Here is a 57,671-nt window from a genome sequence, read left to right as displayed (position 1 = left end):
CCTCAGCCGCGATGCCCGGGCGTTGTACATCCGGGAACTGCAGGTAGATAAAGCGTTTCGTGGGCAGGGCGCCGGTACTTGGGCGATCGGACAGGTTTGGGACCTGGTGGGCCTGGAGCGTCGGCCGGCGCTGCGCCTGACGGTGTTCAAGGATAATCCGGCCAGGGCGTTGTACGAACGCATGGGCCTGCGCGTCGTGGGCGAGGATGAGTGTTTCCTGAGGATGCAGCGAGACGCCGGTGCTTGAAGCCTCGGACGTTATGCCAATAAAGATGCGTTGTAACTTTTATCTGTCCCTTTGCGCTAGGTCTGCCGGACGCTTTTTGCTAAGGTGTTGTGCAACCCAAATAAGACCAAATCGTGAGGTGTCTGCTTGATTAGGGTGTTAGTGGTCGATGACCATGATCTCGTCCGTACGGGCATTACACGAATGCTGGCTGACATCGACGGCCTGCAGGTAGTTGGCCAGGCTGAATCAGGGGAAGAATCCCTGATCAAGGCGCGCGAATTGAAGCCCGACGTGGTGTTGATGGACGTCAAGATGCCTGGCATCGGCGGCCTTGAGGCCACGCGCAAACTGCTGCGCAGTCACCCGGACATCAAGGTGGTCGCGGTGACCGTGTGTGAAGAGGATCCGTTTCCCACCCGGCTGTTGCAGGCGGGCGCGGCGGGTTACCTCACCAAGGGTGCTGGGTTGAACGAGATGGTCCAGGCCATTCGTCTGGTTTTTGCCGGGCAACGCTACATCAGCCCGCAAATCGCCCAGCAATTGGCGATCAAGTCGTTCCAGCCAACCAACGATTCTCCCTTCGATGCGCTGTCGGAGCGGGAAATCCAGATTGCGCTGATGATTGTCGGTTGCCAGAAGGTGCAGATCATCTCCGACAAGCTGTGTCTGTCGCCAAAGACCGTCAACACCTACCGCTACCGTATCTTCGAGAAGCTTTCGATCAGCAGTGACGTCGAATTGACACTGTTGGCGGTGCGCCACGGCATGGTCGATGCCAGCGCCTGAAAATGACTGAATTGTTTGATCCAAGTGCGTTCCTCTCCACTTGCAGCGGCCGCCCCGGCGTGTACCGCATGTTCGACGGCGACGCACGCCTGCTTTATGTCGGCAAGGCCAAGAACCTCAAGAAACGCCTGGCCAGTTACTTTCGCAAGACCGGCCTCGCCCCGAAGACTGCCGCCCTGGTGGGGCGCATCGCGCAAATCGAAACGACGATCACCGCCAATGAAACCGAGGCGCTGCTGCTCGAGCAGACGCTGATCAAGGAATGGCGCCCGCCGTACAACATCCTGCTGCGCGACGACAAATCCTACCCCTACGTGTTTCTGTCCGACGGGGCCTTTCCGCGCCTGAGCATTCATCGGGGCGCCAAAAAGGCCAAGGGTCGGTATTTCGGTCCTTACCCCAGCGCCGGGGCGATTCGTGAAAGCCTCAGCCTGCTGCAGAAGACCTTTTTCGTTCGCCAGTGTGAAGACAGCTACTACAAGAATCGCACCCGGCCCTGCCTGCAATACCAGATCAAGCGCTGCAAGGCGCCTTGCGTAGGGTTTGTCGAGCCGCAGGTCTACGCCGAGGACGTGCGTCACTCGGTGATGTTCCTGGAGGGCCGCAGCAATGCGCTGACCGATGAACTGTCGGCAGCCATGGAAGACGCGGCGGTCAACCTTGAGTTCGAACGGGCCGCCGAGCTGCGTGACCAGATTGGCCTGCTGCGCCGCGTTCAGGACCAGCAAAGCATGGAAGGTGGCAGCGGTGACGTCGATGTGATCGCCGCGTTCATCAACCCGGGCGGCGCTTGCGTGCATTTGATCAGCGTACGTGGCGGTCGCGTGCTGGGCAGCAAGAACTTCTTTCCCCAAGTGGGTATCGAGGAGGACGTGGCCGAGGTCATGGCGGCGTTTCTGGGCCAGTACTACGTCAGCAGCCCGGAACGCGACTTGCCTGCCGAGTTGATCGTCAACGTGGTCCACGAGGATTTCCCGGCCCTGATCGAAGCCATCGACAAGCTTCGCGGTCGTGAACTGACCATCAGCCACCGCGTTCGCGGTACCCGTGCCCGTTGGCAGCAGCTGGCCGTGACTAACGCCGAACAGGCCCTGGGCGCGCGCCTGGCCAACCGTCAGCACGTGGCGGCGCGATTCGATGCCCTGGCCGATGTCCTCAACCTGGACGAGCCGCCGCAGCGGCTGGAGTGCTACGACATCAGCCATTCCAGTGGCGAGGCAACCGTGGCGTCCTGCGTGGTGTTCGGCCCGGAAGGCCCGATCAAGTCCGATTATCGCCGGTACAACATCGAAGGCGTCACCCCGGGCGATGACTATGCGGCGATGCATCAGGCATTGATGCGCCGGTTCGGCAAGCTCAAGGACGGGGAGGGCAAGTTGCCGGACATCCTCCTGGTCGACGGCGGCAAGGGCCAGTTGTCCATGGCCCGCGATGTGCTCAATGAACTGATGGTGCCCGACCTGATCCTGCTGGGGGTGGCCAAGGGCGCGACGCGCAAGGCCGGTTTCGAAACCTTGTACCTGAACGACGCCGCCCATGAGTTCACCCTCAAGGGCGATTCGCCGGCGCTGCACCTGATCCAGCAGATCCGCGACGAAGCCCACCGCTTTGCCATCACCGGACACCGTGCCCGCCGTGGCAAGACGCGCCGGACGTCTACACTGGAAGGTGTGGCAGGCGTCGGCCCGACGCGCCGCCGCGACTTGTTGAAACATTTTGGTGGATTGCAGGAACTGTCTCGTGCCAGCATCGAGGAGATAGCCAAAGCACCCGGTATCAGTAAAAAGCTCGCTGAGTCGATTTATGCAAACCTGCACAGCGAGTAGAATGCCCGTCAACCTCGCAGCCAGTTGTGCCGATGAATATCCCAAACCTGATTACCGTTCTACGCGTCCTGCTCATTCCGATCTTCATTTTGCTGTTCTATTTGCCGTACCACTGGAGCTACATGGCCTCCGCCTCGGTCTTTGCCTTCGCCGCCGCGACGGACTGGCTGGATGGTTACCTGGCTCGACGCCTGGAGCAGAGCACGCCGTTCGGTGCCTTCCTCGACCCGGTGGCCGACAAGCTGATGGTCGCGGTGGCCTTGGTGCTGCTGGTACAGGAACACGGCAACCTCTGGCTGACTCTGCCGGCGGCGGTGATCATCGGCCGCGAAATCGTCGTCTCGGCGCTGCGTGAGTGGATGGCCGAGCTGGGCGCCCGCGCCCAGGTCGCCGTGTCGAACCTCGGCAAATGGAAAACCGCCGCGCAGATGCTCGCCCTGGTGATCCTGCTGGCCAACCCTTCGGACTTCAGTTTCTGGGTGCTGTTGGGCTATGCGCTGTTGCTGGTTTCCGCTGGGCTGACGCTGTGGTCGATGGTCCAATACCTGCGCGCCGCCTGGCCGCATCTGCGGACGGATGTAGAGCCGAAATAAAACTTTTTTGAATCAAGGGGTTGACGGCGTAATTTGAATCTATAGAATGCGCCACACCAAGACGCGGGAATAGCTCAGTTGGTAGAGCACGACCTTGCCAAGGTCGGGGTCGCGAGTTCGAGTCTCGTTTCCCGCTCCAAATATTGCGCTACAGAGTTCCACTGAATTCTGTAAGCGATTGAAATCAGGGCCTTTAGGCCCTTTTTTCGTTCCAGCGGGAACCACTGAAATCCAGCACTATCCGGTGCGTTTAAGTCCAGGATTGAGTCCAGGATTCTGACGAGCACTGAATCGGTTTAATGCTGGAGCAGATTGTGTAGCGAGATGAGCATCTGGCCCTGACTCTGTTCAGGAGCTCGCGATGGCACTCTCAGAAATGACAGTTCGGCATGCCCGAATCACCGGTAATGACTACACCCTCGGCGACAGTGATGGTCTCACACTCAATGTGACGGCCAGAGGCGGAAAAGTCTGGCTCTTCCGCTACTACTGGGCGGGCAAGCAGAAGCGCATGTCCTTGGGTTGTTACCCGCAAATCTCCCTCAAAGATGCACGTACTCGACGTGACGAGGCGCGCGCCTTGGTTGCCCAGGGCATCAACCCCTATGAGCATCGTAAACAACAGCGACTTGCTGTTCATGCCGCGAAGGAGCATACCTTCGAGGCCGTGTTCAATCAGTGGGTGGAGTTCCGCAGGCTAAGCCTGAAGGAAGGGCGCCAGAGCACGCTCTCGCAGATCTTGAGAATCTTCAATAAAGACGTCCTGCCCGTACTGAGCGGACAGTCTATCTATGATATCAATCGTCACGATCTGCTGGATTTACTGAGCAGGATCGAACAGCGCAAGGCGTTAACGACAGCCGAAAAATGCCGGACTTGGTTCAACCAATTGTTCCGTTATGCGCTGGTGAAGATCGAGGGACTGGAGCACAACCCAGCTTCAGATCTTGATGTGGTTGCACTCCCCAAACCTCCGGTTACGCACAATCCATTTCTTCGTATGGACGAGCTCCCGGCATTGATGGCTGCTCTTCGAAATTACGGTGGCGCCAGCCAAACGCGGCTTGGCCTTCAGTTGTTGCTGCTGACCGGTGTCCGCACGGGCGAATTGCGGTTGGCGACACCCGACCAGTTCGATCTGGAGAAGCGCTTGTGGGTCATACCGGCGGAAGTGGTGAAACAACTCCAGCTAGCGATGCGCAAGCCAGGTAAGCAGACTCAAAATGTACCGCCTTATATAGTGCCGCTGTCGGTTCAGGCGCTGGAGATCGTGCGTCACTTGCTGGACCAGGTTGTCCCCGCACAGCGCTACTTGTTTGCGCATCGAAGCGACCTGAGCAAGCGCATCAGCGAGAACACGCTGAATGGCGCGTTGCGTCGGATGGGGTATGCCGATCAACTCACCGGTCATGGGATGAGGGCGACGATCTCGACGGCACTGAACGAGATCGGATACCCGAAGGTGTGGGTTGATGCTCAGCTTTCTCATGCTGATCCGGACAAGGTGAGTGCGGCCTACAATCATGCGGAGTATGTCGAGCAGCGTCGGACCATGATGCAGGATTGGGCGAACCGTCTGGATCTGTGGGGGCAGGGTCAGCTGAAAGCGGCAAGTTCTCCGCTTACCATTCGTCTAGAAGGTGCAGCTTCGTTACCTTCGTTGGAAAATGCGAACACAAACGCCGTTCTGTACGGCAGTTGCTTCCCAGCGACGACGGTCCCAGCCTCCAAAACATCCGTCAGCAACGAACCGGCCCTTAACGCGGCTCAGTATTCACCGGTCCTACCAGCTCCAACGCAGACTGAACAGCTGCGCGAACCCCAAGTATCAGACATACAACGTCAGCGCGCCGAGATGCTCGCCACCTATGAAGCTTCGAGTAATCTGCCGCTGCTTGTCTTCGCCAAATTGGCAGGCAAATCCAGAGATCAGATCAACCGCGATATCAAGGCTCGGCGCCTGCTGTCCCTGAGCCTGGGGAATCGCGGTCAGCGCATTCCTGATTGGCAGCTTGATCCATTGCGGCACAAGTTGGTACTTGCTGCGTTAGCGCGGTTTCCGGATGTCGATGCGTGGAGGCTTTATCGGATGGTCTGTGAGCCTCATGAGCGACTGAAGGGGCGCTCGCCAATCGACGTACTCACTCTGGAGAATTTCGAGGTGACTATGCGGATCGTTTGTAGCGCGCTGGGCTCAATCTGAGGTGCTGTCTCGTGCGGTGATAACGAATGTTGCTGCTTTCTTGGGCCCATCTAGCGCTACTCCTGAATGTGTGGGCTACGCAAGTCGCCTGATGTGGTCGGCTAGAGGATTCTATTGCGCAGGAAGACGCCATTTGGCAATATCCCGCTCCCGCACTCTCTTGTCAGCTCTCCATCCCTCTCATTTGGGAGCTGCATTTTGGATATGGCGGGGAATCACCCGGCCTAGTGCCGGGTCTTTATTTGTTCGGCAGGCACGGCTGGCGGACAAGCTTGAATATCCGCTTACCCGATGTATGGGATTCGAAGGGGAGAATGTTCGAATCACTCGCACCGACCAGAAATCCAACCATTTAGCGGTGGTTGGATTTTTTATGCGTCCTTGTTTCTCGCGTGTTCTTGTTCTAGGGGGGGGCTTCTGGTTGCCAATTGAGATTGACTTAAGTCCCAGCTATGAGCATTTTGCTAGTACGTATGCGGTAGGTTTCAAAGCGCTCCCTGCTAGCTGTTGTGTTTGTCGAGCATCTGCCCCAGCTCAGTCGGAATAGGATAGGTACCACAATAAATGACGACGTTATTTTTTCCTCGTCAGATAGTTCACAAGGGTGGCTACTGATGGATTTGCTCTGGAAGCAGCTCTCACCCTCGGGTTACTCATGGGAGAGGGATGCGCTGGAGTTTGCTAAGCAATTGCTCCCTGACCACGATCCGTATCGTGCGTGGGCCAACTTCGAGTTTATTGCGCAGGATGGCTCCATCAACGAAGTCGATCTGATGGTGCTGACGCCAAAGGGTATGTATCTCATCGAAATCAAATCCCATCCAGGTATCATTGGGGGGGATGCCGCCAACTGGATTTGGGAAAAGCCCCTGCCCAAGGGTGGACAAAAAATCTTCGATAACCCCCGGCTGCTGGCACGGCGCAAAGCACAAAAGCTGGCTTCACTGCTGAAGCTTCAGCCGTCATTTCATCGCAGCAAAGAGACAGTTCCTTTTATTGATGCGCTGGTATTCCTGTCAGCTGAGAATCTGGTCATCAAGCTGGAAGGTAATGCCCGTCAGGGTGTTGTTAACCGTGCTGAGTTGCTTCGCGAAATCACATTTTTCGATGAAAACTGGAAGCACCGGCAGATCACTGCCTACGCCGCCAAAGTAGTGTCTCGTGCCGTTGAAGAGGCCGGCATTAAAGAGTCCGTGCGAATGCGTCGAGTGGGTAGCTATGAGCTACAAAGTCTTCTCGACGAGTCCGACACTTTTCAGGAGTGGTTGGCCCTGCATCCGGAACTGGGCGTGCAGCGTAAAGTGCGCATTTATCTGACACAGGGTAAGCCACAGGAAGAAGTATTGCGGCTCGAGAAAGCGGCCAAGCTGGAGTTTCGTCTGCTTGAAGGTATCGAGCATCCGGGGATTCTGCGCGCTCACGAGTTTCAGCAACACGACAGCGGCCCTGCGCTGGTCTACGAGCATGATCCCAAAGCATTTCGCCTTGATCATCTCCTAATGGATCTGGGCAAAGATCGCCGGCTGGATACAGGCCAGGCCGTCTATCTCCTTCGACTCATTGCAGAAGCGGTGCAGTACGCGCACGGTCAGAAGCTTTTTCACCGAGGCCTGAGCCCCCAGTGCATCTGGGTCAGGTCTCAGGGTGACGAGAAATACAGCGTTAAGATCAGTAACTGGGTAACTGCGCAGCGCCTATTTGAGAGCGAATCGCGAGATTTCAGTGCTCTTACACGTTTGAGTAACCTTGTGCATGAAGACGCTGGGCCCTATGTGGCTTTGGAGGCGCATACAGGGGTAGCAGATGGTGTGCACATGGATGTCTTCTCGCTCGGAGCGATCGCTTACCATCTATTTACAGGCAAAAAGCCGGCACAAACCGATATTGAGCTACTGGACAAGCTGCGCCGCGGTAATGGGTTACAAGTTACCGATGAGATTAACGGTGCCAGCGAGACCATGCAGCACTTGGTGCAGTACGCCACACATCCGGACGTGGGAAGCCGATTGGAATCGGTCAGCGAATTTATCAAGCGACTGGATGATCTGGAAGACGAAATTATCCAGCCGAATATGCTGCGTAGCAATCCGACCGAGGCGCGCAAAGGTGACCTTCTCCCAGGGGGAATTCAGGTTATTCAGCATCTCGGCAAAGGAGCTTCTTCAGTCGTTTTCCTAGTCGACTATCAGGGCCAGTCCCGGGTGCTGAAGATTGCCTCCACGCCAGACCACAACAATCGTCTTATGAAAGAAGGCGAGATATTGGCCAAGCTACGCCACCAGGCCATTGTTCCCTACTACAAGACACTGGATGTCGTAGGGCATTCAGCCCTGTTACTCGATTATGCGACTGAGGGCACTCTGGCTCAGCGCTTGCGCCATGTAGGCGCTGTACAGTTGGAGTTGCTTGAGCGCTTCGGTGACGACTTGCTAAGTGCAGTGGTGCACCTTGAAGATCAAGCCTTGGTGCACCGCGATATCAAGCCGGAAAACATTGGCTTGGTGAAACAAGGCAGCGTGCTTCACCTGATTCTCTTTGATTTCTCTCTTTCCAGTGTAGGTGCCGACAATATCAGCGCCGGTACCCTGGCCTATATGGATCCGTTTATCCGGGATCCCGGTCGCCGTCGATGGGACGATCATGCCGAGCGATTCTCCGTAGCACTGACACTTTATGAAATGGCGGCGGGCGCTTTGCCTGGGTGGGCTTCTTCGGAGGGGCTGCCGCATCAGTTGGAAGGTGAGCTTGAGGTCGACCGTACGGTGTTCGACCCGAGCATCCGTGATCGCATAGTTGAGTTCTTTAATCGCGCCTTGGTACGTGATGTGCGTAAGCGTTTTGCCAGTGCAGGAGAGATGCTGCGTGAGTGGCGCAAAACCTTCCATGCCGCACGCAGTGAATCGCTGCATACGACTCATCAGCCGTTGGAGCGGACTTGCCCCATCAGTGAGGCTCAGTTGGATACACAGATCGGCTTGCTGGCATTGACCCCACAAGCCCTGGATACCCTCAGCCGCCGCAATATCAATACCGTTGCAGATCTGATCAAGCTGAATCGCTCTCGCGTCCGAGTATGGACGGGTGTTGGGGTGAAGACTCGCAATGAGCTATCGGATGTCATTGGCCAGCTCCAAGCTCGTCTTTTGGAAGGTCAACAGAATCAAATGTTCGATAGCGACGACACCAGTGTGGTCAGCGTCGACCGTTTGTTTCAGCAGGTCTTGCCAAAGTCGACAGACCCGATCCGAATGAGCTTCCTTAACGAATTCCTGGGACGGTTGACTGAAGAACCGCCTAAAGGTGTGCACAACGTTCATTGGCCGACACCGACGGCCATCAGCGGTCACCTTCGTATCGAAACGCTAGTAGTGCGTGAACTGATCGACAAAGTGGTGAGCCAGTGGGGCAAGACCAAAGCCATTACTGATCTACGAGAAGATATTGCCGGCCTGCTGGAGGAGAACGGGGGGGTGATGACGGCTGTTGAAGTTTCCGATGCGATCTTGCTGCGGCGTGGGTCGGTGCAGGACAGCCCACTGCGCGAACGTTGGGCCTATGCCGTTGTGCGCGCAGCTGTGGAAACTGAGCTGAGCAAGCAAGAGCCACGCTGGCTGTTGCGCCGCTCGGGTAACCGTTGCCTAATTGCTGACAATCGTCAGGGCCGGGGTGAAGAACTGGGCGATTATGCCTGTGATCTAGGGAGCTTGGCGGATGAGTGTGCTCGACAGCAGCCGTTGTTGGCCCCCGTGCGCACATTGGAAAAGATTCGGGCTATGCCTGCCCCAGAGTCATTCGCTGGGCTAAGTAATCACCGGCTTATGCGCTTGGCTGCTGCCGCTTCTGAAAGCGCAGCCTTGTCTAGTCGTGTTGAGTTCTATCCGCGAGGTATGCCGGCCCGGTTCGCACTGGAGCTTGCCCAGGGGGCGTTGTTAGGTAGCAAGGCGCTTACGGTCAAGGATATTCTCGCTCGCGTGGCGGGGCGCTACCCGGCTGCGCAGGAGCTACCTGGTCGGCCTGAGCTTGATGAATTGGTACACTCGCTCGATATCGGCTTTCAGTGGAATGGGAGTTTTGAGTTCGCCAACGGCGAAAAGGGGGGCTATTGCCTACCGAGCGCTGGCATGACCAGCTTTGCAACGGCCGGTTCCACCCACTACAGCCAGACTCACCAGGGGGAAGATGACACCACGACCCTCAAGTCGGTAAAAGAGCTGGGCCTGATGCTGGAAAAGGTGGTGACGGCCTCCCACTTCCTGGCTCTGACCGTTAGGCCCCGTCAGTGGTGGCAGGCACAGGAAAGGCTCTGTCGAGACTACCCCTTTAAACGCATTAGCTTTGATGAGCTTCTGCTGCGTCATGTGCAGGCAGTGTGCGCCACCATGCCTAAAGCACCTGATTGGCAAGTGGTGCTTAAAGCAGACGACACTGAGCGCAGCTCACGTGACTGGCAGAACCTGCAGCGCCTAGTTCAGCGGGCGTTACCTGCTATGGCTGAAGAAATTCTTCAAACCGGCCAGCCTGTACTCCTGACAGAGCCGGGGCTACTGGCACGCTATGAATTGATTACGACTTGGCTCAACGATCTGCGTCAACAACTGATGAATGTGAGTAGCCGCTCCGGTATTGCCGTACCTGGGCTGGCCCTCCTGATAGCGGTTGATGCTCAGCGATCAGCTGCCATGATTGATGGCGCGTTGGTGCCTACCGGCGCAGGTAGCAAAGAATGTGCGCATATTCCCAGTAGCTGGTTGGAAAGCGACCAGCTACTCCCAGAGGCAGTTGAAAGCACTGCCTGAGTGAAACTGATACCAGATCCAATGCCGCAGCGACATTGTGTCTCATGCACAAGGATTTACCTGTGATTAATCGTGCCAATTTATTGAAAAGCCTCCAGACCCTGCTGCCGCATATTGAGAAAGACATTCTTGCTTATAGTGAGGCCAATGCAGATCTTAATGAGCACCTGCAAAGCGAGTATCTCGCTGCTGTTGAGGCTGAACGCACCGCCGAACATTTCTTATCCTGGCGGGAAGCGCAAATAACCCAGGCCGCCGTCGCCTGGGTACTAACCTGTGTGTTTGTGCGCTTTCTGGAAGATAACGGCCTACTTACCGAGTCGATGCTGGCTGGGCCTGTGCGTGATGTTTTGGGCAGGAATACTTTGCAGCAGGCCAAAGAGCGAATGGCGGCTTACTTCAATGCGAACCCCACTTTTGAAGAACGTCATTACCTGCTTGATCTATTCGCGGAGCTGGAAAGATATCCGGTAATCGCGGAACTTTTGGATCATCGTCACAACCCTCTGTGGCAGATTCCGGTGTCGGCTGATGGAGCTAAGCGCCTGATCGACTTTTTCCAGAGAATCGATGCGTCCAGTGGTGGGATTCTGCACGACTTCACCGATTTGGATTGGGACACCCGTTTTCTTGGGGATTTGTACCAGGACTTGTCAGAGTCAGTGCGAAAACGTTACGCGCTGCTGCAAACCCCTGAGTTCGTAGAGAGCTTTATTCTTGATTACACCTTGGAGCCAGCGATTCAAACCTTTGGCCTACCAGGCCTGCGGTTAATCGATCCTACCTGTGGGTCAGGCCACTTTCTGTTGACGACCTTCGAGCGGGTGTTCAACCAGTGGCTGAAGCGAGAACCGGGCACCAACGCCCGTGAGCTGGCGCAGCGGGCGCTGGATGTGGTGCATGGCATCGATATCAACCCCTATGCCATTGCCATCTGCCGATTCCGTCTGCTGATTTCCGCCATGAAGGCTGCAGGCAGTACTAAGATCAAAGATGCACCAAGGTTTCAGTTCAATCTGGCCTGTGGTGACTCACTGTTGCATGGTCGCCGTTTCGAGTGGGAGGGGCAGGGGACTCAGCAGGGGCTGCTGGATGACGATCACCAGCATGCTTACGAGGTGGAAGATTCCGAGCAGCTGAATAGTATTCTCCGTCAGCGTTATCACGTGGTAGTAGGCAATCCACCCTACATAACAGTCAAGGACAAGGCGCTAAATCAGCTTTATCGCAACAGGTACTCTACCTGCCATCGTCAATACTCTCTGGGTGTGCCATTTACCCAACGTTTCTTCGATCTGACCCTGTGGCCGGAAGGCAACCAGCCGGCAGGCTTTATGGGGATGATTACGGCGAACAGCTTTATGAAGCGTGAGTTTGGTAAAAAACTGATAGAAAATTTTCTGCCACGCAAAGATCTGACACATGTAATTGATACCTCGGGTGCCTATATACCGGGTCATGGCACACCGACGGTAATTCTGTTTGCCCGCAACCAGACGCCCAAGCGTGAAGATATTCAGGCGGTTCTGGGTATTCGTGGTGAGCCTGTAACTCCGGACGTCGCTGCTGAGGGTAAGGTTTGGTCATCCATCGTTGCTTTGTTGCCTGGGTCGGTGGCTGAGAATGAGTATATTACTGTTGTAGAACAGCCAAGGGCGACTTTCGGTAGCCACCCTTGGAGCTTGGGCGGCGGCGGGGCATCTGACGCCATGGAATTGATTGAGTCACAACCTGCAAGAGCATTAGAAGCTTTATCTCTGGCCATCGGTTTCGTATGCATCACAAAGCAAGACGATGTGTTTGTACAAGATATCGGTACGCTCAATCGCGTTGGCGTGGCTTCTGAAGAGCGGCGCCCATTTGGCATGGGTGAAGAGGTCAGGGACTGGTTTCATTCTTCGAACTTAGAGGTTCTGTTTCCTTACGATGACGATGTTCGGACTAGAGCGCCCCTAGAGTTTTCCACTGCTATGAAGTTTATGTGGCCCTTTAGGGAAGCTTTATATTCGCGAAAGGTTTTTGACGGGCAGACATATAGAGAAGCGGGAAAGCCCTGGTATGAATTTGGTCAAATTCCGGTTGAACGTTTCAAAATACCTTTGTCGATTACCTTTGCTTTTGTCGCTACCCACAACCACTTTGTGCTAGATCGAGGTGGAAAGGTATTCAAACAGTCTGCACCAGTTATCAAGCTGCCCAATGGAGCTACTGAATCCGAGCACCTTGCTTTACTAGGCTTGTTGAATAGCTCGACCGCTTGTTTCTGGATGAAGCAGGTATTTCACAATAAAGGGGGTGGCGGTATCGGTGGCGGGCTGGCTAGTGAAGAGTGGGAGCAGTTCTATGAATATACAGGAACTGGACTGAAAGCTTTTCCTGTCGTAGATAATCCAAATGGTAATATCGCTTTGCTGGCAGACTTGCTGGATAGATTGGGAAAGCGCCTATCTGAAATCTCTCCCATTGCTTGCTTAGATCATATACCCGAAAATTTGAAAAGCATGCTTGATGGGGCTCGGACTGAAGAGGATCACATTTTTGCAAATATGATTGCTCTGCAGGAAGAGCTGGACTGGTATATCTACCCCCTCTATGGGTTGGTCGGCGAAGCTATGTGCTATAAGGGCGAGCTTCCCAATGTTAGGCTGGGCGAGCGCGCCTTTGAGATTCATTTGGCCCGCAAGATAGCGGCTGGTGAGCTGGAGTCCACTTGGTTCGAGCGCCATGGCAGTACGCCATTTTCGGAAGTTCCCACACACTGGCCGGCGGACTACCGGGCGCTGATCGAACGTCGCCTACAGGCCATAGAGCAAAATCAGTGGGTCGCACTAATAGAGCAGCCAGAGTACAAGCGGCGTTGGAACCGTGATAGCTGGGAAGAGCGCCTGCAAACTGCAGCCCGTGAGTGGCTATTGGATCGCTGTGAGCAGGTCTGTCAATCAGTCGAGTTGCAGACTTGTGCTCAGCTTACTGACCGCCTGCGCCGTGATGCTGATGTATTGCTGGTAGCTGAGGTTTATTGCGGTACTAATTTGCTCGATTTACAAACTCTGGTGTCTGAGCTAGTGGAGCTCGATAGCGTACCTCAGATGGCCGCGTGCCGTCTGAAGCCGGAGGCCATTCCCAAGTTCCGTGCCTGGCAAGAAACTTGGGATAAGCAACGTCTGGAGGATGCCATTGATGCGAAACATGGTGTCGATCAGCCTTTGTCGGAGGAGTTGGTCCAGAATGCTGAAAAGAAAGCCAAGTATGATTTGGCCATGAGCCAGGCGAAGCAGGAGAAGGCCGAGAAGGTGGGTGAAATTCCGTTGCCTCCTCCGTACAAGTCCACTGACTTCCGTAGGCCATCCTACTGGTCGCTTCGCGGTAAAATGGATGTTCAAAAAGAGCGCTTTTTCTCGTTGCCTGGCGGTGAAAAAGGCGGCGATAGCACGCTGGTAATCGGTTGGACTGGATTGAACCACCTGCAACGGGCTCAGGCCATTGCTGCCTGGTACCTGGATCGTAGAGAAGGCGAGGGCTGGGAAGCGGAGCGCCTGATACCAATGCTGGTGGCGCTGGATGAGCTGATTCCTTGGTTGAAGCAGTGGCATAACGAGGTGGATCCGGAGTTCGGCGAGCGCATGGGCGATTACTACGAGGGCTTCCTGCTAGAGGAGCTGCGTAATCTGGAGATCACTCGGGCGGATCTGCTGAATTGGCAGCCGGTAGCTGTTGCAAGGAAAACTGGCGGCCGCAAGAAAAAAAGCGGCCGAGCAGAACTGAATCTGGGGTTTGATGCATGACATTGATTAAAGAGCTGATTGAAATCCCAGAGAAGGTCCAACGGGGTGATTTCGTCCTTAACTTATCCAGTGGTTTGGCTGATGCAGCTATCAGCCAAACGCTGGAGCAGTATGTGGTGACGCCGCAGCTACAGAGGTCGTTCGATGATGCCCTGAGCTTTATTAAAAGCACGGTGGTGGGTAACCAAAACCGGCAAAAAGGTGCCTATTTGCATGGCAGCTTTGGTAGCGGTAAATCGCACTTTATGGCGGTGCTGCATCTGTTGCTGCAGGGTAACTCTCAGGCAAGGGCGATCAATGAGTTGGCACCTGCCGTAGCCAAGAACGATGAGTGGCTGCAGCAAACCAATATCCTGCTTGTGCCCTACCACATGATCGGCGCTGCCAGCATCGAGTCCGGTGTGCTAGGTGGTTATGCGCGCCATATCAAGCACCTGCACCCGGATGCGCCGGTGCCTGGCTTCTACATGAGTGATCGATTGTTTCGCGATGCGCGGCAACTGCGCGGCACTATGGGCGATGAGTCCTTCTTTTCCACGCTGAACAAAGGAGCTGCAGCGGCTGAGAATGATGGTTGGGGCGATCTGTCGACTGGCTGGGACGCAGCCAGCTTCGATGCTGTGCTCAATGATCAAGCTGGCGCGGATGACAAGGCCCGGCTGGTAGGCGACCTGATCGGCACTTTCTATAGCTCCATGGCGGATATGGCCAACAGCGAGTACGGCGGTTACGTCGACTTCGATGAGGGACTGCGCATCATGACTGAGCACGCCAAGGCGCTGGGTTATGACGCGATCATCCTGTTCCTCGATGAGCTGATTCTATGGTTGGCAAGTCATTTGTCTGACCAGCGCTTTATCGCCAACAACATTCAGAAGGTGGTCAAACTAGTTGAGGCCAGCGAGCAGCGTGCGTTGCCAATGGCCAGCTTTATTGCCCGTCAGCGCGATCTGCGCGAGTTCGTGGGTGATCAGTACAACGGTGCCGAACAGCAAGCGCTGAGCGACTCGCTCAAATACTGGGATGGTCGCTTCCACACTATCACACTGGAAGACCGCAATCTGCCAGTGATTGCCGAGCGTCGCTTGCTCAAGCCGATCAATGCTGCAGCCAAGGCGGAAATCGACAGTGCCTTTGCGGCCATGGATGCCGGATTGCGGAGTGAGGTGCAGGAAGTCCTGCTGACCAACCAGGGCGACCGCGAGATGTTCCGGTCGCTCTACCCGTTCAGCCCTGCCCTAGTGCAGGCCCTCGTGGCGTTGTCTTCAGCGTTGCAGCGTGAGCGTACGGCGCTCAAGGTCATGCTAATGCTGTTGGTTGATCAGCGCGAAAGCCTGGAGCTGGGGGGCTGCATCCCCGTCGGTGATTTGTACGACGTGATTGCGTCTGAGGCTGAGCCATTTTCGGAAGTAATGCGCATGCATTTCGACAATGCTCGCCATCTGCTGGAACGCAAGCTGGTGCCGTTGTTGGAGGAAGAGCACAACCTGAAGCTCGATCAGTTGCAGGCGCTGCCAGCCAACGACCCAGTTCGTCGAGCCTTTACCAATGACATGCGCCTGATCAAGACTCTGCTGCTGTCGGCGCTGGTACCGGAAGTTGAGTGCTTCAAGCTGCTCACGGCCAACAAGTTGGCGGCGTTAAACCATGGCACCATCAAGTCACCGATTCCTGGCCGTGAAGCGCAGGCGGTATTGCAGAAGTGCCGGAAATGGGCGGGACGGGTCGGTGAAATCAAGATTAGCGATGACTCGAATCCAGTCATTGCTATTCAGCTTTCTGGCGTAGATACCGAGAGCATTCTTGAGCAGGCTAAGATCCACGACAATGATGGTGCGCGGCGGAAACTTATAAAGGATCTGCTGTTTGAGGCCTTTGGCGTACAGGACGACAACCAGCTATTTATCGAGCATCCGTTCTCGTGGCGCGGCACTCGTCGTACAGTCGAGGTGATGTTCCAGAACATTCGGGAGATTTCCGACTTCACCACCTTCGAAGCTCGCGGTGATGACTGGAAGGTGCTGGTCGATTTTCCGTTCGACCAGGGTAACCATTCACCTGCGAGTGACAGGGCACGTATCCAGGAGTACGAGGCAACCGGCAATGCCACACAGACCTTGTGTTGGTTGCCATACTTTCTCAGCCAGTCGGCGCAGCGCGATCTGGGCACTTTGGTGACTCTTGAACACGTACTCAAAAGCGAGGACCGTTTTGTCTCTTTTAGTAAGCACTTGAGCCCTTTGGAGCGGGCACAGGCGCGTACGCTTCTCGATAATCAGCGCAGCCAGCTGCGCCAGCGCATTCGCGATTATCTGATGGGCGCTTTTGGTGCCGCGCAGCCCTTCCCAGGCACGCTGGATGACTCGGTAACACTGGAGAGCCAGGTCTATTCACTGGAGCCGGGATTTACTCCGCAGCTACCGGTCGGCAGTAACTTGCGAGCGGCCTTTGAGCATTTGCTTACCCAGGCTTTAACCTTCCAATATCCGGATCATCCCGAGTTTGATGGTGAAGTCAGGCCGGCTGATCTGGGGAAGGTGATGGAGCAACTGCGCCGGGCTGTACACGCTAGCAATGGCCGGATTGATATAGACACGCCGCTACGCTCAATTATGCGCTCGATAGCCCAGCCGCTGAAGCTTGGTGAAATGCACGAGCGGCACTTCATCTTTAAGGATGACTGGCCAAAGCAAATGACCCGTGAGCTGGCCAAGGATGAGTATGCCGGTGATCCGGTGACTGTGAAACGCCTGCGTGGAGCCGTGGATCAACCGACCCCGAAGGGCTTGCCAGATATCGTCCAGAACCTGCTCATCATGTTGTTTGCCGAGCACGGCCAATATGCCTTCACAATGCATGGCCAGGACTATGAGCCAACGCTCAAGGATATGCCGGACAACTTGGTGCTGATCAAGCAGGACCTGGCGGAACCGTTTATTTGGAAGCAGGGTGTGGATAACGCGTCGGCCATCTTTGGGCTGACGCCTAACAAGTTGCGCACAGCCAACCATCAAAATGCACTTGAAAAGGAAGTGTTGGATGAGGTCAAGCGCCACGCTGGGCATTGCGAGGAACTGGTTACTGAGCTCAAAAGTGCATTGAAACGTGTTAGCCAGAGTTCGCAATGTAATCGTCTGCGTAACGCCGAGTATGCCGTCAGCCTGCTTAAGACACTGCAATCTAAGCAGGGTGCAGAGTTGATTGCTGCGCTGGCCGATGTTCAGCCTCCGACTAACGCGATGGCGCTGGCGAAAAGTATCGTCAGTGCGACCAGCGTAACCCAGGCGATCCAGGACAATAACTGGCAACTGCTGGAAACCGTATGGAATTCAGGTGGGGCTGAGGCGCTGCGGATTAAGCAGCGTGTCAGTACAGCACTGGCTGCTGATGAGCTGGTGACGGCGCTGGCACAGGCGCTTCGCCAGGCACAGGCTGATGCTACCGCACAGCTGACACGCAACCTACCGCCGGCTAGTCCAGAATCAGGCATCCCGCCTACGGATACTGGCGGCAAAAATTTTTGCGATAAGAAGATTTTGGAGCAGGTCCAGCAGCGCGGTTTGACTAGCAAGCAAGCTCGCAGTTTGTTCGCTGAGATTGAGAGCAAATTGAAGGACGGCTATGTGCTTGATGTGAATTACAGCATTGTGCGCACAGACGAGGCCGAGGGCTAAGGTGATGTCGATCATGCAGGCGAACGCGACATTGCCAATTCCGGTGCTGACTCAGTTGCAGGCGGTTTTTCAGCGTGATGTGGAGGCCGACTGCATTGCATTGGTATGGACCCATCCATTGACGACGCCGGTTGTGGAGCAAGTCGTTGAAGGGCGTAGGATCCGTGCTGTGTACTGCGTTTCCGAACTGGCGATGCGCGAGGCGTTGGTCAAGCACCACCAGGATCGAAAAGATCCTTCTGAGCGTCTTGTGCTTCTGTCTGGCTTTGCTGAGACAAAGCTTGCGATGGATGTACTGGCTAGGCTCTGGAGGAACGAGCCCCAGCGGATAAGCCCTTGGAAGACCTTGCAGCAACTAATTCGTGTCAGGGACATAGATCCGCGCCTGACGCGCAAGCATGGCCGGTGGGTAGCTGAAGCAATGCTTAATGGTGTCGAGCGTTACCAAGGGAAAATCAGTTTTGGTGAAGTTCTTGATGAGGAGACAGCGTGGCGCGCTATCGCTATGGCCCATCTGAACTATCAAGAAGCGACGCTAGATCTGCAGTCGGTGCTGAGCTGGAGCACCAAGGTAGATGCGAGCGCGTTGCTTAAGGCATTGCCAGGCGATATTCGGGACAACCTTGGTGATTGGTTGGCCCGTGGTTTACCGGAAACCCATGAGGTGGTGTCTACGCTACTGTTGAATGATCAGGGCAGTGATCTCCTTTCTGTGGCCCTGGCCTGTTCCGTATTGTTTTCTTCGGATATTGAACGGTTGCATGTATTGGATGTAAGCCAACTGCACATTAGTCGCGGAATATTCCGTGAGCGTTTTTTGGGCGGTAAGAAGATCGAGTTCCGCATATTGCAGCCACTGGGTGAAGTGGCTGTTGCTCTGGTGAAGCATTGGATCGGTGCGCTTGCTTTTCCTAGCTACGCACGCTACTTGTCAAAAACGGAGCAGATCCTTGCGAGCTTGGATATGCAGGCAGTTGCTGAGCATTCGGCGCTTCTGCCTTGTGGGCTGGAGGCACGCTTTAACGCCTTTGCTATTGCTCTGGATCAAGCCCTCGATGTGGGTGACTGCATGGATGCAGAGTTTGCCTTGCAGCAGATGGAGATGCATTGCCTCTCGGGATTGGACCGATACAGCGAGACTGTTGCGCGGGCGAACATGGCCATGCGGCTGCTGCGCTGGCTTAAACGTACGCCAGCTGCTGAGGGAACTGCCGTCAGCTTGATCACCGATTATATTAATCAAGGAGGTTTTTGCGACTGGGCGCGAGCCGAGATCTGGGCGGGTGACGCTCATGATGCTTTGAACTCCGTGTACCAGAAACTTTCCGGGCAAGTTGGGTGGTATCGGGAGCGGCAAAATCAGGCCTTTGGTCAGCAGTTGGCAACCATTGCTCGTGGAGATAATTTGCCGGCTCGACTTATCCCCGTTGAGCGCGCCTTGGATAACCTGGTCGCGCCGCTGGCAGAAAAAGGGCAAGTGTTGCTGCTAGTGCTGGACGGGATGAGTGAGGCGGTTTACCGGCAACTGAGTGAAGACTTGGTCTGTAATAACTGGCTGGAGTTGCAACCGTTTGAGACCCAGGGCGACGCCTGTCTGGTAGCAGCACTTCCTACAGTTACCCAGGTCAGCCGTTCTTCGCTGTTGTCCGGTGCGCTTTGCGAAGGTAACGCCGGTGATGAGAAGAAAGCTTTCAGTGGTCATTCACAGCTGAAAAAACTGGCATCTACTAAATTTCCGCCGCAGGTCTTCCACAAGCAGGATTTGTCGCAGTCTGGATCCGGCAGCTTGCACAGCAGCGTCAGGGGGGTGATAGCGGGTACAGAGCACCGGATCTTGGCGGTGGTGATCAACGCAATTGATGATCAGCTGTCCAGCAGCTCGCAAGTCAAGGTGGACTGGTCGTTTGAAACAGTGGCCTTGTTTCGCCATGTGATGGAGGCTGCCCGGGAGGCTGGCCGCGTAGTAATTGTTACCAGCGATCATGGGCACGTGTTGGACCATGACTCGGTTTACCAGCAGTCTGCAGACGATAACGGTGAGCGCTACCACCCGGTAGCTTCTGGCATTGCTCCATCCGAGCTGGAAATTCTGGTATCTGGCGAGCGAGTGGTTACTGCTGGTAAGCAGGTGATCCTGCCCTGGTCTGAGCGCTTGCGCTATACCCGAGCCAAGAGTCATGGTTATCACGGCGGCGGTTCTCTGCAGGAAGTGGTGATACCGCTGGGGGTGTACATCAATGCTGCTACCCGTCAGGTCCCTGACGGTTGGCGCGAGGTCCCTCGTCGACTTCCTAATTGGTGGTATTCACCTATGGCGTCTATGGCCGAGACTCTGAGTGCACCTGCGGAATCATCGCTCCTTTCTGTCAATGTGCCTGTCAAGAAAACTGCTGGAAAGAAGCAGGCGGCTGATGAAGTGATCGACGATATGTTCGGCTTTGGAGCTCCGATGCTTTCAGCGAGCAAGAGCGCCTCGCAGGCTGCTAGTGGCGATTGGATTGGTCTGTTGCTCAGTTCGTCCGTCTACCATCATGTGCGAGAGCGGGCAGGTCGAACGGCGATTAGTGACGAATATATGCAGGGGCTGCTTAAGTTGCTGGAAAAGCATCACTGGCAGGTAATGGAAGCTGTGATGTGTTCTGAGTTGCTGATTCCAAAACTGAGGATTCGTGGTTTCCTAGCAGGAGCACAGAAGCTGCTCAATGTGGATGGCTATCCGATTCTTTCCGTTGAGCGTGATTCGCAGACGATCCGGCTGAATGTAGCGGACCTTAAGAAGCAATTTGAAATTCAATAACTACAGGGTGTAGACATGTCGATTAGCAAGCAACGACGTCAGGATATTCTAGACGCACTGCGCCGGGGGACTGTGCCGCAGTACGGACTGGATGCTTTGGCTGTTGGCTTGCAGTCCTTTGAGCGCGCTTTTGACGAGGAGTTGGAAAAGGTCAGCCGGGGTGGGGCCATTTTCAAGGCCATACGTGGGGAGTACGGCAGCGGTAAAACCTTTGCCTCACGGTGGCTGCGTGAAAAGGCGCACCGATTAGGCTTTGCCTGTGCAGAAGTACAAATCTCCGAAACGGAGACGCCATTGCACCGGCTTGAGACCGTCTATCGCCGGCTTATGGAGCGCCTGACTACACCCGACATGCCCTCCGGTGCTTTCCAGAATATCGTCGAGTCTTGGTTTTATACCTTGGAAGAGGATGTATTGGCCCAGCACGACATTGATCCGAATGATTCCGAAGCCCTGATCAATGCGACTGATGTGCTGATGGAGAAGCGCCTAGGCGAAGTAGTGCGTTCTGCGCCGGCTTTTGCCCTGACCCTGCGGGCCTATCGCCGGGCTCTTCTTGAAGGTGAGGAGGAGATCGCCAACGGCCTATTGGCCTGGATGGCGGGGCAGCCGAACATTGCCGCTGCAGTCAAACGCTACGCGATGATCAAGGGCGATATCGACCATTTCGGTGCATTGAGTTTCTTACAGGGTGTGCTGACCATCCTGAATGACTCCGGGCACCCAGGGCTGTTGTTGGTGCTTGATGAAGTTGAAACTCTGCAGCGTATGCGTGGAGACGTGCGTGACAAAAGTCTGAACGCCTTACGCCAGTTGATGGACGAGGTAGACTCGGGTCGCTTCCCAGGTTTGTACTTGGTGATCACTGGAACGTCTGCTTTTTTCGATGGATCTATGGGTGTCCAGCGCTTGTCGCCTCTGGCTCAGCGTCTGGCGGTGGACTTCACCACTGATGCTCGCTTCGATAATCCTCGGGCAGTACAAATTCGCCTTCGTGGCTTCAGCCGTGAATCCTTGGAAGAGGTCGGCGGTAAGGTGCGCAACCTGTATGCCGAGAACAGCGCTATGCCAGAGCGCATTCTCCGGCTTGCTGATGATGACTACATCGCTGAACTGGCGGGAGCAGTGACTGGCAAACTGGGAGGCAAGGTCGGAATCGCGCCGCGGATTTTCCTGAAGAAGCTGGTGGGTGAGGTCCTAGATCGCATTGATCAGTTCGAGGACTTTAATCCGAGGCAGCATTACGCACTGACCATCTCGGATAGCGAGCTGACAGCGGTCGAGCGAGCTAACACTTCGGCAAACTCAGTTGATGATATCGAGCTCAATTTTTGAGCTGTTTAAGCGGAGCTTTTCCGCATGAGTGAGTTCGACAAGCTCCATCCTGCTTTGCAACACCATATAGTCAACTCTCTCGGCTGGAACGGTTTGCGGCCGCTGCAGGAGTCAACCATTCAGCCTGTTCTGGATGGTGAGCATGCGATCTTGCTGGCTCCGACGGCAGGCGGCAAAACCGAAGCGGCAAGCTTTCCAGTTTTTTCACGCATGCTCAGTGAAAGCTGGGAAGGGCTATCGGTACTGTATGTCTGCCCGATCAAGGCGTTGCTCAATAACCTCGAGCAACGGCTGAGTTGCTACGGGCATCTCCTTGGTCGCAGCGTTGCCCTGTGGCATGGCGATATTAGCGCTGCGCGAAAAGCCAAGATTGTTGCCTCGCCCCCTGACATTCTGCTGACAACACCTGAGTCGCTAGAGGTCATGCTGGTATCCGGCAAGGTTGATCATCAGCAATTGTTTGCCAATGTGCGAACGGTGATTATTGATGAGGTGCATGCTTTCGCTGGGGACGATCGCGGTTGGCACTTGCTGTCCGTCCTTGAACGAATTAGCGTGCTGGCGGGGCGAGAGCTTCAGCGATTAGGGCTCTCCGCTACTGTCGGCAACCCCGTAGAACTATGTGACTGGCTTGCTCGTGGCTGTACTGCACGGCGTAGCGTGATTAACCCTCTTGCTGAAATTAACGTGATTCCCGATGTCCAGGTTGACTGGGTGGGGGCGCTGAAGAATGCAGCCGTTGTGATTTCGAGATTGCATAAAGGAGAGAAACGTCTCGTCTTCGTAGACAGTCGCTCAAAGGTCGAGGAGCTCGCGGTAGAGCTGCGTAGCCTCGGGGTGGCGACCTACATATCCCATAGCTCATTAAGCCTAGAAGAAAGAAGGGCGGCCGAAGAGGCTTTTTCCCAAGGCAATGACTGTGTGATCGTTTCTACCTCTACGCTGGAGTTGGGCATTGATGTGGGCGACCTTGATCGGGTTATCCAGATTGACGCGCCGTACACAGTCGCTTCGTTCCTGCAGCGCATTGGTCGAACCGGACGTCGTGCGGGCAGTTCTCGAAATTGTCTGTTTCTTGCTACCAAAAAGGATGCATTTCTACGCGCGTTGGCACTGCTGCAGCTTTGGCGCAACGGGTATGTCGAACCTATCGAGCCACCTCCAAGGCCTATGCATATCTATGCTCAGCAAACGATGGCTTTGGCGCTTCAGCAAAAAGGCATCATCGCCGCCGATGTGGATCAGTGGTTAGGCCGCATGCCCGGTTTTGCTGACGTCCCACTAGCAGATCGTGCCGGTGTAATCGCCTACATGCTTGGAGCTGGAATATTACACTCTGATGAAGGCCTGATCGGCATTGGTAAGGCAGGAGAGAGGGCGTTTGGCGAGAAGAACTTCATGGAGCTCTTTTCAGTATTTACGACTCCTCCCATGGTTAAGATTTTCTGGGGTAAGCAGGAATTAGGTGAGGTTCATCAGCTGACCTTCGCTGTCCGTGATAATGCCCCAGCGCTGCTAACTCTTGGCGGGCGCAGCTGGCAAACGACCTATATCGACTGGCCGCGCAAGAAGGCTTTTGTCGAGCCTTCAGAGGCGCGTGGAAAATCCCAGTGGGTCAGTGATGCGCAGCCGCTGAGGTATGAGCTTTGTCGTGCGATTGCCGACATTCTGATCTCCGAGGTAGCCCCGGACGGGCTGTCCTTTAGGGCGCAGGGGCTGTTGGCCGATCTCAGAGATCAGTACGGATGGATTGAGTCAGGCAAAACCACCCTGATCCTTCATTCCGATGGCAATGCCACGTGGTGGAACTTCGCGGGCAAGCTATTGAACTCAGCGATAAAGGATGTGCTTAGTGATCAGGCCGACAAAATCATTGCAGACAATGAAAGCTTAGGTTTCAGGCATGTGTATTCAGCCGAGACCCTGATCAATACGATTAGAATGGTTCTTGCTGGCAAAGTCGAACACTTAGCTGTGTTGTTGGATGAGAATTTTGTGCAGGAGCTGAAGTTTTCTGAATGCCTGTCTCAAATGGAAATTGATCGTGAACTCAGCCAGAGATATTCCGTGGATAGAGACTTTGAACTGTTTCGTGTCATGCCAATGGCGGTGTTAGTCGAGAAGGACAGGAGCTACCCTTAGCGTCGAAAACAGCCTTGCTGTGGGCGCTGACCTCATAGCCAGTGCTGAGGAATTCCTAGGCAGTAGTTCTTGGCAACGCTCTGCAGTGTGGCGATGATCTCGGCGTGCCGTGCCTGATCGATCGGCTGCCAACTGGAGCGACGATCTAGAAGTATTTTCAGTTCGCCCAGGTTATACATGCCCAGTCGATGGAAATTGCCCCAGCTGGGTTCACCGAACAGGTTGTAAATGACCACGGTGGCATCACGCTCACTGGCAAGGCGCTTATCGCCGGTCAGTTTTTCAGCAGCCTCATTGGCTTCGTCGCGGTCGTCATAAGTGTTCAGGAGTTTCATGAGGTGTCTTAGGTATGAATTTGGCGGAATTGTACCTTAAGCCAAGCTATAGCCGGTTTCGTCGCGCCAACGGCAAAATTTCGGAGGTACGAAATTAGGTCAGCATGATCTGAGTCATTGAATGTCATTCTGCTGCAAATTCAGGCGAAGTAAAGGTGTATTAGCTTGACAATCGTTCCTCCTGAGCAGTTTGCGAGCTCGAGTGCTTTGGCTCATGCCTCCTGAGGCACCGCTTCAATCGAACATCAATGCCCGCGTCAAACTAAGATCATAATCCGTATTACCCAAATGGCTAGCCATACACATCAAGCCAAACCCCACGGCCTTATGCTTGTTCCAAAGTTTTTCAAGATTTTCTACCAGCGGCAGCAAGCATTTTTCTTCGTAGGGGCTGAGTTCGAAGTCGCTCGGCTGTGAGCCAATCGTGTCGAAGTAATCGTTAGCCACCAGCTCCTCCTCTGCATCCGATCGCAAGCAAGTCATTTCATCGTAGGCGCTGTAACAGGTCTCGCGCTCCTCGGCCATGAACGCTTGGAACTCGGCTTCGTCGTCGGGGAATTCCTCCCTCAAGTCATCGGGTACATCGGCTAGGCTTTTTATGAACTTCCCACGATAGTCCTGCTTGAGTCGGGCAACGAAGTAATCGAGGCGATCGAATTTATCGGAGTTGTCCGATAACCATCCGGCTTTGACGTTCAACCATCGCGCATCACTGACTTTATCCATCAGCGTGTCCAGGTCGTCTCCTAGTGGAGTACGGCCGAATACCGTTTTCAGGAAATCGTGCTGCTTGTTGAACTCGTCGTATTGTTTTTCGTAAGCAGAATCTATTTCGTTCGCTTGTTTGATAGTCATAGGTAAGGCTCGTTTGGACTGCCTAAGAGTAGGGCGCTGGTCTGGAAAGTGGCCGTGATTCAGATAACGAAAAACCTGCCAGGTCGTTATTCTTCGATGCCCATTACCGTGTATACGCCGGGCTTTACCCGCACGTACTGGACTTTGGCACCTTTACCAACACTGAATCCATCCGCACCGGTCTTTCCATCTTGTGCATTGTTGGCGATGGTGGTTCCAATCGCCGACTTCTTGAAGAACTCGAAACCAATCCGATATTTTTCCACCAGCTCCTTACCCTCGGGGCACATTACCCGGCGTCGCTCCGAAGTCAGCTCCTGAACCTCGAAAGGGTCGTTCAGTGCACCATTACGTGTTTCCAGCAGGATTGATTCATACAGCGTCATGCTTTTTACCTTAGAGTCAGGCGGACAGAAGGAATCCTGACCGCCGGAATTAATCGTCAATGCGCGGGTGAAACGCGCCCATTGTTAAAAAACGCGAACCGCACCAGCCGCCGTAGGTAAGAAGAGCCAAGCCTCTGTCACAGGTTTGCCGGATGCCGCCTCAATCGCTTGGGCATAGGCGTCGAGTTGGCCGACATGTTCTTGGGCCAGCCGCTCCCACTGTGCCTCTGGAGATGGATTGGATTTATGGTCAATCAGTACCCAGCCATCTTTTGTATCCAGCAGCAGGTCAATCCGTCCATTCAGTACCTGCCCCGAGGTGAGCAACTGTTGCACCGGGTACTCGGCCATGGCTTCAGCCTGCGGCCACCGGGACTCGATCCAGGCATGCAAGGCAAATAGCTGATTGATGACCTGGCTGGCGCTCACATGCTCATGTACTTCATGGCTCAGCATCAGGCGCTGCACTTCGTCCAGGACGACGGGACGGCTTGGATCTGTAAACGAAAGGCACAAGCTGGCGTGAATCGCGGTCCCCAATGCATTCATTTCCGGGCTGCCCTGCAAGGCAATGCGGGTGCCGATTTGGCATTTTTCGCCGGCGCCTGTCACCGATCGGATGACGCTACTGGACGGCTGAAAGCTCAGTTGCATAAGGGGCTCGGCAACTACCAGTGGGGCAAACCAATACAGATTTTGCACGGGAACTGCGATAGATTCTGGAGCATTGCCAACGGTCAGTGTTCGGCAGTCGGCCGGCATCGTTTTTCCACTAGGTAAACTCAGAACCTGCTCGCCTGGGGTCGTCATCAACCATGGCGCCTGGACGCAGTCGAGCCACTGCCCGGTTGTTTTTTTGCCGGAACGTGCAATCACCAGCAGATCGCGGGCTCGGGTCATGCTCACGTAGAGCAGGCGTTTTGCTTCTTCAACAGCTTCCTCTCGGCACGTTTGGGCCAGGCTGGTCTGCTCGAACTTCTCGGCCAGTGGGACCTTCTGCTGTTTGCCTAGAGGCCAAGGCCAGTAGCGGATGAAGCGGTCATGCAATGGTTTGTGCGGATCGAACGCGCTATTGGAGCGCGAAGAAACGGACCATAGACGGTCGCCAATATCGCGAGCCAAATCCATCAGGATGACAACCGGCCATTCCAGACCTTTGCTGGCGTGGTGGGTCATAACCTGAACGGCGTCCAACGCCGGTGTGGCCAATGCATCATTGTTGGCGCTGGCCGTTTCGCCCAACCAGAGCACCAGCCCGGAGATAGATGCAGCCCCCAGCCCATTTCGGCATAGGTCCTCATATTGCTGCGCCAAGTCGATTATTGCGTCGAGGTTGGCCATGCGCTTTTGAGCATGTGCTGGCGAGGTCGACCAACTCGTGACGCGTGAAGGTAAGTCACACTCAGCGATTAAGCGCTGCAACGCTTCCACAGGCGTCAGCAATGGAAGGTCCGCGCGCAGCCGTGCCACTGCTGCAACCAAGGGGTGTGCCCGATAATCGTCGACGTCTTGCTCGCGCCACAGCGCTTTTGGATGACCCGCATGCAAATAACGCAGGCGTTCCGCAACCCAGCTCTCCGGCTCTTCTGCCTCAGCCAGCGAAACAATCTGCGCGGTAGCCAGGGTATCAAAGGGATCATTCAAGCGACGCAAGCACGCTAGCGCCAGGGTTGCTTCTGCGGTAGCCAGCAATCCCGGCTGGGCGGTGGAGCAGGGCATGCCTGCCGCGGCAAGGGCGGCGGCCACTTTGGCGACGTTGCTGTGGGAGTAGCAAAGTACGGTGATATCGCCCAGCCGGACGTCACGGATTTCCTTGCTGGTTTTATCGAATACCTGATGCCGTTTTTTCACTAGTTGACCAATGCCTTCGGCCAACGCACTCACCTGCTGCTCGGCATTGCTGCCATCGAGTAACCAATGGGCGAAGGCGGGCCCGGGCAGTTGGTCCGCTCGAGTAGGTATCAGCTGAACTTCGTCAGGTGGCAAGCTGTTGGAGAACGCTGGGCCAAACACTTCGTTCGCCAGCTCGACCAGCTCCGGTCGTGAGCGCCACGAGTTGCGCAACACCTGTTTCTCACCGCCCATTTCGGGTAACGCGTTCAGGATGGCCTGCATCAATGCACAGTCGCTGCCACGGAAGCCATAAATGGCCTGCTTGATATCGCCTACCCAGTAAACCCGTTTGGCAAAGCGCGAAAGCTTCAGGAAGACTGCCAACTGCATCGGGCTGGTGTCCTGGAACTCGTCAACCATGACCAGATCAAGTTCTTGCTCCAGCACCTGAATCACGGCGGGGTTGTCTAGCAGTTTCAGCAATGCGTGTTCCTGGTCGGCAAAGTCCAGCACGCCGAGCTCAAGTTTGCTCTGGCCGTACACATGCAATGCGTCGATGGCCAAGGTGAACACCTGTTCCAGATACACCGTGATATCGCGATGCAAGTCCGTGTGTTCTGCGTAGCGCTCTACCGTTTCGGTCAGGCTTGCAACCAATGGCTTGAGCTTTGCTTCCGGGGCCGATTTGGCCAACTTTGCCCAGGCACTCCAGCGCGCGTTGCCTTGCAGCAACTCACGGTGGAAATCCATGAGCAGGGATACATAGTCCGCCGTAAGCTTTATCTTGCTGTTAGCAGCGATCAGTTGTCCAAGCACATCAGGAATGATGCGTAGGAGCTCACCATTCAAGTCGGTTTTGGTCGCAGTGGGAAAATGCTCAAGCATGTCCTCGGCATTGCGGACAGCAAAGCCACGCGCCAGATCGAGGTCGATGTCGTTGGTGCGTAGCTGATCTAACAGTCGGCGCAGTTCATCGAGCCAGTTATTGCTCGCATAGTCGCCCTGTTGATGAGTGACTTCCAAGCCCAGACGGCGTGCGATGGCAAGGAAGGTGTCCATGCTTTCACCATGCAGGACCCGATCTACTGCCTGATTGAGCAGCACTTTCGCCTGATTCTCTTCCAGGACTCGTTGTTGTGGTGGCATGCCTGCTTCAAATGCGAAGCGCTCAAGCAATTGGCCGCAAACGCTGTTGACGGTGCCTATCCGGGCTTGCCCCATAGAGGTCGCCAAGCCAATCTCACCTTTTTTGAGCAAATGGCTGCGTACTCGCTCGCGAAGTTCGGCCGCCGCTTTTCGTGTGAAGGTGGTGGCAATAACGCCTGCAGGTTGGACCTGCTGACTGAGCAATTCCTGGTGCAGAATCTCTGTGAGCCGGTGAGTTTTTCCGCTGCCGGCGCCTGCGCTGATAAAAGTGATGTGCGCGTTCTTAGGCATTGTCATTGCTCCCATCCGGCCAGGGCCAGGTAGTCGTTGTAGGCTTCCTTGAGGTATTCCATTGGCATCGCTTTCTCGGGCGGTGTTGAAGCCTCGTCCTCTTCAATGCTTTCCAGTGCCACTTCAAAGACGCCCGCAGTGATTTGCGCCTGACGCCATTTCCAGGCCTCGGTAAAGCTCTGCCAGAGTTCGGGCGTGGTGCTTGGCGGATTGGCGGGCACCCGTTCCGAATCGGCAAATACGCGGTCATCCGGTGTCAGCAGGCGGGCGGACTCCAGAATGAAATACGCCACGGACGGCAACGAATTGGTCTCCTGACGCAGCAACTCGGCATAAATCGCCAGTTGCAAATGGCGGTTCGCCTTGAGTTGTTCGGGATATTTTTTGCCGCCGGCCCACTTCATATCGACGATGGCTCGATGCCCGTCTTCTGTAGTCAGTACCAGGTCGGCAGAACCCGCCAGAGCGCCTCCAGCGAATTGCCCATTCAACGCCTGCTCTGCGGTTACAACGCGGACATTGGCATTGGCAAAGTGTGCTCGCAGCTGGGTCATTGCACGCAACACTCGGTGGCGCAGGGTCGACAGATCAGCACCGCGTCCCTCCATCAACAGCACTGCCCCTTCTTCACGCACCACGCGCGGGAAATGAGTCGAGAACCACGCGGCGAAGGCTGCCGCGTCCATGGTCAGCGCGTCGGCTCGGCTGAAAAAGTGTTCAGCTAAACGGTGAGCAAGCGAACCGTTCAGAAGAAAACTGTCGCTCAGACTGAGACTCTTGGATGCCTGAATCTTGGCTCCGTATTGCAGCAGCCATTGGTAAGGGTTGAACAGCAGCAGGTTGAGGCTCGAGAAAGAGGCTTTTTCTGGCAGAGCCAGCGGCATATCTGCCGGCAGCTTCCACCAGCGTTTGCGCACTGGTAGGGGGGTCCACGGTTGTGGCTGAAATAGGAGGCCGGGCGCAAACAAAAGGTCCTCCAGCGCATGTACTTTTGGGTGCTGAGCAACCGTTTCGATCATCTGCCAAAGTGGGTGACTTTCCTCGTGTGGCGGCGCCAGCACCAGCGTTAGATTGCGGTTCGCGACCAGCAAAGGCCGTAGCCAGTCTTGGGCCGCTTGAGCCAGCAGCGTTCCACCGTCGGGCAGCGCCACTCCTGCATTTGCGAGTTGCAGCAGTTCCGCCTTGGACCACGGCGAAATGGCAGGCAGTGCCGGCATGGCCAGATTCCACCACACCACCGTGTCCGAGCTCTCAATGGCGGCCCCCGGGCGGGAAACGGTCGAATGAGCGCCGACCTGGGCGGCCAGTAACGGATTATCCGTGCCACTCGCAGTGGCCTGTTCGATAACCTGCTGCAACTGCCGCGGACGCAACCGCTCGACGCCTTGAAGTTGAAGCGTCTCTAGTGTTTCCAAAGCTGCTTCGCACTGCGCATAACCCGCCCGAGCAGCTAGGCTGTGTGCGGGTTCTTCGTGGCCCAGGCGCGGTTGAAAGAACGCCAGCAAGCGTTGGACACGCACCAGCACTTCGCTCAGCGGCGCGCCTTCATCAACACTGAACGTGGGAGCTTCGAGCCAGTCGCCAATGGATGTCCGAACACGAGGCGCTTCGGCACCGTAGTGTTCTGCGATGCGCTCCAGGACTGCTTCCCATTCGGCTCCGACAATACCCGGCATACTCGATACCTTGGTCGCCAACTGTCGACGGGCAAACAGCCGAATCGGGCATATCGGATGGGTCAGAAACTGTAATAGCGCCGGGTAATTCAGTGGCGCCCAAAGCAATTCCATTGCCAAAGGCAATACCTGCAGGGCCGGCCGCAAATCGCTGCTGCCATTCAGGCCATGGCGAGCTTGGTTTGCACCGACTAAATGACCATCAAGGCAGCCGCCTTCGGCACCGGCCACCAGCAAGGTCTGCACGCTTTCATCCAGCGAGCGGCTCAACCAGCTCGCCGCCAACACTCGAGTCTGTGCCTGAACTACCTTTACCGTGCCGTCCTCTTGCCACGGCATCGGTGTCACGCGCTCACCGGCAATGCTCTTGCGCAGTTGCGTCTGCAACTGGCCTAGGAAGCCTTGCGCCGTGCCCACGGGCACCTCAAGGCGCTCGTGTGGGAGTTGATGCAGCACCGCTTGCCAACCAAGTGGGTACACCTCCCAATCGTCAGCCAGCAGCACATTCTTGATCGGTGGTCGCCGCACAGCCAGAGCCGCAGCAACATTGTGCAGGCGTTGCCCAATCGATGACGCGACTACCTCGCGGGCTTTCATCTCTACCTCGGTAAGGTCCTTCAGGCGTTGGCTGGCATCTGCTTCCACGCGCCCATCCCAACCGTACAGATACAAGTCATCTCGCCAAGCCAGCAATGCAGCGGACACACCCAGCTCATCAGCGGAAAAACTGGCGTTGTAGAAACGCTGTGCGTTGTTGCAGTGTGCCAGGCAATCCCGATACGCCGCTGTACGCTGCGCCGCGCAAGGCTGGCGTGCTGTCAGGCCCAGTTGGGTTTCCAGAATATCCAGAAATCCCTGTGGCCCGACCGTCAAAGCGCCCAGCTGATTGCTCGCCCGGGTTGCCCGTTGACCATCGAGTTGCATACCGAACGTGATGAGCATTTCAGACACGTTGACGCTCCTTGTGAACGTTGAGGATTCAACACACCGCTATCGGTGAGTTGTTGTAACGACCTAAAGTCGAAACACATTTAGCGGCTGGCGGCTACCGTACGAACGAGGTGCGACGGATTGCGTCGTGGTCGACACGTTTGTCAGTGAAGGCGCTGTTCTCGCCATATTTGCGACTTATCCAGGATTGAGCCAACTCAGGGCTCGATGAACACGTAAGGCGAGGTTGGGGTGGTGGGCGTTGCGTTCGTTGTGGTGGCGAGTCTTGAGCGACTGGTAATCCATTCCAGGAGTTTCCTTGGGGCAGAGGATGTCCGCTTGGCCTTGGTTATCGAGGCTGTATCGGCGGATTAGGTTCAGGTTTGAGCATTCGGGGATACTCAGTCCAGTGCGTTCTCGCGCAGTGTGGCGATAAGCTATCACTTGTTGAGGGGAGGGATCCACAGGTGGAGAAACGTCAGCGAACCTGAGTGGGGGCGTTGAAACACTTGTAACCGGGATACTGGGCTTCGGCAGTGACCTTGGCCATGGCCGAGCTCACTGCTTGTACGGTGATGGTGAAAGTGGCTTGCGGACCGGCAGTGGCGATGGAGCGTTGCATGAAGGCGCTGTAGGTTTTCATGAGTGCTGGCTCTGGGTTGCATTGATGAGCCTTCATTGTTGTGATCAGCCGCGACAGGATGTGTCGAGATGCGTGTACGACACAAAATGTCGTTGTCATTTCGATAATGAGCCCTATCGAATGATCAACCGGAAGGCTGTCCGAATGAGCCCTGATGAAAAAGTATTCCAGTTTTTGGATGCTCTGTTGCCCGATGCCGAGAGCATGCGGTTTGTCGAGTCGCGGTTGCCATGCGTTGCGGATGCAGATATTGGCATGCCGTCCTTGAGGGTGTTGAAAGCACCTGTCGACGGGAAACTTGCCTACCTCCCTCTCAAGTCGGCAAACCCACTGGCCAACATGGCCGATCCAGCTTTGCTGAGCTTTCTGTATCGCTCCCTACGCGATGACGCGCTCGCCTCAGACCCCGATGCGCTCAATGATCTCGGCTGGCTATGGATCAACGGTCGTCGCGTCCCTTTCGATAGCGTCCTCGCTCGGCGGTTGTTCAAACTTGCCTATGTGTTGGGATCGGGTGAGGCGGCATTCAATCTTGGCGAGCAAGCCTGGTATGGCCTAGGCATGTGCGTTAACCAGGACCTGGCGGCCAGTTACTACGAACAGGCCTATGAACGCGGCGTCACGTGTGCGGCGCAGACGTTGGGGCGTTTGCATGAAAAAGGAATAGATGGCGAGGCGCCAGACTTTGCCAAGGCTGCGCACTGGTACCGGCTGGCTGCTGGAGCTGCGTTTGCGTCAGGAGAAAAATGTTATGGATTTTGAGAGCTGGGCGTCGATGGCGATGCTGGGGCTGATCCTTTCAGTGCTGGTTGCGCTGTACGCGCGATGCGGTAAAACCTGGCGTTTACTCAGCGATTGGCATGTCACTACGCAGGAGCGTCAAACGCGCGCGAATTGGCATGCCGAGGAAAATCGCGAGCTCAGATCGGCGCTGCGAGCGGAAAAGGCTCATGTGGAACAGCTACAGCGCAAGGTGGAAATTCTGCAGGCCTTGCTGCCTGTGGCGTAAAGCGACCGAAACAGAGGAGTCATGACATGCCCATAAGACCAAGACCCTTCACATTTGTCTGTGGCAAATGTGGCTGGAAGAAAACGGTCGTGCCACTTAGCGATGCCCTTGGACCGGGGGATTGGTGCGATCGATGTGAGAAATGTGGAAACGAAGCGTTGACCCGGCAACCGGCCAATATGATTGATCGTATGTTGGCTGAATGGTTTGCCCGGTTACGTAGATAGGAGAAAGCCATGATCGAATTCCAGGGGCAGCGTTTGCGTGATGCTTCCCATGTGGTCGTATTTACGGGCGCAGGCGTTTCGGCCGAGAGTGGTATTCCGACGTTTCGCGACGCCTTGACCGGTTTGTGGGCGCGTTTCGATCCAGCCGTATTGGCCACCGCTGACGCATTTCGCAATGACCCGGCGCTGGTGTGGGGATGGTATGAATGGCGACGCTCAAAGGTACTTGCCGCCGAACCGAACCCCGCCCATTTGGCCATCGCCGGGCTCGCTCGGCTAGTATCGAGGCTGACGGTCATTACCCAGAATGTCGACGATCTTCACGAGCGTGCGGGTTGTCAGGATGTAATTCATCTGCATGGCAGCCTCCACTCGCCGCGCTGCTTTGCGTGTGCCCGGCCGTATGAGCGGACCACCGATCAGCTGAATGAGCCTGAAGACGGGCGCAGGATCGAACCGCCACGCTGCCGGCATTGCAATGGCAAGGTCCGGCCGGGCGTGGTCTGGTTCGGTGAGTCGCTACCGGAGCAGGCATGGCGTGACGCGCTGGCGGCCGCCAGGGATTGCGATCTGCTGTTGTCGGTGGGGACTTCGAGTTTGGTGCAACCGGCGGCGGAAATTCCTCGGATCGCAAGTGAACATGGCGCTGTAGTCGTGCATGTCAACCTGCAGCGAGAATCGGTCCTGGGAGAAAGGGAGTTCAGTCTTGTCGGCAAAGCGGCAGAGATACTGCCGCGGTTGCTTGCTCAGGCAAACGAATAGCGGACGCCTTCCGAGGTCAGCGAATGGCCTAACGAGCACCCTGTCTGCCGAACATGGGTCTGTTCGAGGCCCATAAGCCATCTTCTATCGCCTGGACGACGGCACCGTCGATCTCTTTGCTGAATCGCCAGGCTTGAATGCGCAACATTCCCTCGCGTTCTGGCAGCCAGTGGCAGAGCTGCATGGCGTAGGTACCTTTATTGCCGAAGCCCAGGTGTTGTTTGATCCGCGAATCCAGGTCGGAGGAGCTCCCAACATACAACAGTGCTGACGCGGGATTGAGACGGCAATACGCCCGATCGTTTTTCCGAGTCTCCTTGGCTTCCTTAAATGCGCCGTGGAGCTCTTTGTATGCATCGTCTTCAACTGAAAACTGATAAATGTAGCGCGCTTTGGAAGAGGACCAGGTCTTCAGAGCTCCCAGCGTTTGAGCGGGATAGCCGCTGCGGATCTCACTGAAAGGAATGCATACGTCATGGAGGCTATCGATAGTTGTGCGTTCGACGTAGCGGGCCAGATCACGCAGATTGCTGGCGATGTCGGTCAGGATGGAAGGTGTAAGCATGTGTTTCTACCTTGTTGAGCATTCGACCAAAAAATAGGCCGGTCGCGTCGGTTGCTTAAAACAAGCTAAATTTCTGGCTCATACGCCGCAGCGGCGCGGCGCAATGTATCGCCTACCTGTTGGCGCAGTGCTGCCGGTTCCTGCACGACCAAAGAATCGCCCAACGACAAAATCCACCAGTGCAATTGCCACGTATTGTTGACGGTGGCCTGCACGTGATAACCGTCCGACAATGCTTCGAGCTCCATGTCTTTACTCAGTGGCGTCTCTCGAATCAACCGCGCCTGGTGTTCACTCACCCAAGCCTTGAAGCGGATTTTCTCGGGTTTGCCGAACTGCAGGGCGTCGGTGGCAAGGTAGGTTTGCAGCTCGAATGACTCCAGCCCCTGGCATGGCGTGTCGAGCACCGTTACCGCACGAAAGCGATGCACCGCGAACTGACGGACATCGGTATACGGCGCGGCAGTGGCGATCAGATAGGTGATCAGTCCCCGCTGGACAATCGCCAGGGGGTTGAGAGTCAGTACACTGAGTTTGTCGGTGTGTGCCGAGTAGTACTGACAATGAACTTGCTGTTCGCAAATCAGGGCATGCTGCAGTGCCTCCAACGTTTCTGCCTGGATTTCCGGAGCTCGAAGATTGAAATCCGGCCGAACGCTCGCAACTTTGTCGGGCCAGCGCGCGGCGGGGTTGCCGTCTTCGAGGCCTTTGAGTTTTTGCCGGGCATGCTCGAAGCGCGCTTCCAGCACGCTCAACATGCTGCCCGGGAGCAGTGGACGGATTGCATCTTCGACCAACGCAAGACTTACGGCTTCAGTCAGAGTAATGCCCTGCAACTCGACGCTCACGCCCGGTTTCCAGTACCAACCGAAGGGCGTACCACCATCGTTGCACTGCAATGGAAACACCAGGGACAGGTCACGCAGGTCGCGCTCGATGCTGCGGCGGCTGATGGAGTAGCCAGTGGCCCTCAGGCGAGTCAGCAATTCACTCACTGTGATACCGGGTGAGCGTTTGGGCAGCTGTTGCAATAGCTCCCATTGACGACTCAAAGCGCTATGGGTCTTGGCTGAAGGCAAGAGAATCATCCTTGTAGTGTTGAAGCTGGCCTTTGGCTGGCGAATAAGCCGGTTGTCTGCCTATCGGCGACAATCCGGCAACCTTTAGTCCGTCTAATGTATGAAACCGATAGGGCGCTGCTGCCCAGTGGACTTCAATCGACACTCGGCAAGCAGTGCGTCTGCCAATTCATCCGCGCTGGCGAATGGCTTGAAGCGCCCCCGGCGCGCGACCGCCGCGAAGTCACCGGGAGTCAGGTATGTCTCGCCGCGCAAGCGAGTCGCAGCACTGTTTTGTGGGTCCTTGAGCGCCAGAGCCTTCAGATGTGCAGCAAACAATGTCTGAGCCTGAGCGGTTGCCAGGTAGCCGAAATGCACCTTAAGGTCGAAGCGCCGCAGAGAGGCTTGATCCAGATCGAGGATCAGGTTTGTGGAGGCAATGAACAGCCCTCGGTAGCTTTCCATTTGCGTGAGCATTTCATTGACTGCAGTGACCTCCCAGCTTTGCCGCGCCTTGCGCCGGTCCTGCAAAAAACTGTCGACCTCATCCAGCAGAAGCACGGCGTCTTCTCGTTGCGCGAGCTCGAAGGCGCCCGCCAGGTTCTGCTCAGTCATTCCCACGTAAGGGGATACGAGGTCGGAGACTCGCTTGACCATCAGCGGCTTGCCCAGCTCCTGCGCCAGCCAGTGGCCAAATGCGGTTTTGCCAGTGCCGGGTGGCCCGTAGAAACACAACCGTGCCTGTGGATGAGAGCGCAAACCGTCAACCAGTCCGTCCAGTGGGAGGTCGGCGTTGATCCACTCCGGAGAATAAAGCGCTGGCAAAGCGCCGTCGGTGTGCTGAAGTTTTTCGAAGCCTTGAGCTTTCAGCGTGCCGTCGACAATGCAGCGAATAGTGTTATCCAGCGCCGTGCTGGCGCGCTGCGACACGCTGCGTCCTACGCGCACTGCCCGCTCCAGCACGGCAGGCGTCATTCGCTCGTGTGCACTGAGGTGTTCGATCAACTGATCGCTCAATTTGCCACCGCCACACTCGCGCAGCATCCGCTTGCGTTGTGCCAGTGGCGGGTTGGGCACCTCGATCACCATATCGAAGCGTCGTATATGGGCGGCGTCGATAGCCTCTATGCTGTTGCTCAGCCAGAAACACGGCAGCGTATTTTCTTCCAGCATGCGATTGATCCAGCCTTTCTGCGAGCGACTATTGGCGTCTGCGCTGGCGGTCTGGAAGATGTCTTCGATCTCGTCAAGTACGAGCAAGGCGCGTTGAGAATGCAGCACACTGTTGGCCGCGCGCAGGGAACACAGACGTTGCTTGGCGGACACCGGGTCACCTTGGCTGTCAGTGCAGGCGACTTCATAAAGAGCGCTGCCCAGGCTGTGAGCGATCAGACGACTGAGTTGAGTCTTGCCAGTACCAGGCGGGCCATACAGCAGAATGTTCACACCTTGACGCCCTTGGGCCAAGGATTTGCTCAGGTAGCGTTCGGCGATCATCAGCGGCTGTCTGACATGACTGTAATGCTCCCAGCTCAAGCTGCCGGGTGGACTCAAACGGAACGCATAGGCGAACAGCTCCAGTGGCGTGCCTTTGCTGAAGCGCAGGAGGCCAGGCAGATCCGGGTTGCTAATCGACAACATCGAACTCAACGCCATGACGGAACGGTGGTTGTTGCTTATTTCCAGCAGTCCGGTGCGCATTAGTGGGCTGTTATGCGCTAGGCAGGCCTCGACCTCCGGCAGCGGCAGGCCCAATAGTACTGACAGCACTTTTATTGCACGGTTGAGTCCCAGCATCCCTAGCTGATCTGTAGCATCACTGAGTGTCGGATCGGTGTGCATCAGCACGCAAAAACCGAGCATCTGGAGCTCTGCGTCGGCAAAACCCAACAATTCTCCCAATGCCTCAAGATTGGTCGCCAGGCTGTCCGGGTAGGGCGCATACAGGGGATCGGCGTTGAAGCTACGAGCGCCTTTGCGCAGTGTCGCCAAGGCAAGTGCGGGACTGTAATTATCGCCGTCTATCCATTTGGCCAGACCCAGTTCATGCGCCAGATCCTCATCATTGAGGCCGTGTCGGCTGATAAAGGTGCGATGTCCCCCCAGATCCAGCAGCAGTTGGAAACTCCACTTCAGCGATAGAGCACAGGTGTCAACGGCGCGGCGGCTGCCGTGTGCGAAAGGGTTTAATCGGGTTCCCATGCTAGATCTCCTGATGCTGTGGAGGCGGCAGGGTAGGACGAGCAGTGGTCAGGATGTGTCGTGGTTGTCGTGCGTATTGAGTGATGTCATATTGCCTGCCGCTCTCGGCGACCCACTGGATGCCAGATCACTGCAGACGACACATCTTGTCGGTGCCTGGTGATATTGCTGGTTTGAACACCTTGTTCAGTCCGGCGTCAGCCTTCTCAAGGATCGAGTTTTCATGCTTACCGTTCTATCTCTGCTGGATAACAGGCTACGTCCTAAAGGATCACGAGATCCCTTGGCCATCGAGTCCATCTGGAGCTCGGTGGGGCGAAAGGCGGTGGGTAACCTGACAACGGTCACTAGCCGCATGAGCCATTTCATGGTCGCGTTGCTGGCCTGCCGATATGCCCATACAGGCACGAAATCTCGTCCCCTTGAAGATGTCCAGCAGCGGTACGCACGCGCCGAGCAACTGTCGGCTTACCTGCGACTTCATGACTCTGTTAAAGCAGGGCCACTGGGAAGCCAGCTTGCTATCGCCAATCTCAAGCGCGACTCGATGGAATTGGGCATACACAAGAAGGCGCAAATCCTCAGTAATCAACTCAGCTATGGGCTGTGGGGGCTGTATTCCTCCGCACTACAGGCAGCGGGTCTTATCAAAGGCAGTGAAAGACGACTGACTGACCGAGGTGTGGCGCTCACGGATCTTATGTTGCAGGTGTTTGGTGACTCTCGGTGGCAACGCTTCGAGGATTTAGCCGGCCGGAACAATGTGACCCGGGCGCAACTGTCCCTGTTGGCGCCCGACTTTGCCGCGCTGCTCAATGACAAAGGCGTACGCAAGCACATCGTCCTGGCGCTGCTGAATTACCAAAGGGCTGGCCCCCTGCAAGTCGCGTTGTTCGAGGCGGTTAACGTGTGGCTCCTAGTGCCTGGCGATAAATCTTCAGTGCGCGATTTCATTCAGTGGGCGCTGACCGAGCAGAGTGTCGACCCCCAATTGCAGGATGTTCTAAAGCAAATTTTGCTGCTGCAACCAGTGCTGGTGTTTGCCAATACGCTTGTTGCCTGGTTGCAAAGCCAGAAAGGCCGCAGCCGCAGCGATTTGATCGACGACTTGAGTCCACGGCTCACGGCGCCATTTCTACCGTTGGGTTGGAGCAGGCCGGGGTTGCCGCATTTATCGTTCCTGCAGAGCCTCGTGGAGGCTGCCAACGGCGGCGATGCCGCTTCGGTAATCGAGCAGATCGTCATCCAGAACAGCGTAGTGATGGGCCAGAGAGGTGGAGCCGCGTGGCTTCACTGGGAGGCAGACAAACTCAGGGTTCGGGTTCCCGTGGATCGCGCCTGGTTGCCTGAGGATCTTTGCGGTCATTGTGGAAAAACCTGGGATTACAGCTTTTTTCTTCATTCCTTCCTGACCATTGCCAAGGCAGGCCAATAATGAAAGCACACACCATCAGTGATGCGTTCCGGGCCTGTATTGGTGAGCGCGAAGTGACCTCGGCTTTTTTCACAACCTACAGCTTCGAGCCAGACTTCTTCGAGCTTGAGGTCATCCCGCTGCTACTGGGCGATCATGCACTTTCAAGCCAGAGCGATATTCGCTCGGTCCAGCTGCAGGCATTGATGCAGGACAAGGGCAGGCGCTTTGCCGTGGTGCATGACGTGGATGTATTCAACCCCACGGCAGGCAGTCGCCTTGAAGTCGATTATTTGCCCGTGCGGATCGGCGGGGGGGTCAACACGCCAAGATTGCAATATTGGTTTTGCAGGAAAAGGGCGATCAGATACCGACGATTCTGCTGGTGGCAGGGTCATTCAACCTGACCAAGGCGGGGTGGTGGGACAACATCGAGGTTGGACATTTTGTCGAGCTGCAAGCGACTCGTGCGCCTGCCAATATTCTTGAACCCATGCGCCGTGCACTGCGATTTTTTCAGGCAGCCGCGCCCACCCCTGTCCTGGATGAAATAGTGAATGTGCAGGCCGGCTGGTTGGCGAGCGCCGATGATCCTGATTGCAGCTTCTATTTCTCCGGGGCTGCTTCTAAGCGTTTGGCTTTCCTCGACTTCATTGGCCAGCGCCCACATACGTTGCCCGCTGCCAAGGATGCAGCCACGTTGGAAATCGTCAGTCCTTTCTTCGGCGAGAAACCGGACAGTGGCGATACTCAGAAACTGATGAGTCTGTTCCCGACAGTCCGTTTGCTGCTGCCTCGGGATGAGGAGAAGCGGGCACTTGTCGATCCTGGAGTATTTGACGCGTTCAATACCGATCAATGGTGCGGTTGGGCCTCTGCCTGGAACGATAGCCATCAGGTCATCGGAGCCCCCTTTCGCCGGGTACATGCAAAGATATTCCAGGGGCGCGGCAAGCGGTCGTGGCAGTTTGTGGGGTCAGTGAATTTCAGCCACAAGGCATTCCGGGAAAATGTCGAGGCTGGTTTTCTTCTGCAAGGAGGCGATTTCCCGCCATTGCTGGAGCCTTTGACGGCCCTGCCTTCGGGGTTTGCCCCGGACTCGGATTCGCATAGCGCTGAAGCTTCGGAAGGACTGGCAATGCCGGTCTTGCGCCTGGCATACGACTGGAACAGTCAATGGCTGGAGGTGATAGCACAGGATTCGATCAGCGGTGAGCTGACATTGCTGGACAACCCAACGCCAAGCCTTGGCTCAATTGTTTTCGCACAGACAACTTCGGGCAATGCGTTTCTGCCTGCATTGCGTGACCATCTGGAACGTTCTTCTCTGGTCTGGGTGCGCTGGCAGTCAGGTGCCGAGTGCGTGGAGCGTTACCTGATGGTGACGCAGCGCAACATTTACTGTCGTCCCAGCCAGTTGCCGGCGATGGACCTGCAAAGTCTATTGCGTTTGTTCATCGAGATGCGCCTTACCAAAAAAATCAGCCAGTTCGGTGAGCTGGCTCAACAGATGCTTAACCTCCGTGCCGCACTGGGTGCGACGGATGAACAACTGCCGGAAATGATGGACGCGATTGAAGCCAAAAGCTTCTTCGCGGAGTTCTCGCAGGTCAATGGCGCGTTCTGGCAATTGGAACGCACCCTTGCACTGGCGGCAGACGAAAACAGCGCAAAAAAACTCGCGTACTACCTCGCTGGCTGTCAGCCCGACTCTTTGAAGGCCATGCTGGAAAGCGTGGAAGCGGGGGGCGGTGATGAGGAAACGGTGGTTGTGCGCTATTTGACGCTGGTCAGCATGCAAGGCTTGTTGACCCGATATCCGCAGCACAGCTGCGCGACCCTGATACGGCGAGTACAGGCACTCATCGCTGAACTGGAAAATGACGAGCTGTTGTGTCATCTCGACGAGGCCGAAGGTACGCGTTTTCTCGAATGGTTCAGGACTCAATTTCAGCGTCCCTTGACCCCTGCAAATTCACGGAAGAAGGATGTCTCTCATGCAGCGGATCAATAAAGCCACGGTCGGGACCGTCATCGATTTTTCAGGTGGCAACCCTGAACTCAAGGGATTGGCTGAGCAGCAATTGTTGGGCGCTGTCGCCCTGTACAACAAGCTCGCAGACCATCAGGTGGCGTACCTCGCCGATGAAGTGGGGATGGGCAAGACTTACATCGGCCTCGGTGTCGTTGCATTGATGCGGCATTTCAACCCCAGTTTGCGTGTCCTGTATCTGTTGCCAAAAAACAACGTTCGCGACAAATGGATCAAGGACTATCGGGCGTTTGTACATAGCAACTACCGGCTTGAGGATATGGCGGTCAAAGGCCTGGGTGGGGAGCCGGTCACTCCGTTCAGAGCCTGTCACAATTTGTCTGAGGTAGTTCAGACAGTGGCGAGTGGCAACGAGCGCGATCTATTTATCTGCACATCAGCCTTCAGCTTTGCAATGGGAAATACCGTAGCCGACATGCTGCGTTGGACACAGCGATTTGAGGAGTTGATGCCTCAACATCGCAAGCTTCTGGAGAAGATCGTCAGGCAGTTGAACACTATGGACGGCAGAAGCAATCCAGGGGGACTCAAGCGGCAGGTCAAGGATGTCTGGGTGAAGGCGTTGGGCGAGATGTTGCCCCGCTTCGATCTGGTGGTAGTGGACGAAGCGCACAACCTGCGTGCTGGCCGTGAAAGCAGCGACCGTAATCGCTTGTTGGCGACCTTGCTGGGCGACAACAAGCGTATCAAGCGCCTTTTGCTACTGTCGGCAACACCCTACGACCGCCATCTTGAACAGTTGCGCAACCAACTCGCGTTGTTCGGCTTCCAGGGGTATGCGGCACTGCCGGAGGGCGGCGATCCGGCCGACCCCGACATGCACGCGGCGCTCAGTCGCTTGTTCGTACGTCGCCTGAACACGCTCACGCTTGATCAGGTGGCTCACACCCGCAACATGTATCGTCGTGAGCATCGCAGCGGCGAGGCTGCGGAAGTGAAGATGACCGTAGCGCAAAAATTGTTCGCCGCTCTGCTGCAAAAGAAGGTGAGCGAGCACTTGCAGGAGAACTGCTCTAATCGTTTTGAGCTGGGTATGCTGGCGTCGTTCGAGAGTTACCTGCCTGGCGAAAAAAACCGGCCGGTAGAGTTCGATGGTCATGAGGCCGCGGACGAAGGCGATTCGTTACGGTCTGCGGCAGACCGCAGCGTCGTTGAATATCTGGTGGACGATTACGAGAACTCCTTCAAACGCAGACCACCGCATCCAAAAATGGACAGTGTGAGTCAACAGACGCATCGTCTGGCGTTTGTCGAAGGCAAGAAACAGTTGATTTTCGTCCGCCGTGTGCGCAGCGTTTCCGAGCTGAAGTTCAAGCTCGAAGAAGCCTACGACGATTGGATTAGTGGCTACATCGTCGGCGACAATGCTGTTGTCAAAAGTTACCAGCTATACCGAACGCGCACGGTCGAACGTAGTCACTCCCTGATCGAAAACGATGTCGCTGACGTGTTCGATGCACCGGCAAGCAGCGACAATTTCTTTACCTGGTTCTATCGTGGTCAGAATCCGGAGCTGGCCAGCATCAAGGGCCTGGGGCAGTTGCCCCACAACTTCCGTAGCACGCTGTTGCAGAGCCGATTGTTCGAGGCTAACTGGTTATCTTTGCCGGGCATGCCCGCCATGACGTCGTTGATAATCGATTGGAGCGTGATCGGCAAGAGCGAGTCTGTCGCCAGCCCCGGCCAACGTTATCGATTGGCTCAATATGCGTATCTGCGGGCAGTCGCAACGCGTGACGATGCAGCCGCGACAGTCGCCAAGTGCGTGTTGAATGTGTTGTTCGAAGGGTTTCAGGCCACTTGTGACTTGGCTGATCCTTCAGTTCTTGCCCGTGAGCTGGAGCGTTCAACACTCTGGGATAGCCTGCGGCGCCATGACGAACTTGCCGTACTTGCACCTCAATGGAGCCCAGAGGTATTCACCCAACTTGCCACTTTGAACAATGGTGCTGTTGATCGGCAGTTACGCAGACTGAGTACCCATCAGGAGCTGCTGGGTGCCCTGTGCCGTGTGGATCATCCTTTCATTGATCTGTATTCGCTCAGGAACGCTCGCAGGGAAAAGGACGGTGACGCCGACGGCCTGTTCATAGAGGCACTGGTCGAGCTGTTGGGCGTTCAATGCGTGAAACACACTCCGTTCAGCAGTTATCAGATACTGCGCGATACCGTCGTGAACCTGGATTTGTTGATCAAACTCAACTTTCCGGAGATTTACTCCCGGTCGGTCAGCAGCCTGACCAAGTACCTGGCCACCCAGGTCCGTTCCACTTCACCCATTCGCGGAGCTACCGGCGAGAACAGCGCCAGCCGTACAGCAATTGCCACGCTCTTCCGCATGCCTGGCTATCCACGTGTGCTGATATCCACCGATGTCTTTCAAGAAGGGGAAGACCTGCATACCTTCTGCGACAGTGTCGTGCATTACGGTATTTCCTCCAGCCCCATCGCTCTGGAGCAAAAGGTCGGCCGTGTTGATCGGGTCGGGTCACTGGCACATCGGCGCATGCTCTCGGCAGGCACCGATTATGCCGAGCATTTCATTCAGGTGGGCTTTCCGCACATCCGTCAAAGCATGGAGTTTTATCAGGTACGCCAGGCTGCGGCCAACATGAACGCATTCATTCAAACGCTGCATGCCGTGGGCCACCTGGGACCCCGGTTCAAGCGCGAAGTGGAGCTGCATGAGGAGTTGGTGGACCAGGCGCCCGTGAAGCCGCAGATCCTCGATTTTCTCACCAGCCATTATGAAATCACTGACGAAGACCTTCAGGGCGATGACCGCAGTGAGGCGATAAGCAATCAGGCCAGTGTCATGACGCGGCGTCTGGCTCATGTCAAAACCCAACTGGGGACCACGCTCAGAGATCTGACTGGCGATCCGCAGGCTTTCGTGAGGGACGCTGGAGACGGCTGGCATCTGTCGACGGCGGATTTCGACACGCCGAGCGTTACCGTGCGCAGCGCTGTTGGCATGGCTGAATTGTTGGTAGCCGCGACGATACCCCGCGATATCGACGAACCGGGCGACATCCTTAGCCCCATCGGCCGCGTCCGCTTCCTAAAGACCCTGCAAGCAGACCCGTTCAGACGGGTGTTGCTGGCGCCGACAGCCGAAAAAACTAAGCGATTCGCTTTGCAGTACAACGCCGAAAATTACGCGGGCAGCGATGGTGTTCTAGTCGGTGACGAAATTCTCGACGTCTATCGGCGTGTCTCAGGCTCGAGTTCTACATCCAGCAAACGCACCGAGGAAACGGTTGCGCGCATCCACGGGATGGTAGACAGACTCGTACACGACACTGAGCGCATGAGCGTCAGGCGGCTTTCGACGTGGAGGCTTGAGTTCCATTTCAAACTGGAGGGGCGATACCAATTGGTCCGGTGGGGGTTCAAGGGCCAGTACGTGGTGTTCACCTCCAAGATTGTCGATCACAAATGGACCAGAAAATTGGCGATGTTCAAACAGTTCAGCCAGTCACCGCTGGTGGAGCACACGCTTGGACGCAATTGCCGATTCGATCTGGTGGACTTCCATGTCGACCAGGACGAAGAGCTGAGCGTGCGGGCGTGTCATCCAGTGCAACATCTGAATGATGAAGAGTTGATGCACATCGCCCATCAGGTCGCATCTCAGGCAGACAGGCTGGAGCACGTATTGATGGGGCGGGAAGGAGAGATCGGGGACGACGACTGAGTATCACCGCCAGGGTGAGTATTTTTCGTGCCTTTGGAATCTGCGGTTCGGCCCCGACACAATCTGTCGCGACCGGCTCTTAGGCTGAGCACAGACCACAAGAGAGGGATGCGAAATGCTGAAGAACGTGCTGGCTACTGTCGGTTTGGCCGTGGTGCTCAAAGCGAGCTTTGATCTGTATCTGAAGTACAAACAGATGGAGCGAGAGAATGATACCTGGCGCAAGTCGGCCTCCGGCGGGGAGTGATGCGCTAATTGCCTGGTTTTTTAATTGATCCAAAAAATCTTCAAGTTCGACGTCTGCTGTCCGATAGCTTTCTGATGCGCCGATGGGTTTCCAGCGGCTCAATCAAGACACTGCCTTCGGACTTCCGCAAGCTTCTCTTGCAAGGCTGCAAAGCCCAAGAGCTCAAATCAATGGAATGGTGATTACAGTGTCCTCCAGAGACTATCTCTATCAGAAGTTACGGCCTGAGCTGTTGGCCGCCACCGAAGAACCTCCCGCCAAGACTGCGCCCGCATCGCGAAGCACATTGCCTCGCTTCACACTGGAGCGGGACGTAGTGCTTTCGCCGCAGGTCAAGCAACAGCTCGATGAAGCCTTGGTGAAAATTCACCACCATCACACCATCTACGTCACCTGGGGCTTCGCTGAGGTCGACCCTTGTGGCAGCGGCACGATCCTGAACTTTCATGGCGCGCCGGGTACGGGAAAGACGCTTACGGCCGAGGCATTTTCCGGGAGTATCGGCAAACGGCTTATCAGCGCCAGCATTGCCGACCTAGAAAGCAAGTTCATGGGCGATACGTCAAAGAATATTGCGCAGTTGTTCGAGTCGGCGCGTGCTGAAGACGCCGTGTTGTTCCTCGACGAGGCCGATACCTTGCTGGGTAAACGCTTGTCGTCGGTCACCCAGGGCATTGATAACGAGGTCAATGCCATGCGCTCCACGCTGCTTATCGAGTTGGAGAAGCACACTGGCATCGTGATTTTTGCGACTAACTTTGCGCGCAACTATGACAGCGCCTTTGTCAGCCGTATTTCTCAGCACATTCGTTTCGAACTACCTGGCGAAAGTGAGCGGCGTGCGCTCTGGGCACGCATGCTGGTAGCGGGAATCCCTCTGGCCGAGGAGCGGGAAGGGGTGCTTGACGTCGTCGCCGCAGCTTCTGAGGGGCTGTCTGGCCGTGAAATTCGCACCTGCTTACGACTGGCTTTGCCCAAGCCTTTACTGGCCAATGGCGCCGGAGTTCTGCAACTGGCACATCTTCAAGAAGCACTCGCTCAGCTTCTGGCTGCGCGCCAAGACATTCACACTTCGCGACCCGAGGTTGATCTCGGCACTGTCGCGGCGACACGTAAAGCATTGGGCATTCATCAAAGGAGCGATAGTTAATGGGCTGGTTTGATTCTCTCGTAAGTACGGTTTCAAACGCCGTGTCGTCGGCGTTTCGTGCTGTCAAACAAACAGTCAGCAAAGCCGTCAAATGGCTTGCCGACGAAGCAGAAACCTTTGTCGGAGAAGTCAAACGGCTTTACCAGGCAGCCAAGCCTTACATTTCCAGCATGCGCGTAGGGCTTCGGACCCTGGCGATCCATGTGCCCTGGCCGTGGGTCAAAGCCTTGAGTCTGGGTCTGGAACGTGCCTTGGCTGTACTGGAGCACCTGGACACCCACCCGCTGGCCGCCAAGGTGCAGCAGGCCATCGATTGGGTGATCGCTCGTGCCCGTGAATGGCAGAAAAAGTTGCTGAATGAGCAGGAAATCGCCGAAGCGCAGGCGCGGGAGCGGGATCTGAATGCTGCCATGGCCAAAACCCAAGGCCCAGAGCGCGAAGCACTTCAGGCGATTGCACTGACCAACCGTTACCACTTGGTCAAGGCATTGACCAATCGTCTGATCGAAACGGAGGCGTTCGTGGATTTCGACCACTACCTGCGCGTTCGCGCTGTGCAGAAGCTGCTGCAGGTTTACGAAGAACAAATGACCCAGCTTGAAGACATCGGCTCCCTGAGCCAGGAGCCGCTGTTCATTATCGATGTCGCCACCCAACTGATCGAAGCGCGGGCAGAATTGAACGATGCTGACGTGCAGCGTCTGGATGAACTGACCGTCAAGCACTTTGACAAGGCAGTGATTCCGTTTGTGTTCGAGGAGATGATCCTGGTGTGGGGCCTGGATTTGCAAAATGCTCAAAAAACCTGGGAAGAGCTGAATAAACGAGTGGTCAAGGACCGAGTGCTCAAGCGCCGCCTGGAGATGGAGGCGGAACTGGAACCACTGGAAGCAGAAGAGGCGCGGATGCTGGACGATCTGCGCATTCTGTTGCCGCGAGACGAAGCTCAACTTGAAGCGCTGGGCAACGAGACCCGCGCCAAGCGTAATTATGTGTTCGCCGCGGAAGGCTTTCTGCAACTGCTTGAGAAAAGCGAGGAACAGCTCGTGGCCGATGATCAGGAGTATTTGATCGACCACGGTGGCAAGGTTGGCGAGATTCTGGTGCGTTGCGCTCAAAACGGCGAGAAATGGGAACGCCTGAGCCCAGAGGAGCAGTCGCTGATTGTCAGCTTCGCCAATATTTTCGAGGCCGACTGCAAGAAGCGTACTGATGCCTTCAGAGTGATTGAGGTTGCGGCATGATTGGCGAGATCCTGCAGTTCTTGCCCCCTTCGCTGAGCAATCCGCTGGAAGTGTTTTTTTTCAGCATCATCCTGTTCGGTCTGTTGCTGTCGCTGATTACTTCACAGGTTTTCGGTCAACCGGCGAAGTGGGAAAAAAACTGGCGCGGCGGGGCTCGCATCAACGCGCTGGACATTGAGCACGGATCCATCGGTGAGTTGAGCCACGCTGTCGCCTCCGGTTGGGAGCGCTTTGCTTCCAATATGCCGGGGTTGCTGCTGATCATCGGGCTGCTGGGTACGTTTCTGGGCCTGGGCCTGGCGTTGGACAAGGCATCGACCATCCTTCAAGGACATGACGATTCGCTGAACGCCATGAGCGGTTCCCTGACCCAGCTCACCGGCATGATGAAAGACCTGGGCACCAAGTTCAAAACCTCCACTTGGGGGATCATTGCCTTCATTATGATCAAGCTGTGGGAAGCAGCACCCTGGTCGGCGGAAAGCAAGCGCACGGACTGGTGCCTGGGGCATATGAAGGCTGAGATCGATCTGAGCCGAAAAGCCGCGCTTGCATTGCATGCCGAACGTGATCAGGTGAACCTGACTGCCCTCGAGACTGTCGGTACCCGGCTGGTCGAGGCATTCAATGCCCAAGGGCTGCTGGTGGCCTCCGAGCTCAAGCAGATAAAGGCTGTTGAGTTCCAGAACGGCAAACAATCTGAAAGCCAACTCACAGCGCTGGGTGAAAGGCTTGCCAGTCTGGCAGTCGAAAATGAACTCGGCCGTAAAGCCTCGCAGGCGCTGCGCAAGGAAAGTGAGCAAGAGAATCGGGCCGCACTGGAAAATGTCGGTACGCGGCTGATTGAGGCATTCAACACCCAGGGTCTACAGCTGTCGACCGAGCTCAAACAGCTCAAGACGGTTGAATTCCAGAACGGTAAACAGGCCGAGAGCCATTTCAATGCGCTGGCTACCCGGCTTGCCGACCATCATCAACAGCTCGGTGAGATCGCCAGACTCAGTGAAAACCTTCCACGAATCGCCGAGATGAGTACTCAGCTCAGCCGCTTGGTTGAGGTCGAAGAGAGCCTCAAGAGCCTGCAGACGCTCGAGATGCAATTGGGCGAAGTGGCGGACAGCACCAGGGCGTCGAGCGAAAGTCTGCAAGGTTACGTGGAGGCCAAAACCGACAACTTGCTACGTCAGGAGGCCGCGGTACAGTTGATGGGCGAGTCCGCCACGCTACTGGCTGATTCAGCTGGGCTGCTTAAAGGCGGTGTGCAGGTCATGCAGGAAAAACTCAGCGGCGCGATTCACTCTCTGAATGAGGATTTCGCCGGGCACTTGGTAGAAATGAAGGTGAGCATGGATGACAACATCACTCGGCTGGGCACCGTCATGGAGACTATCGAAGAGAGCCTGACCGGCACCATTAGCACAATGAGCCGTGATTTTACCCAGAACACCCAGGACATGGCAGCCAATTTGAAAGGGGCGACCGACAATATTTCCACTGCGGTCCATCAGTTGTCAGAGCACGTCGGCACCGTGGTCAACGAAGTCAAGGTGACCACTGAAAGCGCCAAGGACATGCAGAAGAAAACCAGCTCCCAGTTCTCCCTCACCAGCGCCACGCTCAACGAAGCGATTGAAGTCATGAGCTCCAATATGGATGAGCTCGGTAAGAGTATTTCGCAGGGCCTGAAGGAGGCGTCCGAGGCAGGGCAGAAGATGGATGCGGTGGCGAAAAAGCTGGTGACCTTTCCGCAACTCGCCGAGCAGTTCACTGCGCTCAACGTGCAATTCAAAACCATGACTGACCAGGGTGCTCAAACCCAGGAGGCACTGGAAGCCTTGCCGGCCAGGCTGACCCCTTTAAATGCAGGCGTCAAACTGCTTGAGCAATTATGTGATTCGGCGCGTCAGCTGCCCCCGGTTATTCAGGACGTGAAGGCAATTGCGGAGTCGCATCGTCAAGGCCAGCAAACCATGAACGCTCTGCCTGAACAGTTGGCGGCCAATATCGACAAGCAGTTTGCCAATCGCATCCAGGTACTCAGCGAGGCGGCACAGTCGACTGTGACGTTGCTGGGCCGACTCACGGCGGACTATGAACCTGCGCCTGCGAGTGGTTTGCAGACCGATAAAGCTCAGCTGGCGTAATCGACCATGAAAGAAAAACCCAGCGAATGGATTTCCATCTCGGACCTCATGGCGGGTGTCATGGCGGTCGTGATGCTCATGCTTGTGGTTTCGGTGTTGCAGAACAAGGCGGCTGAAGCGGCGATGCGAGTCGAGAAGCAACAGATGGAAGCGGCGCGTCAGGCAGAAAAGGCCCAAGGTGCGGCAACTCAACAAACACGCCTGAGTGCTTTGCTTGAAGCGATGCAGGCGGACCTTGCGCATGGCGGTGAAGGTGGACTTATCGATGTCGATATCAAGAACCGCCGGCTGACTTTGCCTGACAACGCCTTCGGCCGTGGCAGCGCCTGTATTACCGATGAGGCCAGGCAGGCGCTCACGCAACTGAGTGTTCGCGTCGCTACCTTCATTCACGATTACGGCCAAGGCCAGGTATTGGTCGAGGGGCATACCGACAATGTGCCGGTAAGCCGACCGGTCACTGATTATGCGCGGTACTGCACGGTCTATGACGATAACTACACGCTCTCCGCTGCTCGGGCACGGGAGGCGCGCAAGTTGTTGGTGTTGGCCCTGGACGGGCAGCAATCACTGCGAGTGATTGTGGCGGGTTACGGTGATTCCAGACCAAAACCCGGCCTGAACCCGGCAAGCGCAGAAAATCGGCGCGTTGAAGTTCAGTTGGTGGTGTCTCAGGAGGATCGCTCGCTCGACGGGCGCTGATCTTTGTCTTGAAGGGCACGTCACGCAGGTAAGGTGCCTCGTGAACAAAATGGTTGCCGACAGCCTGCTGTTTAGGGTCGGCAACCGGGATGCGAACCCTCAATTCGCCAATCTGGCAACCCCCACGCATTCATTACCCTGCATTTTCAGTTCAAGGATGACCTTGCGCGTATCCAGCACGGCCTGGCTGATTTCACGCAAGCGTCCGGTGCTGTCTGTCGTGAGTTTCAGCAGGCGTTTGTCTTGGGCCTTCAACAAGGACTGCCGTCGCGCATTGAGCTCCGCGCTGGACTCGGTAAGGGCGGACAACTTGTTGGCTCTTTCCTTGTAAGCATCGCGAAATTTTTCGACGGCGCCGTGTTTACCCTCGAACCTTTCGGCGACGCTGGTGAGGGCGTCAAGGCGCACTTGCACCCACTCCATTTGCCCCGGGAAGGTATCGAGCAAGCGGCACGCGACCATTCGGGCAGCCAGGCAGAGCTGTGATTGTTCGAGCGAATGACTGAACCTTTCCAGCTCTTTTTCCAGCGCCGCTTTCAACTTGCTGGTGCCGAAGGTGGTGGAAACATTCAGTGTGCGAATACTGTTGGTGATGTTGTCGAGTTCGAGTTCCAGATGCTTCTGGATTTGCCCAAGTTGTACTTCTTGAGCTTCAAGCTGAGCAGGGACTGAATCATTAAGTTTCCCGTTCAAAAGCGCGGGTGCGATTTGACGCAAGTAATCAATGCTACCGGTGATCTGGCCTTCTCGCTTATTTTGCTGAAACTGCTCGATGCGCTCTACCCCGGCGAGGATATCACTCAACTTGGCGCTGATGTCTGCCAGGTGCTGTTGGGCGACGACGGCAGAGGCAATCTGAAATAACGCAGCCGAATTGACCAGGCTTGTCAGGTTATTGTCCTGGAACAGTCTGGCGTGTTCAGTAAATTTGCCGTCGGCAGACCTGGAGAAGGCACGCAGACCGTTGCCATCCTTCGCCGCTGCCAATGGGCCATTGATCTCCACTCGAAAATACTGATGCGAGTTTGCAACGCCCGTAGTGATCAAGTTGGGTATGGACTGGAGAAGGGGCGATAGTCGGCTCAAACCCAGTTGCGCTACCTGGTTGCTGTCACCGTGATCAGATGCAGTTGGCAGCGAGAGTGTCTTTACCGAGAGCACAGGAGCATTTTCGCTCGAGCCAACCAGCCATTGTTCACCATCGTCCCGTTTGGCGAGCCCTTTGATGCGAGTAATTTCACCAGTCATGGTTTACCTCCAGGTAAACGAGGTTGCATGCCTTTCTGTCGGATGTAGGCGATTTGAACCACGCAAGGCAAGGTGATCCGAAATGCAGGGGACGCCAGAGAATAGCCTGCCAGACCTGCACCCAGAGCGACTCCGATTGGACCCAGGGCCAAGCCTGCCAACCTGCCCATGAGCATCTCCGCTCCCAACACAGCACCTGCACCGAGAAGGTTGGCTCCCAGGGAGGCGGAAATAAATGAGGTCACATCCAGTGTTGCCGCATGCCCAAAGCCCATACGGTTCAAGAAGTGGGTGAATGAGAAAGGATTGGCGGCATCAGACTCGCCAAACTTCTCTGCAAATTGCGCACGAGCTTCCTTGGACATCTTGTCCCATGCCTTGTCCAATAGGCGTTGCAATACTTTGAGCTCAATCGTGCCGAGGTCGTCTGAGTCCGTACTCTTTCCGCCGACATGGGAAAGCACGTCGGTGGCGATCTCTTTGTACGTCACACCGCCACTACGGAACAGATTGGTAATACTGTTACCGCCAAACATGCGGAGCTCGTGCACCAGCAATGCCAGCACATCTTTGTCAAAGGCCTTGTCTTCACGAGCCTGGTGCAGAAATTCCTTTACCGTACCAGCAAGCGAGATCCGGCCTTTCCCTGAGTCCGTGATGTAATCCACCAATAAACAAACGTCATCCGGTTCGGCTGCCAGCAGCAGTGCAAGCAAAGGCTCGTCACCGGCAATATCTATTTCAGACATCGACTTCCCCCTGGTAAAGAATACATCGTAAACCACTTCTGACGTTATCGGTGCCCAATTCCAAAGCCCAGCATCAGCTCACCGATGCTTGCGTTCCCATATGAATCGGCATTCACTCGAGACACTCTACCGGCGTCCTGTTGATCCGAGTAAACTGCAGGTCTTTGCTCACAAATGCCCGGCCAACTTCTGCGTTCCAGGCTTCTATAGGTTCGGCAATGGTGTGGGGCAATTCGGAAATTAATCTTTTTCGATTTTAAGAAAAGGATTGTCGGCTGGTATCAATTCAAAAAATTGCTTCGGTTCCCCAATCAAATACCCCTTCAAGGTGGTTCTCTTCCTAGGGCCCTGCACTTGGCATGTCCAGATATTCAGACCGTTGTCTCGCTTCCTGTGGACCTTCAGTTTCTCAAATTGCTTCTGCACCCAACGCCATTCTTCAATCTCATGATCTATACCCTGAGGAATACCAGGGAACTCCTGCGCATAGCGTTGGAAGAGACCAGGCGTGACCAGGAATACGCTTCCATCCACCGTGTGGATCTTAGCCCTGCTGTCGTTGATGATCAGCTTGTGGCTGAGAATGCCTTTCTTGACCCAATTCAGGAATACCTGGCCTGGGTTATCCGATGGAGGCGTTGAGGTTTCGAGAGTACTTTCTGCCGGCGCATTGCTGGTATCAGAGTCTACCAACTCGAACATGTCCAGCAGCGTGCCAAGATAATCGGCATCCTCTAGCGCCATGGGATCCGGCTGCGGTTGGCTTTGACCTGATCTGGTATTGACTGTCTCGGGCGATGGTGTTGATACCCGCGTTTCAGTTGAGTGGTCATGAGCCGCAATGCTCACCGTTCCGCTGAAAGCCTCGGGCCGGTCTTCGTTCCCCCAAATCAGTGCTGGTTGAAGGCGCAGAAAGGTAAAGGTCTGTTGCCAGTCCCCCTGAGCGACAAGAGCGGTCCAGATGGCTTTGCCTTCTGGAGTCGACTCGGCCAGCCCATGCGATTGCAATTCGTCGAACACAGCAAGGTTGGAGGAGGGAATGCCCTCAATCGCTTGCGACAGCAGATAGGCTCGCAGCTTGTCTGTGACCGTCTTGCTGACCAGCCACAGTGCGTCCTGCGTCAGCCATCCCGAGGCACCCGGCTGGTTGAGTTTCAGATCGTGCTGAACCAAATGACGCAGTCCGCTGATCAAGTGATGTTGCAGCGAATGAATCGGTGCTTGCAGTGCCTTGCTCGGGTTACCACCGATGTTCTGCGCGGTGGAAACACGGTCTGCCTGCATTACCAGCTCACCGAGCACGCCGGCACGTTCATACTGACCTGCTAGGACATACAGTAGGTTGGCCCAGAGCGATGGAAATCCACTGAGCCAGTCGAGGATTGAGCGGTCGAGAATCTGGGTGTAGAGCAAGCCCGCGGCCGCGCCGTGCAGGTGGTAGTCGCGACCCTTGAGGTAGCGAAAACGGTAGGGCTGATCCAGCGATCCCTGCCAAGGATGCCAGACACGGCCATCCTGGCGTTCGACCAGCAGGTCCACGGCGATCTTGCCGATGTCATGGAGCAACGCGCCATAGGCGATGCCAGCGGACCAAGCGTCGGTCTGGGCTGCTTGGTCTTCGGGTGCGGCGCCGGTGGGCAGCAGATACGACTGACGCAATTTCAAACTACAAGCGACCAGCTCCAACCCATGGTCGAGCATGCCGCCAAGATAAGCATGGTGGTGCGTCTCGCTGGCTGGAAGCTGTTGGACCAGCTCGGCGTAGCGATGGATCGGATTTAAATAGAGCTGGCTGAATTGCGGATGGGAGAGGGCGGTGTACTGCCAAATGCGATCAAGCAACTGGCGGCGATGCTCGGCTGCTAACAAGCTCTGGGACGATTCGATGGACAGGTACCCATCGGCGACGTTTACGGTTGGTGGCGGAGCAGGCTTTTGCCTTTTGTGCCGAAACAGACTGAGCATCATGGTCCTCCCGGGAACTGGCAGAGTCAGTGGCCTTTTAGCCTTTTCGGATAGGGCTCTTACCCTTGACTCCCCATTCCCTTCCAACCCTTACCGGTCCTTTTGACGCGTTTCCCTTTGTGCGGCAATCGGAATATCGATTTGTCCTGGTGCCGTTTTGTTGGATGCGCATGCTGGTACGAAAAAGGAAAGTGTCGGTACACTGCGGTGCGAATTTTATCGGGTCTTGCCATGAACCTTACTGACGCCACGCTCATACTGCTGCTCGCGGCACGTATCCATGGAACAGACGAAGCCGTCAGGGCCTCGGCTAAGAGTGTGGTCAAGAAGCTACCGCGCAGCAAACGTGATCTGATCTACAAGGTGATCGATAGCCGGAGTCCGCTGGATCTGGTGGATTATCTGGCGAAGAACCTCGATACGTAACAGAGTGCTGTGTAATGACTACCTCGGATCTTCGGGTCGTGGTTAAGCGCATGAGACCTATCCTTATCTATTCTGTTTTTTCGAACTTAACCTTCTAAATTACACGTCTATTTAGATAAGCGATGTGCGTGCAGAATTCTCCTCATTGCGGCTCACCAAGGTGGTGAGCCCTTCCAGAGGAAACAGCCATGACTCAATCCATCGCACACGCCGACACCACCATCGCCAACACTATTACCTTGACTGCTTCAGCCTCGCTCGCAGGTCGCGTACTGCTGAGTGCGATCTTCCTGCTGTCGGGTATCAGCAAGATCAGCGCACCGGCCGGGATGATCGGTTACATCGAATCGGTAGGCTTGCCGTTCCCCACCTTGGCGCTGGCGCTGGCCATTTTTGTAGAGGTCGCTGGCGGCGTCGCACTGATCCTGGGCTACCGCACACGCCTGGTTGCCGCGGCGCTCGCGGTGTTCAGCATCGCCACCGCGTTGGTGTTTCACAGCCAACTGGGCGATCAGAACCAGTTCATCCATTTCTTCAAGAACATCGCCATGGCCGGCGGCTTGCTCCAGGTCGTCGCTTTCGGTGCCGGTCGTTTCAGCCTGGACGCGCGTCGCGGCTGATTGCTGTCTCGGTCCGGGCCAAGCCCGGACGGTTCCCAACTTAATCCGAGGTGAGATATGAAAGCGATTCGCGTAGCGCAATACGGTCAACCAGAAGGTCTGACGTTCGAGGAAATGCCATCTCCGGTCCCCGGCATAAATGAAGTGTTGATCGAGGTGGCAGGCAGCGGAGTCAACCCGGTCGATTGGAAAGTGCTTTCAGGGGCGATGAAAGCTTTCATCCCGCTCCAATTGCCCTACACGCCGGGTGTTGAAGTGTCGGGGCGCGTGGCGGCGGTGGGCGACGGTGTCACCGCGTTCTCGGTTGGCGACGAAGTGTTCGGTTTCATCAACATCGTGGGCGGCTATGCAACTGAAGCCGTGGCCAGCGTGGATCGCCTGGCGCGGCGACCAAGCCGCTTGCCAGCGCTGCACGCCGCAGGGGTTTCGGCGGTGGCACTCACCGCCTGGCAAGCCTTGCATGAGCACGCGCAGATCAAGGCGGGTCAACGCGTGCTGGTTCATGGCGCGTCGGGTGGGGTGGGCAGCCTCGCGGTGCAGATGGCGCGGATCGCCGGCGCGACTGTTATCGCCACCGCGTCGGCGCGCAATCATGATTATCTGCGTGAGCTGGGCGCCTCTGAAGTGATCGACTACAACCAGGTGCAGTTCGAAACAGTGGTCGATCCGGTCGACGTAGTGCTCGATCTGGTCGGTGGCGAGACCCAACTGCGTTCGTGGTCCGTACTGAAACCAGGCGGTGTGTTGGTGTCACCGGTGAGCCCTCCCGATGCCGCACAAGCCCAAAGTGCCAGGGCCACAGGCAAACATTTCGCAACGCGTTCCGACGGCAAGCAGTTGCAGCAGATCGCGGCGTTGTTCGAGTCCGGTGAGTTGGTGATTGAAGTGGATGTGTTGCCTTTGTCCCAGGCCGAGGACGCGCTGCGCAGAAGCTTATCAGGGCACACCCGAGGCAAATTGGTACTCGACGCCAGTCGGTAAACCCACATCGGACCGGGCGTTTCGGCTTCATGCCGGAACGCCCGGTTTTTTATTGCGCGCAAACTCCCGACAGACCCGGCAGGCTCCCGACAGTGCGCAAGCCGAACCTGGGAGAGACTGAACCCGACGTTCATATCTTGGGGATACCGCCATGCGTTGCTACGAAAAATCCGACTTCCCCCTGGCCGAGACCCGTCGCCATCTCGAAACCGGCCCTATTGTGCTGGTCACTTCCTGCTGGCGAGGCGAAACCAACATCATGACGATGGGCTGGCACATGATGATGCAGTTCAGTCCGGCGTTGTTCGGCTGTTATCTCTGGCAGGGCAACCACAGCTACGAAATGATTCGTCGCAGTCGCGAATGCGTGATCAATGTGCCTACCGCCGACTTGGTCGATGCGGTCGTCACCGTCGGCAACAGTTCGGGCCGCTCAGCTGACAAATTCAAAACTTGCGAGCTGACCGCTGCACCGGCCAGCTGCGTGCAGGCACCCTTGATCGAGGAGTGCTACGCAAACTTCGAATGTCGCTTGGCCGATGACCGAGAGGTCGACGAGTACGGTCTTTTTATCTGGGAGGTGCTGAAGGGGCATGTCGCCACGCAAGTGACTGAGCCGGCAACGTTGCACTATCGCGGGCAAGGGCAATTCCGGGTGGCGGGCCGGGTGCTTGATCTGAGCGAGCGCTTCAAGCCGCAGAACTTGTGAAGCGCCATACGTGGTGACAGGTGCTGCGCGTAGCTTCAGTTTGCCAAGGCGGGAATAGGCGCATCCAGGGCCACCGCAGCACGAACCGGATCGAAGTATTCACGAATGAACGTCAGTTTGCCCTTTTCGCAGCGCACAAACAGTACGTAGTCCTGCTCGTAGAGGTGCCCGGTCGGCTTTATCCGGCCTTCGGCTTTGACTTCGGCGCTGGCTTCCAAAGGATTTGCACCGGGATGAA

The 57,671-nt window shown here is 56.0% G+C and carries 40 protein-coding genes and 1 tRNA gene (2 of these 41 running past the window's edge); 28 read left to right on the top strand and 13 right to left on the bottom strand.

Annotated elements, in window-relative coordinates; all coding sequences use genetic code 11:
- The 12 genes from AB4O22_RS15965 to AB4O22_RS15910 all read left to right on the top strand — a co-directional run.
- Nucleotides 1-247, top strand: partial view of a GNAT family N-acetyltransferase gene (locus tag AB4O22_RS15965; RefSeq protein WP_460096722.1) — the 3' portion only. It extends 188 nt beyond the left edge of the window; 247 of the gene's 435 nt are visible here — the last part of the coding sequence; its start codon lies off the left edge, out of view; it ends in the stop codon at nt 245-247.
- A 126-nt stretch (nt 248-373) separates the two neighbouring features.
- Complete coding sequence (gene gacA / locus AB4O22_RS15960) at nt 374-1,015, top strand: response regulator transcription factor GacA (RefSeq protein WP_003200277.1); 642 nt, start codon at nt 374-376, stop codon at nt 1,013-1,015.
- Between the two features lie 2 nt (nt 1,016-1,017).
- Nucleotides 1,018-2,841, top strand: a complete 1,824-nt coding sequence (gene uvrC, locus AB4O22_RS15955; RefSeq protein ID WP_223473154.1) for an excinuclease ABC subunit UvrC — start codon at nt 1,018-1,020, stop codon at nt 2,839-2,841.
- Between the two features lie 32 nt (nt 2,842-2,873).
- On the top strand, nt 2,874-3,434 hold the full coding sequence (gene pgsA / locus AB4O22_RS15950) for a CDP-diacylglycerol--glycerol-3-phosphate 3-phosphatidyltransferase (RefSeq protein WP_003200282.1): 561 nt from the start codon (nt 2,874-2,876) through the stop codon (nt 3,432-3,434).
- Between the two features lie 63 nt (nt 3,435-3,497).
- A tRNA-Gly gene (locus AB4O22_RS15945) sits at nt 3,498-3,573 on the top strand.
- 222 nt (nt 3,574-3,795) lie between these two features.
- Nucleotides 3,796-5,637 carry a tyrosine-type recombinase/integrase gene (locus AB4O22_RS15940; protein WP_460105441.1) on the top strand — a complete coding sequence of 614 codons (1,842 nt, stop codon included), beginning with the start codon at nt 3,796-3,798 and terminating at the stop codon, nt 5,635-5,637.
- A 614-nt stretch (nt 5,638-6,251) separates the two neighbouring features.
- Nucleotides 6,252-10,433 (top strand): BREX system serine/threonine kinase PglW, encoded by a 4,182-nt coding sequence (pglW, locus tag AB4O22_RS15935; protein ID WP_460106618.1) that lies wholly within the window; start codon nt 6,252-6,254, stop codon nt 10,431-10,433.
- Between the two features lie 62 nt (nt 10,434-10,495).
- Complete coding sequence (pglX, locus tag AB4O22_RS15930; protein WP_460106620.1) at nt 10,496-14,218, top strand: BREX-2 system adenine-specific DNA-methyltransferase PglX; 3,723 nt, start codon at nt 10,496-10,498, stop codon at nt 14,216-14,218.
- Nucleotides 14,215-17,892, top strand: a complete 3,678-nt coding sequence (locus AB4O22_RS15925) for a phage resistance protein (RefSeq protein WP_460105445.1) — start codon at nt 14,215-14,217, stop codon at nt 17,890-17,892. Before pglX ends, AB4O22_RS15925 begins: the two co-directional genes overlap by 4 nt.
- Before the next feature lie 4 nt (nt 17,893-17,896).
- A complete protein-coding gene (gene pglZ, locus AB4O22_RS15920; protein ID WP_460105447.1) occupies nt 17,897-20,689 on the top strand; it encodes a BREX-2 system phosphatase PglZ in 2,793 nt (930 codons plus the stop codon).
- Nucleotides 20,690-20,704: 15 nt separating this feature from the next.
- Nucleotides 20,705-22,024, top strand: coding sequence for a BREX system ATP-binding protein BrxD (gene brxD / locus AB4O22_RS15915; protein ID WP_460105449.1), 1,320 nt, complete (start codon nt 20,705-20,707; stop codon nt 22,022-22,024).
- A gap of 24 nt (nt 22,025-22,048) precedes the next feature.
- Nucleotides 22,049-24,166: a DEAD/DEAH box helicase gene (locus AB4O22_RS15910; protein ID WP_460105451.1), complete on the top strand. Its 2,118-nt coding sequence runs from the start codon at nt 22,049-22,051 to the stop codon at nt 24,164-24,166.
- 32 nt (nt 24,167-24,198) lie between these two features.
- On the opposite strand, the gene AB4O22_RS15905 is transcribed toward AB4O22_RS15910, so the two are convergent.
- From AB4O22_RS15905 to AB4O22_RS15880, 6 genes are all read right to left on the bottom strand, one after another.
- Nucleotides 24,199-24,501 carry a hypothetical protein gene (locus AB4O22_RS15905; protein ID WP_460105452.1) on the bottom strand — a complete coding sequence of 101 codons (303 nt, stop codon included), beginning with the start codon at nt 24,499-24,501 and terminating at the stop codon, nt 24,199-24,201.
- Nucleotides 24,502-24,735: 234 nt separating this feature from the next.
- On the bottom strand, nt 24,736-25,356 hold the full coding sequence (locus AB4O22_RS15900; protein WP_460105454.1) for a hypothetical protein: 621 nt from the start codon (nt 25,354-25,356) through the stop codon (nt 24,736-24,738).
- Between the two features lie 86 nt (nt 25,357-25,442).
- Nucleotides 25,443-25,742 carry a hypothetical protein gene (locus AB4O22_RS15895; RefSeq protein ID WP_460105456.1) on the bottom strand — a complete coding sequence of 100 codons (300 nt, stop codon included), beginning with the start codon at nt 25,740-25,742 and terminating at the stop codon, nt 25,443-25,445.
- Between the two features lie 84 nt (nt 25,743-25,826).
- Nucleotides 25,827-29,012 carry a UvrD-helicase domain-containing protein gene (locus AB4O22_RS15890; RefSeq protein WP_460105457.1) on the bottom strand — a complete coding sequence of 1,062 codons (3,186 nt, stop codon included), beginning with the start codon at nt 29,010-29,012 and terminating at the stop codon, nt 25,827-25,829.
- A 2-nt stretch (nt 29,013-29,014) separates the two neighbouring features.
- Nucleotides 29,015-31,630 carry a PD-(D/E)XK nuclease family protein gene (locus AB4O22_RS15885; protein ID WP_460106744.1) on the bottom strand — a complete coding sequence of 872 codons (2,616 nt, stop codon included), beginning with the start codon at nt 31,628-31,630 and terminating at the stop codon, nt 29,015-29,017.
- Between the two features lie 466 nt (nt 31,631-32,096).
- Entirely contained in the window at nt 32,097-32,261 is a 165-nt protein-coding gene (locus tag AB4O22_RS15880; protein WP_460105461.1) for a hypothetical protein, read from the bottom strand.
- A gap of 144 nt (nt 32,262-32,405) precedes the next feature.
- Between AB4O22_RS15880 and AB4O22_RS15875 the strand changes: the two genes are divergently transcribed.
- The 3 genes from AB4O22_RS15875 to AB4O22_RS15865 all read left to right on the top strand — a co-directional run bounded on the left by AB4O22_RS15875 (nt 32,406) and on the right by AB4O22_RS15865 (nt 34,259).
- Nucleotides 32,406-33,023: a tetratricopeptide repeat protein gene (locus tag AB4O22_RS15875; RefSeq protein WP_460105463.1), complete on the top strand. Its 618-nt coding sequence runs from the start codon at nt 32,406-32,408 to the stop codon at nt 33,021-33,023.
- The gene (locus AB4O22_RS15870) at nt 33,013-33,270 is read left to right on the top strand and encodes a hypothetical protein (RefSeq protein WP_460105464.1); all 258 of its coding nucleotides are present in this window, start codon (nt 33,013-33,015) and stop codon (nt 33,268-33,270) included. The genes AB4O22_RS15875 and AB4O22_RS15870 overlap by 11 nt, the downstream gene beginning before the upstream one ends.
- Before the next feature lie 236 nt (nt 33,271-33,506).
- Entirely contained in the window at nt 33,507-34,259 is a 753-nt protein-coding gene (locus AB4O22_RS15865) for an SIR2 family NAD-dependent protein deacylase (protein WP_460105466.1), read from the top strand.
- Between the two features lie 28 nt (nt 34,260-34,287).
- Here the strand turns inward: AB4O22_RS15865 and AB4O22_RS15860 are convergent, their stop codons facing one another.
- The 3 genes from AB4O22_RS15860 to AB4O22_RS15850 form a co-directional block, all read right to left on the bottom strand.
- A complete protein-coding gene (locus tag AB4O22_RS15860) occupies nt 34,288-34,824 on the bottom strand; it encodes a GIY-YIG nuclease family protein (protein WP_460105468.1) in 537 nt (178 codons plus the stop codon).
- A gap of 65 nt (nt 34,825-34,889) precedes the next feature.
- Complete coding sequence (locus AB4O22_RS15855; RefSeq protein ID WP_460105470.1) at nt 34,890-35,903, bottom strand: helix-turn-helix transcriptional regulator; 1,014 nt, start codon at nt 35,901-35,903, stop codon at nt 34,890-34,892.
- Between the two features lie 93 nt (nt 35,904-35,996).
- The gene (locus AB4O22_RS15850; RefSeq protein ID WP_460105471.1) at nt 35,997-38,084 is read right to left on the bottom strand and encodes an AAA family ATPase; all 2,088 of its coding nucleotides are present in this window, start codon (nt 38,082-38,084) and stop codon (nt 35,997-35,999) included.
- A gap of 223 nt (nt 38,085-38,307) precedes the next feature.
- Here AB4O22_RS15850 and AB4O22_RS15845 point away from each other — a divergent pair, with 223 nt between their 5' ends.
- The 9 genes from AB4O22_RS15845 (at nt 38,308) to AB4O22_RS15805 (ending at nt 50,735) form a co-directional block, all read left to right on the top strand.
- Nucleotides 38,308-39,519, top strand: coding sequence for a hypothetical protein (locus AB4O22_RS15845; protein WP_460105473.1), 1,212 nt, complete (start codon nt 38,308-38,310; stop codon nt 39,517-39,519).
- Nucleotides 39,519-39,905: a hypothetical protein gene (locus tag AB4O22_RS15840; protein ID WP_460105475.1), complete on the top strand. Its 387-nt coding sequence runs from the start codon at nt 39,519-39,521 to the stop codon at nt 39,903-39,905. Before AB4O22_RS15845 ends, AB4O22_RS15840 begins: the two co-directional genes overlap by 1 nt.
- Nucleotides 39,839-41,512, top strand: coding sequence for a phospholipase D-like domain-containing protein (locus AB4O22_RS15835; RefSeq protein ID WP_460105477.1), 1,674 nt, complete (start codon nt 39,839-39,841; stop codon nt 41,510-41,512). Before AB4O22_RS15840 ends, AB4O22_RS15835 begins: the two co-directional genes overlap by 67 nt.
- Nucleotides 41,496-45,248, top strand: a complete 3,753-nt coding sequence (locus AB4O22_RS15830) for a DEAD/DEAH box helicase (protein ID WP_460105478.1) — start codon at nt 41,496-41,498, stop codon at nt 45,246-45,248. Before AB4O22_RS15835 ends, AB4O22_RS15830 begins: the two co-directional genes overlap by 17 nt.
- 115 nt (nt 45,249-45,363) lie before the next feature.
- Complete coding sequence (locus AB4O22_RS15825; RefSeq protein WP_279382068.1) at nt 45,364-45,495, top strand: hypothetical protein; 132 nt, start codon at nt 45,364-45,366, stop codon at nt 45,493-45,495.
- A gap of 82 nt (nt 45,496-45,577) precedes the next feature.
- A complete protein-coding gene (locus AB4O22_RS15820; RefSeq protein WP_460105480.1) occupies nt 45,578-46,645 on the top strand; it encodes an ATP-binding protein in 1,068 nt (355 codons plus the stop codon).
- Entirely contained in the window at nt 46,645-47,889 is a 1,245-nt protein-coding gene (locus AB4O22_RS15815) for a hypothetical protein (protein WP_460106624.1), read from the top strand. The genes AB4O22_RS15820 and AB4O22_RS15815 overlap by 1 nt, the downstream gene beginning before the upstream one ends.
- Entirely contained in the window at nt 47,886-50,033 is a 2,148-nt protein-coding gene (locus AB4O22_RS15810) for a methyl-accepting chemotaxis protein (RefSeq protein ID WP_460105483.1), read from the top strand. The genes AB4O22_RS15815 and AB4O22_RS15810 overlap by 4 nt, the downstream gene beginning before the upstream one ends.
- Nucleotides 50,034-50,039: 6 nt before the next feature.
- Nucleotides 50,040-50,735 carry an OmpA/MotB family protein gene (locus tag AB4O22_RS15805; RefSeq protein ID WP_201417794.1) on the top strand — a complete coding sequence of 232 codons (696 nt, stop codon included), beginning with the start codon at nt 50,040-50,042 and terminating at the stop codon, nt 50,733-50,735.
- A 99-nt stretch (nt 50,736-50,834) separates the two neighbouring features.
- Here AB4O22_RS15805 and AB4O22_RS15800 read toward each other — a convergent pair whose 3' ends face one another.
- The 3 genes from AB4O22_RS15800 to mobH form a co-directional block, all read right to left on the bottom strand.
- Nucleotides 50,835-51,983: a hypothetical protein gene (locus tag AB4O22_RS15800; RefSeq protein ID WP_460105485.1), complete on the bottom strand. Its 1,149-nt coding sequence runs from the start codon at nt 51,981-51,983 to the stop codon at nt 50,835-50,837.
- Complete coding sequence (locus tag AB4O22_RS15795) at nt 51,980-52,732, bottom strand: YaaW family protein (protein WP_045155627.1); 753 nt, start codon at nt 52,730-52,732, stop codon at nt 51,980-51,982. The genes AB4O22_RS15800 and AB4O22_RS15795 overlap by 4 nt, the downstream gene beginning before the upstream one ends.
- 240 nt (nt 52,733-52,972) lie before the next feature.
- Entirely contained in the window at nt 52,973-54,697 is a 1,725-nt protein-coding gene (mobH, locus tag AB4O22_RS15790; RefSeq protein WP_460106053.1) for a MobH family relaxase, read from the bottom strand.
- Between the two features lie 231 nt (nt 54,698-54,928).
- On the opposite strand from mobH, the gene AB4O22_RS15785 reads away from it, so the two are divergent.
- From AB4O22_RS15785 to AB4O22_RS15770, 4 genes are all read left to right on the top strand, one after another.
- Nucleotides 54,929-55,123, top strand: a complete 195-nt coding sequence (locus tag AB4O22_RS15785; RefSeq protein WP_460105487.1) for a DUF7740 domain-containing protein — start codon at nt 54,929-54,931, stop codon at nt 55,121-55,123.
- A gap of 188 nt (nt 55,124-55,311) precedes the next feature.
- Nucleotides 55,312-55,743, top strand: a complete 432-nt coding sequence (locus AB4O22_RS15780) for a DoxX family protein (RefSeq protein WP_460105489.1) — start codon at nt 55,312-55,314, stop codon at nt 55,741-55,743.
- A gap of 57 nt (nt 55,744-55,800) precedes the next feature.
- The gene (locus tag AB4O22_RS15775) at nt 55,801-56,724 is read left to right on the top strand and encodes an NADP-dependent oxidoreductase (RefSeq protein ID WP_460105490.1); all 924 of its coding nucleotides are present in this window, start codon (nt 55,801-55,803) and stop codon (nt 56,722-56,724) included.
- Between the two features lie 151 nt (nt 56,725-56,875).
- On the top strand, nt 56,876-57,433 hold the full coding sequence (locus AB4O22_RS15770; RefSeq protein WP_460105492.1) for a flavin reductase family protein: 558 nt from the start codon (nt 56,876-56,878) through the stop codon (nt 57,431-57,433).
- A gap of 35 nt (nt 57,434-57,468) precedes the next feature.
- Here AB4O22_RS15770 and AB4O22_RS15765 read toward each other — a convergent pair whose 3' ends face one another.
- Nucleotides 57,469-57,671 carry the end of a nuclear transport factor 2 family protein gene (locus AB4O22_RS15765; protein ID WP_460105493.1) on the bottom strand. The gene runs 214 nt beyond the window's last position, so the window shows 203 of its 417 coding nt (coding positions 215-417); the start codon falls outside the window, past its right edge; it ends in the stop codon at nt 57,469-57,471.

This window comes from Pseudomonas sp. S3_B11, from assembly GCF_054667715.1.
This window is presented reverse-complemented; position numbering and strand designations above follow the sequence as displayed.

Bases quoted from the DNA above. Each gene is read 5' to 3' on its own strand.
- uvrC (WP_223473154.1), top strand. From the start codon at position 1,018: ATGACTGAATTGTTTGATCCAAGTGCGTTCCTCTCCACTTGCAGCGGC.
- pgsA (WP_003200282.1), top strand. From the start codon at position 2,874: ATGAATATCCCAAACCTGATTACCGTTCTACGCGTCCTGCTCATTCCG.
- AB4O22_RS15940 (WP_460105441.1), top strand. From the start codon at position 3,796: ATGGCACTCTCAGAAATGACAGTTCGGCATGCCCGAATCACCGGTAAT.
- pglW (WP_460106618.1), top strand. From the start codon at position 6,252: ATGGATTTGCTCTGGAAGCAGCTCTCACCCTCGGGTTACTCATGGGAG.
- AB4O22_RS15925 (WP_460105445.1), top strand. From the start codon at position 14,215: ATGACATTGATTAAAGAGCTGATTGAAATCCCAGAGAAGGTCCAACGG.
- pglZ (WP_460105447.1), top strand. From the start codon at position 17,897: ATGTCGATCATGCAGGCGAACGCGACATTGCCAATTCCGGTGCTGACT.
- brxD (WP_460105449.1), top strand. From the start codon at position 20,705: ATGTCGATTAGCAAGCAACGACGTCAGGATATTCTAGACGCACTGCGC.
- AB4O22_RS15910 (WP_460105451.1), top strand. From the start codon at position 22,049: ATGAGTGAGTTCGACAAGCTCCATCCTGCTTTGCAACACCATATAGTC.
- AB4O22_RS15905 (WP_460105452.1), bottom strand. From the start codon at position 24,501: ATGAAACTCCTGAACACTTATGACGACCGCGACGAAGCCAATGAGGCT.
- AB4O22_RS15900 (WP_460105454.1), bottom strand. From the start codon at position 25,356: ATGACTATCAAACAAGCGAACGAAATAGATTCTGCTTACGAAAAACAA.
- AB4O22_RS15895 (WP_460105456.1), bottom strand. From the start codon at position 25,742: ATGACGCTGTATGAATCAATCCTGCTGGAAACACGTAATGGTGCACTG.
- AB4O22_RS15890 (WP_460105457.1), bottom strand. From the start codon at position 29,012: ATGCCTAAGAACGCGCACATCACTTTTATCAGCGCAGGCGCCGGCAGC.
- AB4O22_RS15885 (WP_460106744.1), bottom strand. From the start codon at position 31,630: ATGCTCATCACGTTCGGTATGCAACTCGATGGTCAACGGGCAACCCGG.
- AB4O22_RS15880 (WP_460105461.1), bottom strand. From the start codon at position 32,261: ATGAAAACCTACAGCGCCTTCATGCAACGCTCCATCGCCACTGCCGGT.
- AB4O22_RS15875 (WP_460105463.1), top strand. From the start codon at position 32,406: ATGAGCCCTGATGAAAAAGTATTCCAGTTTTTGGATGCTCTGTTGCCC.
- AB4O22_RS15870 (WP_460105464.1), top strand. From the start codon at position 33,013: ATGGATTTTGAGAGCTGGGCGTCGATGGCGATGCTGGGGCTGATCCTT.
- AB4O22_RS15865 (WP_460105466.1), top strand. From the start codon at position 33,507: ATGATCGAATTCCAGGGGCAGCGTTTGCGTGATGCTTCCCATGTGGTC.
- AB4O22_RS15860 (WP_460105468.1), bottom strand. From the start codon at position 34,824: ATGCTTACACCTTCCATCCTGACCGACATCGCCAGCAATCTGCGTGAT.
- AB4O22_RS15850 (WP_460105471.1), bottom strand. From the start codon at position 38,084: ATGGGAACCCGATTAAACCCTTTCGCACACGGCAGCCGCCGCGCCGTT.
- AB4O22_RS15845 (WP_460105473.1), top strand. From the start codon at position 38,308: ATGCTTACCGTTCTATCTCTGCTGGATAACAGGCTACGTCCTAAAGGA.
- AB4O22_RS15840 (WP_460105475.1), top strand. From the start codon at position 39,519: ATGAAAGCACACACCATCAGTGATGCGTTCCGGGCCTGTATTGGTGAG.
- AB4O22_RS15830 (WP_460105478.1), top strand. From the start codon at position 41,496: ATGCAGCGGATCAATAAAGCCACGGTCGGGACCGTCATCGATTTTTCA.
- AB4O22_RS15825 (WP_279382068.1), top strand. From the start codon at position 45,364: ATGCTGAAGAACGTGCTGGCTACTGTCGGTTTGGCCGTGGTGCTCAAA.
- AB4O22_RS15820 (WP_460105480.1), top strand. From the start codon at position 45,578: ATGGGTTTCCAGCGGCTCAATCAAGACACTGCCTTCGGACTTCCGCAA.
- AB4O22_RS15815 (WP_460106624.1), top strand. From the start codon at position 46,645: ATGGGCTGGTTTGATTCTCTCGTAAGTACGGTTTCAAACGCCGTGTCG.
- AB4O22_RS15810 (WP_460105483.1), top strand. From the start codon at position 47,886: ATGATTGGCGAGATCCTGCAGTTCTTGCCCCCTTCGCTGAGCAATCCG.
- AB4O22_RS15805 (WP_201417794.1), top strand. From the start codon at position 50,040: ATGAAAGAAAAACCCAGCGAATGGATTTCCATCTCGGACCTCATGGCG.
- AB4O22_RS15800 (WP_460105485.1), bottom strand. From the start codon at position 51,983: ATGACTGGTGAAATTACTCGCATCAAAGGGCTCGCCAAACGGGACGAT.
- AB4O22_RS15795 (WP_045155627.1), bottom strand. From the start codon at position 52,732: ATGTCTGAAATAGATATTGCCGGTGACGAGCCTTTGCTTGCACTGCTG.
- mobH (WP_460106053.1), bottom strand. From the start codon at position 54,697: ATGCTCAGTCTGTTTCGGCACAAAAGGCAAAAGCCTGCTCCGCCACCA.
- AB4O22_RS15785 (WP_460105487.1), top strand. From the start codon at position 54,929: ATGAACCTTACTGACGCCACGCTCATACTGCTGCTCGCGGCACGTATC.
- AB4O22_RS15780 (WP_460105489.1), top strand. From the start codon at position 55,312: ATGACTCAATCCATCGCACACGCCGACACCACCATCGCCAACACTATT.
- AB4O22_RS15775 (WP_460105490.1), top strand. From the start codon at position 55,801: ATGAAAGCGATTCGCGTAGCGCAATACGGTCAACCAGAAGGTCTGACG.
- AB4O22_RS15770 (WP_460105492.1), top strand. From the start codon at position 56,876: ATGCGTTGCTACGAAAAATCCGACTTCCCCCTGGCCGAGACCCGTCGC.